Raw genomic sequence first — 57393 nt, forward strand, 5'->3', positions numbered from 1 at the left:
GTTCACGCTGCGGACAGGATTTGTGCAGCGCTTACGGAGTCATCTGGCTGCCTGCGTCTGGCTGAAATGTTATGATGATAGGCATTCGTGGGTGAAACCTCCTGTTTCCCCCCAACTCTTTAAAGGCAAAGCATATGATTATCGTAACCGGTGGCGCTGGCATGATTGGCAGCAACATTGTTAAAGCGCTGAACGATCGCGGTCTGACCGACATTTTGGTGGTGGATAATCTGAAGGATGGCACCAAGTTCGTGAATCTGGCGGATCTCGACATCGCTGATTACATGGATAAAGAGGAATTCCTCAGCTACATCATGTCCGGCGAAGATCTCGGCCCCATCGAAGCCGTTTTCCACGAAGGTGCGTGTTCCGCGACCACCGAGTGGGATGGCAAGTACATGATGGATAACAACTATCAGTACTCGAAAGATCTGCTGCACTTCTGCCTCGAGCGTGAAATTCCGTTCCTGTACGCCTCTTCTGCGGCCACTTACGGCGGCCGCAACGAGAACTTCATCGAAGAGCGTCAATACGAGCAGCCGCTGAACGTATACGGCTACTCGAAAATGCTGTTCGATCACTATGTGCGCCAGATTCTGCCAGAAGCTGAATCGCCGGTGTGCGGCTTTCGTTACTTCAACGTGTATGGCCCGCGTGAAGGCCACAAAGGCGGCATGGCGAGCGTCGCGTTCCACCTCAACACGCAGATCAGCAACGGTGAAAATCCAAAACTGTTCGAAGGCAGCGACGATTTCCGCCGCGATTTCATCCATGTTGACGACGTGGTGGCGGTAAATCTGTGGTGCTGGGAAAACGGTGTTTCCGGTATCTACAACTGCGGTACCGGGCGCGCTGAATCTTTCCAGGAAGTGGCGGATGCGGTGCTGAACTTCCATCAGAAGGGCCAGATTGAATACATTCCGTTCCCGGACAAGCTGAAAGGCCGTTATCAGGCGTTTACCCAAGCCGACCTCACCAATCTGCGTGCAGCGGGTTACGACAAGCCGTTTAAAACCGTCGCGCAAGGCGTGGGCGAATATATGGCCTGGCTGAACCGTAACGCATAAGGAAATCGGCAGCAGCGATGAAAATTCTGGTTATTGGCCCATCATGGGTCGGCGATATGATGATGTCGCAAAGTCTCTATCGCACGCTCAAGGCTGAGCATCCTGAAGCGGTAATCGACGTGATGGCGCCGGCATGGTGCCGCCCATTGCTGTCGCGTATGCCGGAAGTGAATCAGGCGCTGGCGATGCCGCTCGGCCATGGCGCATTAGCGCTGGGCGAACGTCGTCGTTTGGGGAAAACCCTGCAGGCCAGCGGCTACGACCGCGCCTATGTACTGCCGAACTCCTTCAAATCTGCGCTGGTGCCGTTTTTCGCCGGGATCAAACGTCGCACTGGCTGGCGCGGCGAGATGCGCTATGGCGTGTTGAATGATGTGCGCGTGCTGGACAAAGCGGCCTTTCCGTTGATGGTTGAGCGCTATGTGGCGCTCGGCTATGACAAACCGGTTGCTTCCGCGCAGCAGCTGCCACAGCCATTGCTGTGGCCGCAATTGCGTGTTGATGACGATGAAAAGCAGATGACGGCGGCACAGTTTGCGCTGTCGGCCGATCGTCCGGTGATTGGCTTTTGCCCGGGCGCAGAGTTTGGCCCGGCGAAGCGCTGGCCGCACTACCATTATGCAGCGCTGGCAGAGCAACTGATTGGCGAAGGTTATCAGGTGGTGCTGTTCGGTTCGGCGAAAGATCGCGAAACCGGCGACACCATTGTGCAGACGCTGTCTGAAGTGGCGCGTGCGCACTGCAAAAATCTGGCAGGTGATACGCAGCTCGAGCAAGCGGTGATTCTGCTGGCGAACTGCGCGGCGGTAGTCAGTAACGATTCCGGCCTGATGCATATCGCTGCTGCATTGAATCGTCCGCTGGTGGCGCTGTATGGCCCAAGCAGCCCGGACTTCACGCCGCCGTTGTCCCAACATGCGCGCATTATTCGATTGATCACCGGCTATCACAAAGTCCGCAAAGGTGATGCCGAGCAAGGTTATCACCAGAGCCTGATCGATATTCAGCCAGCGCGCGTTCATCAGGAACTGAGCGCGCTGTTGCATCCGGTGCAGGAGTAAAGATGCACGTTTTAATTGTTAAAACTTCCTCAATGGGAGACGTGCTGCACACCTTACCGGCGCTGACAGATGCGATGCAGGCGATTCCTGGCATCAGGTTTGATTGGGTGGTTGAAGAGAACTTCGCTCAAATCCCAGCCTGGCATCCGGCGGTCGATAAAGTGCTGCCGGTGGCGATTCGCCGCTGGCGCAAGCACTGGTTCGGCAGCCAGCAGCGTGAAGAGCGTGTGCAATTTAAGCGTGAGCTGCAATCGCGTCAGTATGATGTGGTGCTGGATGCGCAAGGCCTGATCAAAAGCGCCGCGCTGGTTACGCGCCTGGCAAAAGGCGAGAAGCACGGTCAGGACAGCCGCAGTGCGCGTGAACCTTTCGCCAGTTGGTGGTATGACAAACGTCATGAAATCAACAAGCAACAGCATGCGGTGGAACGTACGCGCGAGCTGTTTGCCAAAAGCCTTGGCTATGAAAAGCCCACGACGCAGGGCGATTATGCGATTGCTGGCCATTTCCGTTCTACGCTGCCAGACAACGCTCAGCCTTATCTGGTGTTTCTGCATGCCACCACGCGTGATAACAAACACTGGCCGGAATCACACTGGCGTGAGCTGATTGAGTTAGTGCAGCCAACAGGTTTGCGTGTGAAGTTGCCGTGGGGCGCTGAGCATGAACACCAACGCGCACAACGTTTGGCCGAAGGCTTCGAGCATGTTGAGGTGTTGCCAAAGCTAACGCTGGAGCAGGTAGCGCAGCAGTTAGCCGGCGCGCGTGCGGTGGTGTCGGTGGATACCGGTTTGAGTCACCTTACGGCGGCGCTGGATCGTCCGAATATCACACTTTACGGTCCAACCGATCCGGGGTTGATTGGTGGTTATGGTAAGAATCAGTACGTGCTGCGCCCTGCGCAAGGACACAGCATGGCGGATATTCAAGCCACAGATGTTGCAACGATGATGAAAGAAATTGCGGTATAAATTTATACCGCTCCACTAGATAGCGCTGTTTCTCTTCTGCAGCGCATATTCCGTCAGCGTCATACCCTGAGTGCGTGATTGTAGCCAACTGAAAAGCTGCTCTAAATCATCATAAAGGCGCTCAATGTCAGCTTCATTTTTAAATGTGGGGCTGCCATCAGGCATGAATTCTGATGAATGCAGCATGAATTCGACGTAATCGTTTCCCTGGCTAAGTGTTTGCTCAACCACCTGCTTCATCTGCGCCACATTGCCCCCAACCGGACGCAGCCAGTTGACAGAGGGACCACGTTTCTTGCCGCGTACGTCATTCCACACTTTTTTCAGCTGATTAGTGAATGTGCCATAGCGGTATTGAATGCTCATCGGCAACTCTAACAACGGACTGTTACCTGCGCGGGAAATGTCATGAACATCAAGGTAATAAGCATGATCGGGGAAACGGCTGTAATCGGTGCCGCCTTTGCCTTGCGGCGCACCAGATGAATTACGCCAATCCACGCGCGGTGTGACGGAGCAATCAACCAGATAACCATTGTCAATCAATGCTCGGGCGTAAACTTCATCAAAAGCCCAGCGTCCGGCTCGATGGCTAGTCATCTTCTGCTGAAAAGCGCTTTCCAGCAAATCGGTCATGTATGCGACCTTGTCGCGCAAAATATTTTCAGGAAATTCAATCAAATAAGGCTGATAGCGCCAGTCATCATCGGTCAACGCGTATTCCGGCGGGCTATACCATGCATGAAGATGCATGCCGATTTCACCTTGCCCGCGCGCCAGTAGATCGCGACCAAATTCAACATAAGCCGCATCGCTCGCCATTTCGTAATTGGTTAGCCAGGTAGGTTTAAACCCGTATTTCTCACATAAAGCCTGAAAGCGCGGCAGGAACTGAACATTTCGCGTGGTAACCTTGCCGCTGCGATTGCGCCAAAGATTATCCCCTTCAGTATCGAGAGTAATTAAAAACGCAGGCTTATCCATAACTTATCCGGTAAAATGAGCACTTTCTCATCGCTATGGTACGCAAGCCCTTGAGTGAGGGCAAACATTTCATCTGGCGTGTTCCCACAGATGTTGTTAGCAGTATAAGTGTGGTTAAACTAGAGTAAATTAGACTGCACATCGACGCGCATACGCAGAATGTTCATCTTAAGAGCAATAAGCAATATCTGAAGCCAAACATACCTAATAAATTGATTTATCTTATATTCAGTCCTGTTTTATCAGGGGATGATAGCTGCATTGTCATACAAAACAGGCTGGCGATTAGGAGCAAAAGAATTTGTCGAAGCGCATTCTGATGGTGATTGATGGCCTGCCGGGCGGCGGTGCCGAAAAAGTCGTGCTGACACTGGCTGAGGGTTTTATCAGTCAGGGACATCGTGTGTCGCTTTTCTCCTTGCGCAAAGTCTGCGAATACCCCATTCCTGCGGGCGTGGATTATCAGACCGTGATTGATAAAAGTTCACGTCCGTGGCGCAAACTGACTGAAACCCATCGTCGTGCGCATTTGTTAGATGAAGCCGTGCTTCAAAGCGAAGCGCTGCACGGAAAATTCGATTTGGTTTTATCTAATCTGCACAAAACCGATCGCATTGTTCGCTATGCACGTGCGCTGGATGCGAGTAAAACCTGGTATTGCCTGCACGGCGTTTTTTCAGCCTCCTATCTTGCTCGAAAATCAGGTTTCTCTTTATGGCTTAAGCGGCTGAAAATTCGTGATACTTACCACGGCAAGCAGCTTATCGGCGTCTCGCAATACGTCATTGATGATGTGATTCATAATATCGGCGTGAAGCCCAGCAAAGCGCAGGTCATCTTTAACCCATTTGATTTCGAACTTATTTCCCGACTGGCTGCAGAACCTTGCCCACTTGCAGGACGCAATTTCGTGCTGCACGTCGGACGCTTCCATGAAACTAAGCGTCACGATCGTTTGCTGGCCGCCTATGCTCAGAGTGGCATCACTGCTCCGCTGGTTTTATTGGGTCAGGGGAGCGAAAAAATCACGGAAAGATTACGCCAGCAAGCCACTGATTTAGGCATCGCAGAACGTGTGCGCTTTGAAGGTTTTCATAAAAATCCTTACCCGTGGATTCGCCACGCTCGGCTGTTAGTGGTGAGTTCAGACAGCGAAGGATTCGGCAATGTACTGGTTGAAGCCTTGAGCTGCGGCACATCCGTGGTAAGTACTCGCTGCCCCGGCGCGCCGTCGGCCATTATGACCGGCGACCTGGCGCGCGGTCTAGCGGATTTGAATGCTGATTCACTCGCGCAGAGAATGCGCGAGATTTATGCCGATCCGCCTGAGTTGCAAGATCTGGACTTAAGCATTTATAGTCTCAAGATTATTTGTCAGCAGTATTTGCAACTGGCAGAAATGGAAGTACCTCTATTTTCAGGCACTCAGCACGTTTCAGGTTAATAGGTCCCCATGTCGGTGTGGCCGTATCATGGGGATAGATCGTTGACGTATGTAATTCTCTTTTTACTTTTTTTACCGGTCAAATGGGTGATGAAAATCTTCCACAGCCGAACCGGTAAAAATCTGGTTATTCAAACAGCCAAGATCGGTGATTTCGTTAATATCACCCCGCTATTAACCCATCTGGGAAAAAGCGATGCGCTATTGAGCAATAGCGTTGCCGCTCTTGCCACGCGCGATAACACGCTGGAAAACATCTGGTATATCGAAGAGCATCGTTCAGGCTTAGTCAAAAAAATGAAGTTGGTGTGGCAGATACTCAACCGCTACGACAACATCTATCTATTGCATCCCACCAATCTCAATCTGTTTATTGCCGCTTGCTGTAATGCCAGCAACAAACAGTTTCTTTCAAGTTATCGCCGCAAAAGTTATCAGGGTTTGTTTTACCTCACTGCAAGCGGCGTGGTCGAACATGAAAAAAATACCCTGACGCTGGAAAATTACCTGAAACTCGCCGATCGCTCGTTCACTAAAGAGAGTTATCCTAAGCATGCCACACAACCACTTTGGCAACCCAACTCGCTGCCGGATGAAATATTCCAGCATGATGGCATTCGCATTGGCATCAGTATTACCGCAGGTAATCAGGCAAAAACGATCCCACCGATAATTTGGCAGCGACTTTTTAACCACTTGAGCGATCTGCCTTGCCAGTTTTATGCCTTTGGCGCACCGAATGAACAATCACGCTTGCAGGAGCTGTATAAAGTTGTCGGCGCGCGCGAGAACCTCATCAGCCTGGTTGGCAAGGTGCCATTAGAAGACGTGCCAGCGGCTATCGGTGAAATGGATTTCTATATCGCGTCAGATTCCGGCAATGTCTATATCGCCGATGCGCAGCAGGTGCCGATCATTTTGATTTATGGCCCATGTTGCGTTGAAGAGCAGCGCCCGCTGGGCGATGTGTTGTTGATTGGGCCAAATCATATTGCGCCCTCATCTTTTGTTTTCGACGCACAGTACAAATTTATGCATCCCGCTGAACAGCTGTTTGAACTTGATCAGCGGAAGCTAAACGATATTCATGATTTTATCAGCGCCAGGCAGCAGCAACGCCTAGCGCGACGGAAGAACAGTAAAACAGCATGACCATGCAGCCTGAAAGATCATCCCCGTTACTCAGCCTCATTATTCCCATGTTCAATGCGGGCAATGATTTTGCCGCCTGCATGCAGTCGTTGCTGGCGCAAACTCTTACCTCGCTGGAAATCATCATTGTCGATGATGGTTCCACCGACGGTTCGGGCGAACGTGCCGACGCCTACGCGCAGCAGCACCCACATGTGCGAGTGATCCACCAGGCCAACGGTGGCGTATCGCGCGCGCGCAATGCCGGCTTAGCGGTAGCGCGCGGTAAGTACGTTTCCTTTCCAGATGCCGACGACACCATGGATCCGGCAATGTATCAAACGCTGGTTGAGATAGCAGAACACGACAATCTCGATGCTGCGCAGTGCAACGCAGAATGGTATTTCAAAGCCAGCCAGCAAGTGAAGCCACTGATTCCTCTCGATCGCCTTACCAGCACCGAAGTGCTCGGCGGCCCTGAGTGGCTCAATAAAGCACTTAAAACGCATCGCTATATGCATGTGGTTTGGCTGGGCATTTACCGCCGTGACTTGATTGAACGGCTCAAACTTTACTTTGAACCTGGCCTGCATCATCAGGACATTCCATGGACGACTGAGTTCATGCTTAATGCCCAACGCGTTCGCTACACCGATCGGGTGCTTTACCGTTATTACATGCATGATGCCTCAATCAGTAATCGCAAACGCACCGGCCAGCGCAACGTCGAATATCAGCGTCATTACCTGAAAATTGCGCAATTATTGGAAGAGATCAACGCACGCTATCGCCACAAAGTGAACATCTATCCGGCGTTTCACTACCAGATCACGCACGAGGCGCTTAGCGTCTGCCACTGTATTCGACGCGAGCCGGAAGAGAGCGCGCGTCAGGCGATGATTGCCGATCTGTTTGCCACGCAAACCCATAAGCGCATGCTGCGTAATGCGCGCGGTATTCAGCAATGGTATCAACTGCTGCTGTGGCTGAGCCGGATATATCGCTGGCGCAAGAAATAAGCGCCGCGTCTGGCTTTCACGCCTTTGGGGTTTGCCCTACAATCAGCTGACTGAATTCTGAGATCATTTGAGTATGGCAAGCCCGATTCCAGACCACTATGCACCGAAAAATATTCTGCTGATCAAGCTGCGCCATCACGGCGATATGCTGCTGACCACGCCCGCGATTAACGCGCTTCGCCAGCGCTATCCGCAGGCCAACATTGACGTCCTGCTGTATAAAGAAACCCGTCCAATGCTGGAAGCGCATCCGGCCATTCGCCAGTTACACATCATCGATCGCAACTGGAAGAAGGAAGGCGGCTGGCGGAAATTCCGACATGAAATGGCGCTGCTTTCAGCGGTGCGTGCTTGCCATTATGACCTTGTGATTAACCTTGCCGATCAGTGGCGCAGTGCCATCATAACCGGTTTCTCTGGCGCGCCGGTGCGCATTGGGTTTGCCTTCCGCAAACGTGATAATGCCTTATGGCGCTGGATGCACAATCAGCTGGTCAGCACGGCTGATCATCATCAGCTGCATACGGTCGAACAGAATATGGCGGCGCTGAAGCCGCTGGGCATCAGTGCCGCTGGCGCAAAAGCCTCAATGCATTTCAGCGTAGCCGATCAACGGAAAGTGCAGGATGTGCTGGCGCAGCACGCGGTGAAAATGCCATTTGTGGTGGTGCAACCCACCTCACGCTGGCTGTTCAAATGCTGGGAAGATGAAAAAGTCGCACAGCTGATCGATGCGCTGGTCGCCGAAGGCCGCACCGTGGTGCTGACTGCGGCGCCGGACCAGAAAGAAATGGCGATGATCGCCAATATACAGTCGCTGTGCCATAGCCATAACGTGGTGTCGCTGGCCGGTGAATTATCCTTGCCGCAGCTGGCGGCGCTGATCGATGCGGCGCAGCTGTTTATCGGTGTGGACTCTGCGCCGATGCATATGGCCGCCGCGCTGGAAACGCCTTGTTTGGCGCTGTTTGGCCCCACCAAGCTGCAACACTGGCGTCCATGGGGCGATCACAACCGCATGATTTGGGCCGGCGATTATGGTCCGCTGCCCTCGCCAGACGCCATCGATACCAACACGCAACAGCGCTATCTTTCTGCCATTCCCGTTGAGGATGTGGTGGCTGCCGCCCGGAGTTTTTTGCATGAGTAAGTTACGCCTGGCGATCGTCCGGCAGAAATACCGCCCAGACGGCGGCGCAGAACGTTTTATCTCGCGTGCGCTGGAAGCGCTGGATAGCGAGCAGCTCGATCTCAATATCATCACCCGCAGCTGGCAGGGCACGCCGAATCCAGCCTGGCATCTGCACATTTGTAATCCGGCGAAATTTGGTCGCATCTCGCGCGAGCGCGGTTTTGCGCGTGCCGCACGTGAATGTTGGGAACGCGAGAAGTTCGATATTGTGCAGAGCCACGAACGCATCGCCGGTTGCGATATCTTTCGTGCCGGTGATGGCGTGCATCGCGTTTGGCTGGAGCAGCGCGCGCGCATCGTGTCGCCGTGGCAGCGCTTAAGTGCCCGCCTCAGCCCTTATCATCGTTATGTGTTGCAGGCGGAAGCCGACATGTTCAACGCGCCGTCATTGCAAGCAGTGATCTGTAATTCAGAGATGGTGAAGCAGGATATTTTGCGGCACTTCACGCTTGATGCCAGCAAGATCCATGTGATTCATAACGCTATTGATAGCCAACGCTTCCAGCCAGCCAGCGAAGCACTGCGCCATGCGGCACGCCAGCAGCTCAAACTGCCGCAAGATGCCACGGTAATGATTTACGTAGGCTCGGGCTTTGAGCGCAAAGGATTGAAGGCGGCGATTGAAGCGGTGGCGAAAAGCGATCGTTATCTGGTGGTGGTCGGCCAGGATAAGCAGTTGTCGCGCTATCAGCAGCTGGCAAACCAGCTCAATTGCCTCGACCGCTTACGCTTTGTTGGCGTACAGCAGGACGTGCAACCGTTCTACCATGCAGCCGATGCGCTGCTGCTGCCCACGCTTTATGATCCCTTCCCGAATGTGGTGCTGGAAGCGATGGCCTGCGGTCTGGCAGTGATCACCAGCACCGGCTGCGGCGGCGCGGAGTTTATCACTGCGGGCCAGGAAGGTTTTGTCTGCGATGCATTAGATATCAACGCGTTAAACGAAGCCGTAAAAGCAACACCGGCGCTTTCACACAATTCTGCCATGGGCGAAGCCGCACGTCGCAGAATTGAACCTTATGGCCCGCAGCGGCTGGCGCAAGCGCTGACCTCGCTGTATCAGCAAGTGCTGCAGACCCGCTGACGAAGGGGTATGAGCAGGCGGTTAATTTCTGATAACATGCCGCCTTTCCTCTGTTTTTTGACGCGATTCTGTCGTAACGGTAACTATGACGACTCTATACACAGCCTTGCTCTATCTGATTCAGCCACTCATCTGGCTGCGCCTGTGGCTGCGCGGTCGAAAAGCACCGGCCTATCGTAAACGTTGGGCAGAACGCTACGGCTATTGCACTGGAAAAGTGCTGCCGCATGGCATTGTGTTGCACTCGGTTTCCGTCGGCGAGACGCTGGCGGCGGTGCCGCTGGTGCGCGCGCTGCGTCACCGCTATCCGACGCTACCGATCACCGTCACCACCATGACGCCGACCGGCTCCGAACGTGCGCAGTCAGCGTTTGGCAAAGATGTGCACCACGTTTACCTGCCGTACGATCTGCCAGGTTCCATCAACCGTTTCCTTGATACCGTCGATCCACGCCTGGTAATCATCATGGAAACCGAGCTGTGGCCAAACATCATTCGTATTCTTCATCAGCGGAAGATTCCGCTGGTGATTGCCAACGCGCGCCTGTCTGAGCGCTCGGCCAAAGGCTACAAAAAGCTCGGCGGCTTTATGCGCGACTTGCTGCAACGTATCACGCTGATTGCCGCGCAAAACGCCGAAGATGGCGACCGTTTCCTCAGCCTTGGCCTGAAGCGTTCGCATCTCACCGTTACCGGCAGCCTCAAATTTGATATTTCCGTGACGCCAGAGCTGGCGGCAAAAGCGGTCACGCTGCGTCGTCAGTGGGCATCGCGTCGTCCGGTGTGGATCGCCACCAGCACCCACGAAGGCGAAGAAGCGATTGTGCTCGATGCGCATCGCCGCCTGCTGCAACAGTTCCCCAATCTGCTGCTGATTTTGGTGCCGCGCCATCCGGAACGTTTCAAAGATGCCTGCGACCTGACGCAAAAACGTGGCTTCAGCTTTACCTTACGCAGCAGCGGCGAAATTCCTTCAAGCTCCACGCAAGTGGTGATTGGCGACACCATGGGCGAGTTGATGATGCTGTACGGCATCGCCGATCTCGCCTTTGTGGGCGGTAGCCTGGTTGAGCGCGGCGGTCACAACCCGCTGGAACCGGCAGCACATGCCATTCCGGTGTTGATGGGCCCGCATATCTGGAACTTCAAAGATATCTGCGCCAAGCTGCAGCAAGCCGAAGGGCTGATTACCGTCACTGACGTGGTATCGCTGCAGAAAGAGGTCGCTAACCTGCTGCAGGATGACGATTATCGCCGCTATTACGGCCGCCATGCTGTGGACGTGCTGCATCAAAATCAGGGCGCATTACAGCGTCTGCTACAGTTACTCGAACCTCACTTACCACCGCGAGCTCACTAATTCATGTCGCAACGTCAACGTCTCTCCGTGGTGATGATCGCCAAAAACGAAGCTGAACTGCTGCCGGAGGCGCTGGCTTCTGTCAATTGGGCGGATGAGATTGTGGTGCTGGATTCCGGCAGCAGCGATAACACGGTGCAGATTGCTCGCGAACAGGGCGCGCAGGTGTTCCAGGCTGAAGGCTGGCAGGGATTCGGCAAGCAGCGCCAGCGCGCGCAGGCCCATGCGCGAGGCGAGATGATTTTGATGATCGATGCCGACGAGCGTGTGACGCCAGAACTGCGTCGCGCTATCGAGCAGGTTCTCGCGCAGCCCGCATCGGACAACGTTTACAGCCTTGGTCGCAGCAATCTTTTTCTCGGCCGCTTTATGCGCCACAGCGGCTGGTATCCCGACCGCGTCATGCGTCTTTATCCGCGCAAGCTCAATTACAACGACAATCTGGTACACGAATCACTGGAGACGCAAGGTGCGCCGGTAGTGAAGCTGGCGGGCGATCTGCAACATCTCACCTGCCGCGACCTGATTGCGTTTCAGCGTAAGCAGATGAACTATGCCGAAGCCTGGGCAAATGAGCGTTTCCAGCGCGGCAAACGCTGCGGCTTGTTCTCGATCTTTAGCCACACGCTCGGCGCGTTCGTTAAAACGCTACTGCTGCGCGCCGGTTTTCTTGATGGCAAACAGGGCTGGATCCTGGCGGTGGTTAACGCGCAATACACTTTCAACAAATACTCGGCGCTCTGGGCGCTGCATCACACCTCAACACAAGGTCGCGTATGAGTACCAAAGCGATTTATCCCGGCACCTTTGATCCCTTTACTTTGGGTCATCTGGATATTGTGACGCGAGCAGCGAAGATGTTTGACCGCATCGTCGTGGCGATTGCCGCCAGCCCGAGTAAAAAGCCGCTGTTCACTCTGGATGAGCGCGTAGATATGGCGCGTCAGGTGACGACACATCTGCCGAATGTCGAAGTGATTGGGTTTAGCGACCTGATGGCGAACTTTGCCCAAGCGCAGAATGCCAATGTGCTGGTGCGTGGATTGCGTGCGGTATCGGATTTCGAATATGAGCTGCAGCTGGCGCAGATGAATCGCCATCTGTTGCCCACGCTGGAAAGCGTGTTTCTGATGCCGTCAGAAGGTTTCTCGTTCGTCTCTTCTTCGCTGGTCAAAGAAGTGGCGCGCCACGCCGGTGACGTGCAGGCATTTCTGCCTGCCGTGGTGCACAAGGCGTTACTGGCGCGGCTGGCACAGCCTTAACTCAGTGCTGGCAGCGTGGACACCAGAAGGTGCTGCGCTGGCCATGCTTGCCGCTGACAATCGGCGTACCGCAGGCGCGACAAGGTTCACCGGTGCGACCGTAAACCTGCAGCTCTTGCGCAAAGTAGCCCGGCTTACCGTCAGTTTGCAGGAAATCACGCAGCGTGGTGCCGCCCTGCTCAATCGAGCGTAGCAACACCGCTTTGATGGTGTTAACCAGCAGTTCCGCCTCTTCCTGACTCAAACTCATCGCCGAACGATCGGGCAAGATCCCGGCGGTAAACAGCGATTCGCTGGCGTAGATGTTGCCGACGCCCACCACCACTTTGTTATCCATCAGCCACTGTTTAATCACGGTGCGTTTGCCGCGCGACTTTTCAAACAGATAAGCGCCATCAAATTCGTTGCTGAGCGGTTCCGGACCGAGATGCGCCAGCACGCTGCTGCCTGCAAGGTCACTGCTCCACAGCCAGGCGCCAAAGCGACGTGGATCGGTGTAGCGCAGCACTTTGCCGTTGCTCATCACCAAATCGACGTGGTCATGTTTAGCGGCCGGTTGTTCGCCGGGAAGCACACGCAGGCTGCCGGACATGCCGAGGTGAATGATAATCCAGCCATGCGGCAGTTCGAGCAGCAGATACTTAGCGCGACGCTGCACGCTCAATACGGGTTGATCGCTCAGCGCGTGGATTTCATGCGAGACCGGCCAGCGCAAACGTGGATTGCGCACCACTGCATGCAGAATCGTGGCACCCACCATATGGGGTTCGATACCGCGACGACTGGTTTCTACCTCAGGTAATTCAGGCATCTCATCTCCTAAACGAATCGCAGAAACAAAAAACCCGGCCGAAGCCGGGTTTTTCACAGAACACTAAAATTACTTAATTTTAGCTTCTTTGTAGATCACGTGCTGACGTACAACCGGATCGAACTTTTTCAGTTCTAATTTCTCTGGTTTAGTACGCTTGTTCTTCGTGGTGGTATAGAAGTGACCTGTACCAGCAGAGGAAACCAGCTTGATCTTCTCACGAATACCTTTAGCCATGATTCAGTTCCTTAGTACTTCTCACCACGGGCGCGGATTTCGGTCAGAACCGTATCGATGCCCTTTTTATCAATAACACGCATACCTTTAGCAGATACACGCAGAGTAACGAAGCGCTTTTCGCTCTCAACCCAGAAACGGTGAGAGTGCAGGTTCGGCAGGAAACGGCGTTTCGTCGCGTTCATTGCGTGGGAACGGTTGTTACCCGTTACCGGACGCTTTCCAGTTACCTGGCAGACTCGTGACATTTCTATTCTCCAAAAATCAAATCAGCTCGAGCTTTAAAAACTAGGTTTTGGCCGCCTCGTCAGGCCTGAGCCCGCCCAGGCGAGTTCCATGTGAACCCGCTAAGCTGGCCCAAACGCCAAACCCGAGATTCTCAAAGGTGGCGTAGTATACGCCGCTCAGCCCAAGTGCTCAAGTCCCGAACAGATAAAGATCCCTCTGGATCGCGCAAAAATGCCCTATTTCTGTTCAGTTGAATCGATGAATTACAACCAACCGCGCTCGGCGAAAGAGGTAAACTCGCCGTGACCGATCACCAAATGATCAAGTAAGCGGATATTGAGCAGCGCGCAGGCTTGTCCTACTTTTCCGGTAATTTCGCGATCGGCGCGGCTGGGTTCAGCGATGCCCGACGGGTGATTGTGCGCCAGAATCACCGCTGCCGCGTTGAGTTTCAGCGCTTCGCGCACGATTTCGCGCGGATGAACTTCCACGCTGGCAATCGTGCCGGAGAACATCTTTTGCGCCTGCAACACGCGGTGCTGGTTATCAAGGAACAGCGCCATAAACACTTCGCGCTCCTGATGCGCCAGCACGCTTTGCAGGTAATGGCGCGTCACCTGTGGATTCTCCATCACATTCTCACGCGCCAGCTGGCTGGCAAAAAACCGCCTTCCCAGTTCAGCTATGGCATACAGCTGCGTCATTTTGGCGCTGCCCACCCCTTTAATCTGCCCGAGCTCCTCTTTGCTGGCCGTCATAATGCGATAGAGCGAACCGAACTCGTTCAACATCTGATGTGCCAGCAGCAGCACGCTGGTGCCGCTAATACCGGTGCGCAAAAAAATCGCCAGCAGCTCAGCATCACTTAGCACTTCGGCGCCCATTAACATCAGTTTTTCCCGTGGTGCCAGTTCCGTCATGACCATCTTCTCCCTGCGTTGCGGCGATTCTGCGCGTCAGCCACATTCAGCGCCAGCACGCATTGAACGATTTCAGAGCCGGCTCGCAAAGGCCGCAGGCAGCGAAAAGGCGCGTTGCGGATTTTGTGATAAAGTTGCCTGCATCTGCCGCCCCTGACGCGGCAATCTGCTTTGAGGCGAACAACATGACGGGATTAGCCGGAAAGAAAATTCTGCTGGGTGTGAGCGGCGGCATCGCTGCGTATAAAGCGCCGGAGCTGGTGCGTCGGCTGCGCGATCGCGGTGCGGATGTGCGCGTAATGATGACCGAAGCGGCCAAAGCTTTTATTACCCCGCTGAGCCTGCAGGCGGTTTCCGGTTATCCGGTATTTGATGATTTGCTCGACCCGGCGGCGGAAGCGGCGATGGGCCATATTGAATTGGCAAAATGGGCCGATTTGATTGTGCTGGCGCCGGCAACCGCCGATCTGATTGCCCGCATGACGGCCGGTATGGCGAATGATTTGGTCACCACCGCGTGTCTGGCAAGCGCCGCGCCCGTTGCCATCGTCCCGGCCATGAATCAGCAGATGTACCGCGCGGCGATCACACAAGAGAACATGCAACGTCTGCATCAGCGCGGCGTGTTGATTTGGGGACCCGACAGCGGTAGCCAGGCGTGCGGCGATATGGGTCCGGGCCGCATGCTCGACCCGCTGGCAATTGTGGCGCACGCGCTGGAATGGGCTGCGCCCGTCAACGATCTGCAACATCTCAACATTATGATCACCGCCGGTCCAACACGTGAAGCGCTGGACCCGGTGCGTTATATCAGCAATCACAGCTCGGGTAAGATGGGCTTTGCGATTGCGGCTGCGGCAGCAAAACGCGGTGCAAAGGTGACGCTCGTTGCCGGTCCGGTGGCGCTGCCAACACCAGCTGGCGTGCAACGCTTGGACGTCGACAGCGCGCTGGAGATGGAAGCAGCGGTGATGGCGCAAATCCAGCAACAACATATTTTCATTGCCAGCGCAGCCGTGGCAGACTACCGGGCGGCTAACATTGCCGCAGAGAAAATCAAAAAACAGGGTGGCGACGATAGCGTCACGCTGCAGTTGGTGAAGAACCCCGATATTGTCGCAGGCGTGGCGGCGCTGCAGAAAAATCGCCCTTACGTTGTGGGATTTGCTGCCGAAACCCAGAATGTGGAAGAATACGCGCGGCAAAAACGGGTGCGAAAAAACCTGGATCTGATTTGTGCCAACGATGTGGCGCAGGCGGGTCAGGGCTTCAATAGCGACACCAATGCTCTTCACCTTTTTTGGCAGGAAGGAGAAAAAGTCTTACCGCTCAGTGATAAGACGCTCCTTGGCCAACAATTAATAGATGAGATTGTCAGCCGTTATGATGAAAAAAATCGACGTTAAAATTCTTGATGCACGTGTGGGCAACGAATTCCCGCTGCCGACTTATGCAACCTCTGGCTCCGCAGGTCTCGATTTACGCGCCTGCCTGGATGATGCACTGGAAATCGCACCAGGCATGACCACGCTGGTTCCCACCGGCCTGGCGATCCACATTGGCGATCCAGGTCTGGCAGCCGTGATTCTGCCGCGCTCCGGTCTTGGCCATAAACATGGCATCGTGCTGGGCAACCTGGTCGGCTTAATCGATTCCGATTATCAGGGCCAACTGATGGTTTCCGTCTGGAACCGTGGTCAGGATAGCTTCACGCTGCAGCCAGGCGACCGTTTGGCACAGCTGGTCTTCGTGCCGGTCGTGCAGGCCGAATTTAACCTGGTGGAAGATTTTGACACCAGCGATCGCGGCGCAGGCGGCTTCGGTCACTCAGGCCGTCAGTAACACGCGACACTTTTCGCTTAGCCATCTTTTTATTTCTTGTCGCCACAGGCCGCTATGTCTGTGGCAGATGAGGCAGTATTGCCTGTTTTTGGTGAATTTCAGGGGTGTTGAAGGTCATGGCAGAAAAAAAAGTCGCGAAACGGAATCGTCGCGAAGAGATTTTGCAGGCGCTGGCACAAATGCTGGAGTCGGGCGATGGCAGTCAGCGCATCACCACTGCGAAGCTGGCCGCCAATGTCGGCGTATCGGAAGCGGCGCTCTATCGCCACTTTCCCAGCAAAACGCGTATGTTTGACAGCCTTATCGAGTTTATTGAAGACAGTCTGATTACCCGCATCAATCTGATCCTTAAAGATGAAAAAGAGACGCTGACGCGACTGCGTTTAATCGTGCAGCTGATTCTGGGATTTGGTGAGCGTAATCCGGGGCTGACGCGTATTTTGACCGGCCACGCGCTGATGTTTGAACAGGATCGCCTGCAAGGGCGTATCAACCAGCTGTTCGAACGGATTGAAGTACAGCTGCGTCAGGTGATGCGCGAGAAGAAAATGCGTGATGGTGAAGGTTTCCAGAACGACGAAACGCTGCTGGCGAGCCAGTTGCTGGCGTTTTGTGAAGGGCTGTTGTCGCGCTATGTGCGCTCGGAGTTTCGTTTTCGTCCGACCGCAGATTTCGATAGCCGCTGGCCGCTGATGGCTGCGCAGTTGGTTTAAAAGACCAGGTCGGCATTTATGCCGACCTCATTACCGAATAATTAAATCCCATACTCTTTGCGATACGCGCGCACTTTCGCCAGATGATCAGCCATCTCCGGTTTCTCTTCCAGATAATCAATCAGCTCAGCCAGCGTAATGATTGCGGTGACTTTGCATTTATAGTCGCGTTCCACTTCCTGAATCGCCGAAATATCGCTGCGGCCGCGTTCCTGACGATCCAGCGAAATCAACACGCCCGCTAACGTCGCGTTATGCGCACTGATGATATCCATTGATTCACGAATCGCGGTGCCGGCGGTGATCACATCATCCACCAGCATCACTTTGCCTTGCAGCGGGCTGCCGACCAGCAAACCGCCTTCGCCGTGATCTTTGGCTTCTTTGCGGTTAAAGCAGTAAGGCACATCACGCTCATGATGATCGGCCAGCGCTACCGCAGTAGTGGTAGCAATCGGGATGCCTTTATACGCCGGGCCAAACAACAGGTCGAAATCAACACCGCCGTCGACCAACGCCTGTGCGTAAAAGCGGCCTAACAGCGCTAAATCGCGACCAGTATTAAACAGACCGGCATTGAAGAAATAGGGGCTTTTACGTCCCGATTTCAGGGTGAACTCACCAAACTTCAGCACCCCTTTGTTCAGGGCGAATTCAATAAACTGACGCTGCCAGGCTTTCATTTCTCACTCCTCAAATAAAGAAAAGGCGACTCTATGGTCGCCTGTTACATCAATTAGTTAGCGCCGCTTTCTGCGCCTGAATCAACTGCTCAATGCCGCCTCGCGCCAGCGCCAGCAGCTGCAGTAACTCGTCGTGGCTGAAGGGTTCACCTTCTGCGGTGCCTTGCACTTCAATCATGCGACCGTCTTCGGTCATCACCACGTTCATGTCAGTTTCTGCGGCGGAATCTTCCACATATTCCAGATCGCATAACGCTTCACCGCCGACGATGCCCACAGAAATCGCCGCCACCATGCCTTTCAGCGGGCTGGCTTTCAGCTTGCCAGCAGCCACCAGCGCATTCAACGCATCGGCCAGCGCCACGCAGGCACCGGTAATGGATGCGGTACGCGTGCCGCCATCGGCCTGAATCACGTCGCAATCCAGCGTGATGGTGAATTCACCCAGCGCTTCCAAATCCACTGCCGCGCGCAGTGAACGGGCGATCAGACGCTGAATCTCCAGCGTACGGCCGCCCTGTTTGCCTTTGGCCGCTTCACGCGCCATGCGGCTGTGGGTAGAACGCGGCAACATGCCATATTCTGCGGTAATCCAGCCTTGACCTTTGCCTTTGAGGAAACGCGGCACGCTCTCTTCGACGGTTGCGGTGCACAGCACTTTGGTTTCGCCGAACTCAACGAGCACAGAACCTTCTGCATGTTTGGTGTAGTGACGAGTGAGTGTGACGGGACGTGTTTCAGATGCACTACGGCCTGCTGGACGCATGGTTTCTCTCCGGCTTGCTTAGGTTTGGCTGCGCATTATACGGACTTCGGCTGCGGCTGTCCTGCCCGCGATCGCCACAATCCTGGATGAAATTCTGTGGTGGCTGTGGCTAAATGCGCGTTTCCTCCCTAAAAAAGATAAATGATGATCGCGATACTCCATTTCCTGCTGGCGCTGGTGGTGATCTTTGCCCTTGCGCTGTTGGTCAGCCACGACCGCAAACGCATTCGTCTCCGCTTTATTATTCAGCTGCTGATTGTTGAAGCCGCGCTGGGCTGGTTCTTCCTGCACTCGGCGGGCGGCCAATCGGTGGTCTCTGCGGTGGGCGGCTTCTTTGAGACCTTATTAACCTACGCCGCGCAAGGGACCAACTTTGTCTTCGGTAATATGGCGGATCAGGGATTAGCCTTTATTTTCCTCGGCGTGCTCTGCCCGATTGTGTTTATTTCCGCACTGATCGGCATTTTGCAGCACTGGCGCATTCTGCCGCTGCTGATTCGCGCGGTTGGCACTCTGTTGTCGAAAGTGAATGGCATGGGCAAGCTGGAGTCGTTTAACGCTGTCAGCACCTTGATTCTCGGCCAATCGGAGAACTTCATCGCTTATAAAGGCATTCTCGCCGATATCTCTGCGCCGCGTATGTACACCATGGCGGCGACGGCGATGTCGACGGTTTCGCTGTCGATTGTTGGCGCATATATGTCGATGATTGATGCCAAATATGTGGTTGCGGCGCTGCTGCTCAATATGTTCAGCACCTTTATTATCCTCTCGATCATCAATCCAACCCGCCCGGAAAACGAAGAGCAGATTGCGCTGGATAAGCTGCACGAAGATCAGAGCTTTTTTGAGATGCTGGGCGAATATATTCTCGCCGGTTTTAAAGTGGCGATGATCATCATGGCGATGCTAATTGGTTTTATCGCGCTGATCGCGGCGATCAATGCGCTGTTCGCGGCGCTATTTGGCTACAGCTTCCAGCAGCTGCTCGGCTACGTTTTCTATCCATTTGCGTGGCTGGTAGGCATTCCGTCCACTGATGCCTTGCAGGCAGCGAGTATTATGGCCACCAAACTGGTGGCAAATGAATTTGTCGCGATGATCGAGCTGAAGAAAGTGGCGGCTGAGATGACGCCGCGCGGACTGGGGATTCTGTCGGTGTTCCTGGTTTCGTTCGCTAACTTCGCCTCGATCGGCATCGTTGCCGGTGCGATTAAAGGCCTGAACGAGAAACAGGGCAATGTGGTTTCACGCTTTGGCTGGAAGCTGGTGTATGGCTCCACGCTGGTGAGTTTGCTCTCGGCCGCGTTCGCCGGACTGTTTATCTGATAACACATGGCGGCTGCATGGCCGCCATTTTTTAAAACGCCACGCACACCAGTGAATCAACCCGCATCACCGATTCCTGCTCAAAGCGCTTTTTATACACGTCACGCAGCTTATTGATGCTCTCAGAACTCGCCACATCCGGATTGTGAATCAGCATCAGCGCTTTGCTGTTTTCCCGCGCCAGCTTGCCGTTCTCGCCCAGCCACTGCCCTTTTGCGTCATATACCGATAAACCGTCTTTGAAACGCGGCGTCACATCGTTATCAACAAACTGCTGCCATTCGCTGCTGCTGACAATGCCACCTTTCGGTTTGTTCATGCCAAACCACAGCGTGGTTTGCATCATCACGTCACCCGAACCGCATACCGCGACCGGCGTAGTGTTGGGCGGAATCTGTTGCGTTGTGGTCGACGGTGCCTGACAGCCCGCGAGCAGTAAGGTTAATAAAGCAGGAAGAGCCAGAGAGCGGAACATCACTTCATCCTTTTAAGCGAACCAGCGCTAAGCATAAGTGTCTGTCAGCAAAAGGGGTAATTTTTTGTTATTCAAGCTTAAGTGCGCTTATGCCTGTTAGCGTCGAGGCTGCCTCGCTATACTTCACCCAACATTTCTGAAAAAGAGAAGACGACTATGATCCGCAGTATGACCGCTTACGCCCGCCGCGAAGCCAAAGGCCACTGGGGCAGCGCCGCCTGGGAAATCCGTTCGGTTAACCAGCGCTATCTGGAAACCTATATCCGTCTGCCGGAGCAATTTCGTGGTCTGGAGCCAGTAATCCGCGAGCGCATCCGCAATCGTCTGACGCGCGGTAAAATCGAGTGCAACCTGCGTTATGACGCCGATGCCAGCGCGCAAGGCGAACTGCAGCTGAATGAATCGCTGGCCAAGCAGCTGGTGCAGGCCGCCAACTGGGTGAAGATGCAGAGTGATGAAGGCGCGATTAATCCGCTGGATATTCTGCGCTGGCCGGGCGTAATGTCCGCGCAAGAACAGGATCTCGACGCTATTAATGCTGAGCTGCTGGTGGCGCTGGATGGCGCATTGGATGACTTTATCGAAGCGCGTGAAAGCGAAGGTACCGCGCTGAAAGCGATGATTGAACAGCGTCTGGAAGGCGTATCGCACCAGGTCAGCAAAGTGCGCGCGCAGATGCCAGAAGTGATCAAATGGCAGCGCGAGCGTCTGGTGACCAAGCTGGAAGAAGCCGAAGTGCAGCTGGAAAATAATCGCCTCGAGCAGGAACTGGTAATGATGGCGCAGCGCACCGATGTTTCGGAAGAGCTGGATCGTCTGGATGCGCACGTCAAAGAGACCTACAACATCCTGAAAAAGAAAGAAGCCGTTGGCCGCCGCCTCGACTTTATGATGCAGGAGTTCAACCGCGAGTCGAACACGCTGGCTTCGAAATCGATTAACGCTGAGATCACCACATCAGCGATTGAGCTGAAAGTGCTGATTGAGCAGATGCGTGAGCAGATTCAGAACATCGAATAGTTAGCTTCCACAAAGCCCGCATTGCCGCGGGCTTTGCTACTTCATCGATTGATAGCAGAATCGCTCTGGTAGAGAATCATCCACACCCGGATAGCGTATGTTTTCCGCCGCTAGCGTTAGTGAATTGTCAGCAATGATAAAAAAACATTTCTAAAGTGATGTTAAGCGAGCGAAAATAGGCAGCAAACCAAAATACCCCCTGTAATTAACCCTCTGTAAGTAAACAATAAAATCATTTTGATCGCCATTAACCTGCTAATAGTCGCCTCATCAATGATTTCCTTTAATCTTAAAGATTGTGGAGATCGCGTTTCTTTGACGGCACTATTTGTTAATCTACTGGTCGTAATTAGAACAGTTGTACCGCCAGGAACTCATGGACCCTCTTCTTAGTGCGATACATTTTCTCCCGACATGAAGGCGTTATGACGAAATCCAGGCAGTTCCGTTCCAAACTTCTGCATCCCCGCTATTGGTTTACCTGGTTTGGGCTAGGTGTGCTGTGGCTGCTGGTGCAACTTCCTTACCCTATTCTGATCCGGCTTGGCGCTGGCGCTGGCAAATTGTCACGTCACTTCCTCAAGCGTCGCGAACGCATCACCCGCCGTAATATCGAGCTGTGCTTCCCCAATATTGATGAAGAGAAGAAAGAAGCGATGATCGCCGGCAACTTCGAATCTCTGGGAATGGCGCTGGCAGAAACCGGCATTGCCTGGTTCTGGTCCGATGCACGCGTACGTCGCTACTTCAAAGTCAGCGGTCTCGAAAATTTGCAGCACGCCCAGAGCCATCAGCGCGGTGTGATGGTAATCGGTGTGCACTTTATGTCGCTGGAGTTGGGCGGCCGCATTACCGGTTTATGCCAGCCAATGATGGCGATGTACCGTCCGCACAATAATCAGGCGATGGAGTGGGCACAAACCAAAGGTCGCATGCGTTCAAATAAGGCGATGATTGACCGCCGCGATTTGCGCGGCATGGTGCAGGCGCTGAAAAAAGGCGAAGCGGTGTGGTTCGCACCGGATCAGGATTACGGCCCGAAAGGCAGCGTGTTTGCCCCGCTGTTTGCGGTTAAACAAGCGGCGACTACCAACGGCACCTTTGTGCTTTCTCGTCTGGCGAAACCGGCGATGCTAACCATCGTGCTGATTCGCAATCAGGATAAAAGTGGTTATCAGCTGATCATTCAGCCAGAACTGGAAAATTATCCGTATGAAGATGAGGCCGCTGCCGCTGCTTATATGAATCGCGTCATCGAGAAAGAAATTCTGCGCGCACCCGATCAATACCTGTGGCTGCACCGCCGCTTTAAAACCCGCCCGCCGGGTGAAGCGTCTCTTTATATCTAATCTCTTGATGCAGCGGGTTTTCGCCTGCTGCTCATTTTCTCTACTCACATTTAACAACCATTCTTAACGAAAAACAGGTTTGTCAAAATCTGCCCTGCCTCTTGTAATGGTCGCCTCCTCCTCTCTTTGACCAGAGCCATGACATAGCACTTTCATTGCAAATTTTTCGCGCTGACCGTTGCCACTGCGCTGCTGGCCAGTTGTGCCAATTCACACGGCTTACACACCAAAAACACCTTGCTTGATGCCAATGCGCTGCAAGCCAATCAATCCCTGAAAGATGCACATTTCAGCGCCGCGAATTGGCCGAAAAGTGAATGGTGGCAAAGCTTTGACGATGCTCAACTCAATCAGCTGATTTATGAGGCAATGGCTTCCAGCCCGGATTTACCGGTGGTCAACACGCTGGCAGATAAAGCCAATGCGCAGGTGATTGCCGCCGATGCTGAGCGCTATCCTGATGTCGATCTCAATGCCGGTATTACGCGCTCGCGCGTGGCAAAAGTGGATGATCCTCTGCTGGAGGGCAAAAGCTACAGCACGCTGCGCACCGCTAGCGTTGGATTGAGCTACACCTTTGATTTGTGGGGCGGCAAAAAAGATGCCGCTGAAGCCGCGTTGGGGCAAGCACGCGCCAGCGAGTTGGATCGTCAGGCTAGCCAGTTAACGTTGGCTGCGAACGTGACGCGAGCATGGAACAACCTTAATCCCGCCTGGAATAATGCCGAACTGGCACAGCAGAATCTCGAGCGGGCTGCGGGTATCGCCAACATTCAGCAGCAACATGTTAGCGCCGGACTCACTTCCGGGCTCAACAGATCAATCTTGCGGTGGTGTTGATTGAGGATTTGGGCGGCGGATTCCAGAGCGGCAGCTCTCAAGTTTGAAAAGGTCGCCATGAATGTGCAAATTTTGCCGGCTGGCATTCTGACGAGCATTGATGAATCATAGTCCGCACTGTGTAATCACCTGCGGACTATTATGATGGAACAGAATATTGAGGCTGGCTGGTTGCGGCCTCTGATTGCCGACCGACTAACGCCTTACCTCGAAATTGACGCCGCTCGCCTGCAGCGTAACCTGCAACAGATGCAGCAAAAAGCCGATGCCGCTGGCGTCGCGCTGCGCCCTCACATCAAAACCCATAAAAGTGTCTGGATTGCTGAGCAGCAGCGCATGCTCGGCGCGCGTGGTATTACCGTATCTAAACCGAGTGAAGGCATCGCTTTTATTCTGGGTGGCGAACGCGATCTGCTGCTGGCTTACCCGATTGTGCATGCCGGGACGCTGAAAGAGCTGTTAGCGGTGGCCGCACAACATCAGGCGCGCATTACCTGCATTGCTGATAGCGCTAATGGTGTAGCGGCCATAGCAGCTGCACATCAGCGCCAGCCCGATTGTCTGCTGGCGTTAGCCATTAAGGTGGATGTGGGATTGCACCGCATCGGCGTTGATCCGCACAGCGATACTGCCATTACGCTGGCGCAGCAGATTCAGGATGCGGGCCTTACTTTTGCTGGGCTGGTTTCACATGCTGGTCACGCTTATGGCGCGGGCAACGCCGCAGCGATTACAGAAGTTGCCCTGCAGGAAATCGCACTCATGCAGGATCTTCAACAGCGCCTGATTGCAGCCGGTTTTGCGCACTGCCCGATTTCGGTCGGTTCAACGCCAACGGCATTGGCAGCGCCCGTCGCGCAGGGCAGCGATGAAATCCGTCCAGGCAACTATGCGTTGCTCGATCTCACCGCATGGCGTTTGGGTCTCTGCACGCCAGATGCATTGGCGCTGAGCGTGGTGACGCGCGTGGTGGCCGTCAATCCGCACTTCGCCATTATCGATGCCGGTTCCAAAATGCTTAGCTCAGACAAAGGCCCGCACGGCACCAATGCCAGCGGATTTGGTATCGCCGTGGATGAGCATGGCAATCACTTTGAAGTGTTGAAGCTGTCGGAAGAGCATGGTTTCCTGCAATACGCCGAGCAGGCGCCAGCCGTTGGTACGCTACTGCGCATTTTCCCTAACCATAGCTGCGCAGTGGTTGCGCAGTCCGATCGCTTCGTGCTGCGCCATGCTGATGGTGCGGGTGAAGAGCAGGACATTCAGGGGCGCGGCAAGTTTATCTGATTACAGCGTTTTCACGGAAACCGCTGCTGTCCCACACTTCCATGACCGGGCCGTTTGCAGCCCGGTATCAGCGTGCTTTAATGACTTCTTGTTAGCTCATCAGGAGGTTCCATGCTGCCATCTCAGACAGTCACACTCACGGTCCCACGCAACTGGTTAGATTTGTATGAAACCATCTGGAAACCTGAATGCTTTGCCAAATGGGCTAGCGGACTCAGCGCCAGTACGCTGACGCAGGAAGGGAACAGCTGGAAAGCCAAAGGTCCCGAAGGAACGGTGAAGATTCGCTTTACCCCACACAATCCGTTTGGCGTGATGGATCACTGGATTGATAACGGAAACGGTAAAGAGATTTATATGCCGATGCGAGTAATTGCTAACGAGCAAGGCGCAGAAGTGGTGATGGTGGTTTACCGTCAACCATTCATGTCTGACGAGAAGTTTGCCGGGGATGTAGCGTGGGTAAAACGCGACCTCGAACAGCTTCTTCATCTGTTAACTCATTAGAATCAATGGATTATGCAGTGCTCGCCTCTTTAACGCATGCTGGAATCAATCAATAAAAATCGGTTACTTTTTTGCTCAGTAGCGTTTAACTGTTTTGTTCAAACCTTCATGTGTTTATCTGTTATTCACCAGCCCGGCTTAAGCATCCTCAGCAGGAAAATTCCTGGTGAGGATGTGCATGAAAATGCTGAGTCACTCTGATTTATCAAAGTTTTTTCTAATTACCTCTAACATTTCTTCATTCACCAGTCCTGAATGAAGAAATGTACTAATAAATAGTAAATCACTCGCCTTATACATTCTGATGCAAATTCTGAAACCATTTATTCCTGCGGTCTATTTATAGGAGTTTTCTGATGGTGTTAATTTAATTAAAACACGGTATAACTCTTTCCACACACAGCAGTAACCATAATAACAACAGCAGGGAAATAACATGGATCGCTCAACCTATCCTTTGTTATCAGAAAAAGAATTTGTTGAGATTGCCAGGCGGATGCTGGCCGGGGAATATATAAACGCAAAGGGATTTTATAATGATCTTACGGATTTCCTCCGCACAGGAGGAGATACCATTAAGACAACAACACCATTAAGCGCCAGGGGCATCTTTATTAATTCAGAACATCATTTAATTGCGAGCATCTTTACGTGGCAAAACCTGAAAGGTATATCAGGGTTGCGTCAGGAATCGCTGCATTAATGTGACCTGTGCTTTGGCCTGTGGCCAGAGTAAACCCTTAATTGCACTGGTACATGTACCATAATGAGCAGGATATGGCGATAAGAGAAAAAAATCTGACCAACGCTAAATGGTCAATTTTGTCATCGATTAAAATCGTCGGCATTGGTGTTTTACAACTTTCACTTCTGGCACAAATACTCCAGGCAAACGAGTTAGATCTACTCGCCATTGCTATTGTGATGTTATTAATTATTGATACGCTGGCCGATCGCGGATTTGGTAATAAAATTATTAGAAGTAAAAACCTGAATAACAGCGATCTCTCAATATTGTATTGGGGGAATGTATTAAGCGGACTGGCAATATTTGCTGCACTGTTTATCGGCAGCGATATTTCCAGTCGTATAATGAATCAGCCCGAAATGGCAATCATGCTGGAGATGATGTCGGTCATATTCATCATTATTCCGCAGGGACAACATTATCGCGCCATATTACAGCGAGAAAACCAATTTTCGCGTATCGCTTTTGCGGAAATATCTTCTGTGCTGGTGGGATTGGGCGTCACGCTGTTTACCGTGTGGCTAACACCTTCAGTGCTATGCGCCATCTGGGGCTACCTCGCGATGGTATCCATCAGAATGCTGATCTACTGCTACTACGGGCGCTCCTGGTTCCAGCCAGAATACCGTTTTAGCCTGAAAAGTTTCGCTAACGTGCGAGCAAGAAACGGATAATAAAAACAAGTCTGTATGGTGGGCTCTGGGCATCTGAAAAGATGCGTTCGCGTGCTGGTCGCCAGCACGCTTTTTTCTTTTTAGGCTTCCAGTAACTCTTCCAGTGATTGGAAACTGAGTTCACTTAACTTGCCGTTACGCTGTAAGCGCAGCCAACTCACTATCATGCGTAACTCATCAATCACCATATACAGATCGGCCATATCATTTTTGCTTCTAACCTGCAGTCGCGACAATGCATTGAGCTTGTGTGCATTCACGGTTTTATGACTGATGCCTAAGCGGATGCCGATGTGCTCGATGCTGTAACCCCACGCCAACATCAGTAGCACCCTTAATTGCCTGTCTGGCAGAAGAATATCCGCGCCTTCTACTAACTGAATCTGGGCATTGGTATTGATGCTGGTGAGCAGGCGGCTGGAAAGCATTTGGCGCGAGGATTTTAAATCCAAAACAGTGAGAGAAGGCAGATAACGACTGAGCGCATGCATCAGCGGTAACAAACGTCGCGTGAGGACCACGATTTGCATCGCGGGAAACTGCTGCTGCAAAGCGTAAAGCACTTTTAAGGTGCCGGTTAGCGGCATATTTTCATGAAAGATACAGACCAGCAAACGCGGTTTCATCTTCTCACACTTCGCCATCACCGTGCTGAGTGACCACAGTTCATGCACCTGACACGCCACAGGTAACCTGGACAAAAGACTCTCAAGCCCCAGCGCTGCCAGTTTGTCAGAGGAGAAAAAGAGAATGTCTTCGTTGCGAGTTTTCATGCCTGTCCAATAGTTGCTATGCGTGATACCTGAGAGCGGAAAGCCGGGTTTATTTGCCAGTAATCACGTACGACACAAACTGGATGGAACTTAAGAAGAAAGGCTCTTAGCCTCTTCGCATCATTTATACTTATGCGAAAAGGTCATTAACTCTCGATTTATCCCGCCCGTTAAGCCTGTTAGCATGCTCGCCATCAAAATGCCTAATCCGATAGCACTGTATTTAGAAAATCTCAGTGGTCTACACTCTGGGAAATCTTTAGCCTTGCCGCCAATTTATTGGAGTGCTCTATGTTATTAACCGTTCTCTATATTATTGGTATTACAGCCGAAGCCATGACCGGCGCGCTGGCGGCAGGACGTCGTAAAATGGACCTGTTTGGCGTAATCATCATCGCTTCGGTCACCGCCATTGGTGGCGGTTCGGTGCGTGACATTCTGCTGGGCCACTATCCGCTCAGCTGGGTTAAGAACCCGGAATACATCATGATCGTTGCTGCGGCTGCGGTTGTGACCACTTTTGTTGCGCCGCTAATGACGCACCTGCGCAAAGTGTTTCTCGTGCTGGATGCGCTGGGTTTGGTGGTGTTCTCCATTATTGGCGCCCAGGTTGCGCTGGACAGCGGCCACGCTTCCATCATCGCCGCCATCGCCGCCGTGATCACTGGCGTGTTTGGCGGGGTGCTGCGGGATATGTTCTGCAACCGCATTCCGCTGGTGTTCCAGAAAGAGCTGTATGCCGGGATCGCATTCGCCTCGGGCTGGATGTACATCCTGTTGCTGAAAACGCCGCTGGCGCATGAAGCGGTGGTGATCATCACGCTACTGTTCGGCTTATTCGCCCGCTTGCTGGCGCTGCGTTTCCGCCTCGGCTTGCCGATCTTTAATTATCCCCATCCTGAGCACTGAGTCAGTGGCAGGAATCTCCTGCTGCTGCAGAAAGTGAATCAACTGCTGCAGGTGCGCATCCTGCAGCATCATCACAATCCGCTGCGCCAGCACGTTTCCGATGCCGGGCAACTGCTGCCAGCTGTCCGCCGTTCGCGTCAGCAACTGCGACCACTGCACATCCGGTAAAGCCTGTAACGCTGCGCGCGGCAACGGCAAGCCAAGCGCACTCACCCAGCGCCGCAGCGGCTGCTGGCGCGTCAGGTTAAAGCGGTGCCAGATAAGTTGCGCGCGAGCTGGCGTGATGCCATTGGCTTGCGCAATCTGCTCGGGCGTCAGCGTCAGCCACGAAAAGAGATGGGTGATAGCGCCGCTATCCAGCAGGCGCTGCCAGCTGCTGCGCTGTACGCCCACAATATCGAGTACTGATTTCTGGCTGAGCCAGCTGAGGCGAGACAAAAACTGCGCCCGGCAGTCTGCACTAAAGTGCAGACAGGTTAAGCCGTTGAATTCGCCATTCTGTGGAGACGCTGGATAATCGCGCTGCGCCACGCGCCAAATCACCCGCTCCAGTCGCGGAATGCCTAAACCTGCCAGCGTGAGTGTCACCTCATCACCTGCTATTACATCTAATTCACGCCAGCGTCGTAGTGAACCAATGTTTACCCGGCGTACGGTTTTGTCCTCCAGTTGCACCGGTATCAGATTCAGCACCACGGCGACCTTGCCCGTGCGCCCCACATTGAAATCCACTGACAGCACTTCGCTGCTGACTTCCGCCGGTTGATATTTCCATGCCGCTGACCAACTGCCCTGACCAGGCTGCCAGTCGCGCCCTGCGCTGAGCGGTGGCTGATGGATTACCACGCCGTCGGTGACAAACGGCAGCGATTCGCGGAACCAGCGATCGCGCCACACCGCAACTTCCTCTTCATTACTCACCTGACGGCTCCAGCTCTGCGCCAGCCCAAATCCCCATTGTGTGAGCTGCGCCAGACGATCGGGCATCGAATTTGGCCCATCCGGCCACGCCCAGATAAATATGCCAAGTCGCGCAAGCAGCGGGCTATTGTCGTGACGCATCATCGCCCCCGCCACCTGAGCACGCGCGTTCTTGCCACCGTCGCGCCACTGTTGATGATCGGTCATTTGCAGAAACAGCTCACCTTGCAGCACCACTTCCTCACGCAAAGTATCCAGCCGCTGCGGAATGGAGGGAATATGTGCGGATTTGGCCAGCCACTCTTCGCCACGCAAACCATCGCCGCGGCTGATCAATGACGCCAACTTGCCTCGCCGATACACCAGGGTGACGGCCACGCCATCGACTTTCGGCTGCAGCCATAGCGCAGATTTATCCTGCATCCAGTACGCCACCGCCAGCTTGTCGCGCAGTTTGCGCACGCCGGTATGCGCCACCGGATGATGCGTGCTGCCATCGGTGGAGAGTTGTGCATCGTAGGTGGCTTGCGCCGGCGTGAAACAGCGCTGCCACTGCTGTAATCGCTGTTGCAAGCTGTCGTAATCGGCATCGGTCACCAGATTGGTGCCCTGCCGGTAGTACGCGTCATCCCATTGTCGTAGCTGGGTTTGCAGTTGTGCGATTTCCTGCCCCGCACGCACCGGCGACCAGTTCGGGCAGAGCGCTTCGGCCCAACAACCGATGCTGAATAAGCAACACAATAAACTCAGACATCCTTTCATCTTCGCTCTCCTTTTTCGCTATTGGAGAGCGCAGCGCAGCCATTTACCAGCCATGAAAATTGCGCGCTGGAGGCAGATTCCAGAGATTAATTCGCTGTTGCAGCCTGCTACATCAGCCTCTGGCGCGGCTTCACAGAAAAAAGAATTGCCTCAGCCAAGCGGCAAACGCTGCGTGACCACCCCAAGCCGTGTATACTGTGCAGGAAATCGACTCCGCTCTTTACTCAATTCAAGATAACCATGGCTCAAGGCACGCTTTATATAGTTTCCGCCCCCAGCGGCGCGGGTAAATCCAGCCTGATTCAGGCGCTGTTAAAGACACAACCGCTGTACGATACGCAGGTGTCTATTTCTCATACCACCCGTGGCGTGCGTCCCGGTGAAGCTCATGGTGAGCACTACTATTTCGTCTCTAAGTCCGAATTCGAGACCATGATTGCCACAGACGACTTCCTCGAACATGCGGAAGTGTTTGGCAATTATTACGGTACGTCACGCGCGGCGATTGAGCAGGTGCTGGCGACCGGCGTGGACGTCTTCCTGGATATCGACTGGCAAGGTGCACAGCAAATTCGCCAGAAAATGCCTGCCGCACGCAGCATCTTTGTGCTGCCGCCCTCTACCGAAGAGCTGGATCGTCGCCTGCGTGGCCGCGGTCAGGACAGCGAAGAGGTGATTGCCCGTCGTATGCAACAGGCGGTGGCAGAAATGAGCCACTACGCCGAGTATGACTATTTAATTGTTAATGATGATTTCGATCTGGCGCTGTCAGATCTGAAAACCATTATTCGCGCAGAACGTCTGCGTATGGGTCGCCAAAAATCGCGACATGATGCTTTAATCAGCAAACTATTGGCAGTCTGAATTCACTTTCAGTATTATGCCCAGTCATTTCTTCATCATCTGTGGAGTAGCACACCTATGGCACGCGTAACCGTTCAGGACGCAGTAGAGAAAGTTGGTAACCGTTTTGACCTGGTGTTGGTCGCTGCACGTCGTGCACGTCAGATGCAGGTAGGCGGTAAAGATGCGCTGGTTCCGGAAGAGAACGATAAGCCAACCGTTATCGCCCTGCGCGAAATCGAAGAAGGTCTGATCACTACCCAGATTCTGGATGTCCGTGATCGTCAGGAACAGCATGAGCAGGAAGCCGCTGAGTTACAAGCCGTTACCGCTATCGCTGAAGGTCGTCGTTAACAGCACTTCGCAGGTCGCCCTTGTATCTGTTTGAAAGCCTCAATCAACTGATTGAAAAATACTTGCCTGAGGAGCAAATCAAGCGCCTCAAGCAAGCTTATCTAGTCGCGCGTGATGCTCACGAGGGTCAAACACGCTCCAGCGGCGAGCCTTATATCACCCATCCTGTTGCTGTTGCCTGCATTCTGGCCGAGATGAAACTCGACCATGAAACGCTAATGGCGGCGCTGCTGCATGACGTGATTGAAGATACGCCCGCCACTTACCAGGATATGGAACAGCTGTTTGGTAAAAGCGTTGCCGAACTGGTGGAAGGTGTATCCAAGCTCGATAAGCTGAAGTTCCGCGACAAGAAAGAAGCGCAGGCTGAAAACTTCCGCAAAATGATCATGGCGATGGTGCAGGATATCCGCGTCATCTTGATCAAACTGGCTGACCGCACGCACAACATGCGCACGCTCGGCGCGTTACGTCCGGATAAAAAACGCCGTATCGCGCTGGAAACGCTGGAGATTTACAGTCCTCTGGCGCACCGCCTTGGTATTCATCACCTGAAAACAGAACTGGAAGAGCTCGGCTTTGAAGCGCTCTACCCGAACCGTTTCCGCGTGATTAAAGAGGTGGTGAAAGCGGCGCGCGGTAACCGTAAAGAGATGATTCAGAAGATCCTTGCTGAAATCGACGGTCGCTTACAGGAAGCAGGCATTCCCTGCCGCGTAAGTGGACGCGAAAAACATCTCTACTCGATCTACCGCAAAATGCACCTGAAAGAGCAGCGTTTTCACTCGATCATGGATATCTATGCTTTTCGCGTCATCGTGAAAGATCTGGATACCTGCTATCGCGTGCTCGGACAGATGCACAGCTTGTACAAACCGCGTCCCGGACGCGTGAAAGATTACATCGCCATTCCCAAGGCCAACGGCTATCAATCGCTGCATACCTCAATGATTGGCCCGCACGGCGTGCCGGTTGAAGTGCAGATCCGTACTGAAGATATGGATCAGATGGCAGAAATGGGTGTGGCAGCACACTGGGCGTATAAAGAGAGCGGCGAAGTCAGCGGCACCACCGCGCAGATTCGTGCTCAACGCTGGCTACAAAGCCTGCTGGAGCTGCAACAAAGCGCCGGTAGCTCATTTGAATTTATCGAAAGCGTGAAATCCGATCTCTTCCCGGATGAGATCTACGTGTTCACGCCGGAAGGCCGCATCGTCGAATTACCTGCTGGCGCCACGCCGGTCGATTTCGCCTATGCAGTGCATACCGATATCGGTCATGCCTGCGTCGGCGCACGCGTCGATCGCCAGCCTTACCCGCTGTCACAATCGCTGACCAGCGGTCAAACCATTGAAATCATTACCGCGCCGGGCGCTCGCCCGAACGCTGCCTGGCTCAATTTTGTCGTCAGCTCGAAAGCACGCGCCAAAATCCGTCAGCTGCTGAAAAACCTCAAACGTGAAGACTCCGTCAACCTTGGTCGTCGTCTGTTGAGCCACGCGCTCGGCGGCAGCAAGAAGCTGGCAGAGATTCCAGTTGAGAACATTCAGCACGAACTTGAGCGCATGAAGCTGATCGCTATCGATGATTTGCTGGCAGAAATCGGCTTAGGCAACGCCATGAGCGTGGTGGTGGCGAAGAACTTGCTGCAATCCGGCAATGAAGAGCCGCAGAGCAATAGCAAACGTAAAAAGCTGCCGATCAAAGGCGCGGATGGCGTGCTGATTACCTTCGCCAAATGCTGCCGTCCGATTCCTGGTGACCCGATTGTGGCGCACGTCAGTCCCGGCAAAGGTTTGGTGGTGCATCACGAATCCTGCCGTAACATTCGCGGCTACCAAAAAGAGCCTGAAAAGTTCATGCCGGTAGAGTGGGATAAAGTGACCGATCAGGAATTTGTCGCTGAGATTAAAGTCGACATGTTCAATCATCAGGGCGCACTGGCGAATCTGACTGCGGCAATCAACACCGCCGGTTCCAATATTCAGAGCCTGAATACCGAAGAGCGTGATGGTCGCGTGTATAGCGCCTTTATCCGTCTCACCGCGAACGATCGCGTCCATCTGGCAAATATTATGCGCAAAATCCGCGTAATGCCGGACGTGATCAAAGTTCACCGCAACCGTAATTAGTCCATGAACGCTCAACGTTTTGCCCGAATTCAGGAGATGCTGGCCCTGCGCCAGCACGATCTCACCGTCTGCATGGAACAGGTGCATAAACCGCATAACGTCTCGGCAGTGATCCGTACCGCCGATGCGGTGGGCATTCATGAAGTGCACGCCGTCTGGCCAAGCGTGCGTATGCGCACCATGGTTTCCGCTTCGGCTGGCAGCAATAGTTGGGTGAAGGTCAAAACGCATCTGCATATTGCAGATGCGGTGCGTCATCTGAAGGATGAAGGCATGCAGGTGCTGGCGACCAATCTGTCGGCCAAAGCGGTAGATTTTCGCGACATCGATTACACCAAACCGACCTGCATTCTGATGGGGCAGGAAAAAACCGGTATTACCGCTGAAGCGCTGGCGCTGGCCGATCAGGACATCATTGTGCCGATGGTCGGCATGGTGCAGTCGCTCAATGTCTCGGTGGCTTCCGCGCTGATTTTGTATGAAGCACAACGTCAGCGACAGAATGCCGGCATGTATCAACGCACCTACAGCCTGCTGGATGAAGATGAGCAACAGCGTTTGCTGTTTGAAGGCGGTTATCCGGTGCTGGCGCGCGTCGCCAAACAAAAAAATCTGCCTTATCCGTACATCAATGGCCAGGGCGAAGTGGAAGCCGATGCCGATTGGTGGGCCACCATGCAATCGACGGGTAGAAAATGAAAGGCCGTCTGCTGGATGCCATCCCGCTCAGTACCCTGACCGGCGTCGGCGCCAGTCAGGCGGGCAAGCTGGCCAAACTTGGCCTGTTTACCATTCAGGATTTACTGCTGCATCTGCCACTGCGCTACGAAGACCGCACCCAACTGTATAAAATCAATGACCTGCTGCCGGGCGTTTATGCCACGGTGGAAGGTGAAGTGCTGAACAGCGAAATCACATTTGGTCGCCGCCGCATGTTGGTGTGCCAGATCAGCGATGGCAGCGGCATGCTGACCATGCGCTTCTTCAATTTCAATGCCGGGATGAAAAACAGCCTGTCGCCGGGCCATCGCGTTACCGCCTATGGCGAGATTAAACGCGGTCAGCGCGGTGCTGAAATCATTCATCCCGAGTATCGCGTGCAGGGCGAACAAGGCGGCGTTGAGCTGCAGGAAACCCTGACGCCGGTTTATCCCACCACCGAAGGCATTCGTCAGGCAACACTGCGCAATCTCACCGATCAGGCGTTGACGCTGCTGGAAAGCTGCCCGATTGCCGAGCTGCTGCCGTCAGAACTGAGCGGCGGGCTGATTAGCCTGCCGGATGCCCTGCGAACGCTGCATCGTCCGCCGCCGGATTTGCGTCTGAGCGAGCTGGAAACCGGCCGCCATCCGGCACAAAAACGTTTAATTCTGGAAGAGCTGCTGGCACATAACCTCAGCATGCTGGCGGTACGCGCCGGTGCGCAGCGCCATCATGCGCTGCCGATGACGGCGCGCCACGAGCTGGTTGATCAGCTGCTGGCGGCGCTGCCCTTCTCGCCAACCGGTGCGCAAAAACGCGTGGTGGCAGAAATCGAAAAAGATCTGGCCAACGATTTTCCGATGATGCGCTTGGTGCAGGGCGATGTTGGCTCCGGCAAAACGCTGGTGGCCGCTCTGGCGGCACTGAACGTCATCGCGCACGGCAAACAGGTGGCGCTGATGGCGCCGACTGAACTGCTGGCCGAGCAGCATGCCAACAATTTCCGCCAGTGGTTTGCACCGCTGGAAATCGAAGTGGGCTGGCTGGCGGGTAAGCAGAAAGGCAAAGCGCGTGAAGCACAGCAGGAAGCGATCGCCAGCGGCCAGGTCGCGATGGTGGTCGGCACCCACGCGCTGTTCCAGGAGCAGGTAAAATTCAACGGCATGGCGCTGGTAATCATCGATGAACAGCACCGCTTTGGCGTACATCAGCGCTTAGCCTTGTGGGAAAAAGGTGAGGAACAAGGTTTCCATCCGCATCAGCTGATCATGACCGCCACGCCGATTCCGCGCACGCTGGCAATGACCGCTTACGCCGATCTCGATACATCCACCATCGACGAATTACCGCCAGGCCGTACGCCGGTCACCACGGTGGCGATTCCCGATAGCCGCCGCAGTGAGATCATCACGCGCGTGCAAAGTGCCTGTCACGAAGGACGTCAGGCTTATTGGGTATGTACGCTGATTGAAGAGTCGGAAGTGCTGGAAGCGCAGGCGGCGGAAGCAACCTGGGAAGAGCTGAAAGTGGCGCTGCCCGATTTGCAGGTTGGCCTGGTGCACGGCCGCATGAAGCCCGCCGAAAAACAGGCGGTAATGGCGGCGTTTAAGGCCAATGAAATCCAGCTGCTGATCGCCACCACGGTGATCGAAGTGGGCGTGGATGTGCCGAATGCCAGCCTGATGATTATCGAAAACCCGGAACGTCTCGGTTTGGCCCAGCTGCATCAGCTGCGCGGCCGCGTGGGCCGTGGTGCTGTCGCCTCACACTGCGTGTTGTTGTATAAAGCGCCGCTCAGCAAAACCGCACAGAAGCGTTTGCAGGTGCTGCGCGATAGCAACGACGGCTTCGTGATTGCTCAGCACGATCTGGAGATTCGTGGTCCAGGTGAGATGCTCGGCACACGTCAAACCGGCAACGCCGAGTTTAAAGTGGCGGATTTACTGCGCGATCAGGGCATGATTCCCGAAGTTCAACGCGTGGCGCGTCATATCCACCAGCACTATCCCGAGCAGGCGCAGGCACTGATTGAGCGCTGGCTGCCGGAAACCGAGCGCTACAGCAACGCTTAATCTGACGTTATCGCTTTATCGATAGCCATAAAATCCCCGACAAATTTCTGCAGCAGACGCGCCAGCTCGGCGCGCTCTTCATCCGGCCAGCTGGCAAACAGGTTCTGATAGATCTGCGCGCGCGCCGCATCGATCTTGTCGGTCATCGCTTTACCTGCCGCCGTGATCACCGCTTCATTCACCCGTTTGTCTTTGGCGTTTTTCTGCCGCTGCGCCAACCCTAACTCCTCCAGCTTCGCCACCTGACGACTCACCGTGGTGTAATCACGCCCGGCACGCTCCGCCAGTTCGACCACGCCAATTGGGCCGAAGCGACCGATCTGAATCAGCAGAGGAAACAGCGCGCGATCGAGCTGAATATTCGACTCTTTTATCAGTAATTCATCACGTTGCGGACGGTTGAAGGTTCCAACAATCATCAGCAGCGCATTATGTAGATCATCGAATGCTGCACTATTATGTGTATTTTGCACACTTTTCATTGACGTTATCCCGAGGCAAGCCTAATGTGTGCATATTACACATAGTTTCCACTTAACTGAAGGTGAAAGCATGAAAGCAGCGATTGTTTCCGCGGCAGGTGAACTGCCGGTTTACGGTGATTTCCCTGAACCGCAGGCTGATGAAAGCCATGTGGTGGTGACAGTAACAGCCGCCGCCGTCAGCCAGCTAGCGAAAGCACGCGCCGCCGGTACCCATTACAGCGCGGCCGCGCACTATCCCTTTATTACCGGCATTGATGGTACCGGCACGCTGAGCAATGGCGATCCGGTTTACTTTCTCGCTTTTGATGCGCAGTGGGGCAGCATGGCGGAAAGAACCTTAGTGCCCGCCGACAGCATCGTTTCGTTGCCGGCCACACTGGATCCGGTGCTGGCCGCCGCGCTGGCGAATCCGGGCATGTCATCCTGGGCAGCATTAACCCGACGTGCTCAGCTGCGCGCCGGTGAAACCGTATTAATCAATGGCGCAACTGGCACGTCGGGCGGTTTAGCGGTGCGCATCGCGCAGCATCTGGGCGCAGGAAAAATCATCGCTACCGGCCGCAATCGCGCCGCGCTGGATCAACTGCGCGCGCAGGGTGCTGACCTCACTTTCACGCTGGATGAATTGCCGGGCGCGTTACCGGCATTGATGAAAGAAGGCATTGATGTGGTGCTGGATTATCTTTGGGGCCAGAGTGCGCTCGATATCATGCAGGCCGCCGTGGCGGGCGGAGAGAAAACGGTGCGCTTTGTGCAAATCGGTTCGTTGAGCGGACAGGAAATTACCCTGCACAGCAAACTGCTGCGCTCCTCCGGGCTGACATTAATGGGCAGCGGCCTCGGCAGCGTGTCGGATAAAGCGTTGATCGCCTGTATCGGTGAAATGCTGACGGCCGCCGCTGAGAGCGATTTTTCCATCGCCTTCCAGATGCGCCCGCTGAGTGACGTCGCCCTGGCGTGGCAGGAAGATGACAGCCGCTGCCGCACGGTGTTTACGCTCTAGATCAACGGAAGTAAAAAGGGGCATTGCAAACGATTGCTTTCACAACGCAACCGTTTAAAATCGCCCCTTTGTTGTAATTGAGAACGTCCACTATGTCCGTCAACACCGCTGAAACTCGCCAGCCTGCCAGCGCTGCAAGCCCGAAAAGTGAACTGATTTACCGCCTCGAAGACCGTCCACCATTACCGCAAACCTTGTTTGCTGCCTGTCAGCATTTGCTTGCGATGTTTGTCGCGGTGATTACGCCCGCGCTATTAATTTGCCAGGCGCTGGGTTTACCGGCGCAGGATACGCAGCACATCATCAGCATGTCGCTGTTTGCCTCGGGCGTGGCATCCATTCTGCAAATCAAAACCTGGGGACCGGTGGGTTCCGGCCTGTTGTCGATTCAGGGCACCAGTTTTAACTTCGTCACGCCGCTGATCATGGGCGGTATGGCGCTGAAAAACGGCGGCGTTGATGTACCAACCATGATGGCGGCGCTGTTTGGCACGCTGATGGTGGCGTCGTGTACCGAAATGGTGCTGTCACGCGTGCTGCACCTGGCGCGCCGCATCATTACGCCGCTGGTTTCCGGCATTGTGGTGATGATTATTGGCCTGTCGCTGATTCAGGTCGGTTTGACCTCCATCGGCGGCGGCTTTACTGCGATGAGCGATCACACGTTCGGTGCCCCGAAAAACTTATTGCTGGCGGCTTCGGTATTGGTGGTGATTATCCTGCTTAATCGCCAGCGTAATGCTTATCTGCGCGTGGCCTCGCTGGTGATCGCGATGGCGGTAGGTTATGCGCTGGCCTGGGCGCTGGATATGCTGCCTGCCACCAGCACGCCAGCCGATCAGCCGCTGATAGCCGTGCCATCGCCGCTCTACTATGGGCTGGGCTTTGACTGGAATCTGCTGATTCCGCTGATGTTGGTGTTTATGGTGACCTCATTGGAAACCATTGGCGACATCACCGCGACCTCTGATGTTTCCGAGCAGCCGGTGAGTGGTCCGCTGTATATGAAGCGTCTGAAAGGCGGCGTGTTGGCAAACGGGCTTAACTCCTTTGTCTCGGCGCTGTTCAATACTTTCCCGAACTCCTGTTTTGGCCAGAATAACGGCGTGATTCAGCTTACCGGCGTTGCCAGCCGCTATGTGGGGTTTGTCGTGGCGCTGATGCTGATCGTGCTTGGCCTGTTCCCGGCCGTGAGCGGTTTTGTGCAGCACATTCCGGAACCGGTGCTGGGCGGTGCAACCATTGTGATGTTCGGTACCATCGCCGCGTCTGGCGTGCGCATTGTTTCACGCGAGCCGCTGAATCGTCGTGCCATCATGATTATCGCGCTGTCGCTGGCGGTCGGTTTGGGCGTTTCTCAGCAGCCGCTGATTCTGCAATTTGCCCCAGACTGGCTGAAAACCCTGCTTTCATCTGGCATTGCGGCCGGTGGTATTACCGCCATCGTGCTGAACCTGATCTTCCCGCAAGAAAAGTAATCCAGACGGCAGGCTTCGGCCTGCCTGATATTTATCCGCATTTACATCCAGGCTGTTGAGCTGTAACGGTAATTCAGGCATAACAACCACTCACCGGATAAATATCGGGATGGATGAGTGCGATGAAATTTTTAGGCAAGTTTTTCCTTACCTTACTGCTGCTAATTCTGCTGGCGCTGGTAGTGCTGTATGTGTTGCTGCAAACACAATGGGGCGCAGGTTGGTTTAGCCGCTGGGTAAGCGATAAAACCGCCTGGCATCTCTCTCTCAGCAAGATTGAGCACGGCTTCTCCTCTCCTTCGCACATCATTCTCGATGACTTCAGCTTTGGCCATGATGGCCAGCCCGCCGTGTTGGTGGCGAAACGCGTTGATCTCGGCCTTGCGCTGGTTCAGTTCAGCGATCCGCTGCACTTCAACAGCATCGAAATACGCGACGGTGAAATCAATCTGGCTAATCAAGCGCCCGATACCACGCTGCCGATTCAGGCCAATCGCCTGCAGCTGAATAACGTGCGCATTGAGAATCCGCATAGCGCGTTGCCGATGACCGCTCAGCGCGTGAACGGCGGTCTTCTGCCGTGGAAACCGCTGCCTAACGACGTGCTGGGCAGCGATGCGCAGTTCCAGATCAGCGCCGGCACTCTGACGCTGGATGGTGTGCCGGGCAATAACGTCTTGCTGCAGGGCAGCATTAAGCAACGTCGTCTGGTGCTGAGCAATATCGGTGCCGATCTGGCGCGTGGTTCGATGACCGGCAACGCCGAACGTGATGCGCAGGGTAACTGGAAGATCGACCAACTGCGCCTCAACGATATCCGTTTGCAAACCCATCAAAGCCTGGGCGACTTCCTCAATCCGCTGCGCGATGTGCCTTCAGTGAGCATCAACCGTCTGGATATGACCGATGCACGCCTGCAAGGACCGGATTGGGCGGTGACCGATCTCGATTTAACCCTGAAAAATGTCACGCTGCGCGGCGATGATTGGGAAAGCGATGGCGGCTCTCTCTCCATGAACGCCGGGAATTTCATTAACGGTGGCTTTGAGCTCAACGATCCTATCGTCAATGCCGACCTTTCGGCGCAGGGCATCGCGCTGACGCAGTTCAGTTCGCGTTGGGTGAATGGCGTGGTGCGCGCCAGCGGCAACTGGTCGCGCAGCGACAAGCGTTTAACGCTGGATGAACTGGCGATCGCCGGGCTGGAATATACCTTGCCGCAAAACTGGCGTGAACGCTGGCAGCAAACCTTACCGGATTGGCTGGATAGCGTGCTGATAACCCGCGCTACCGCCAACCGTAACCTGATTATTGATATCAATCCGGCGTTCCCGTTCCAGATGACGTCACTGGATGGCAGCGCGGATAACCTGCTGCTGGCACGTCAACATCAGTGGGGAATCTGGGCCGGTAAAGCCAGCTTCAACGCGGCTGAAGCCACCTTCAATCGCACCGATCTGCGCCATCCATCCATTGCGCTGAATGCCAATGACCAGCAGATTCAGGTAACGGAGTTGAGCGCCTTTAACGGCAGCGGTTTACTGGAAGGTTCTGCAACGGTTGGGCAGGATGCGCAACGTCCGCTGACGCTGAATCTGAAAGGTCAGGCTGTGCCGGCAAACGTGCTGGGAAATTGGGGTTGGCCAACGCTGCAGTTGAGCGGCAACAGTAATTTGCAGCTGCAGGTGAAAGGCTCGTTGAACGCCAGCGCGCCGCTGCGCCCCAGCGTGGAGGGTACGTTGTCAGTGACTACCGATGCACAGTCGGTGCAGCAGACGATGCGGGGCGGGCAGGTTCAGTAAGGTAAAATAGAAAGGTCGCCATGAATGGCGACCCTGCGTGTTAGTTGATACGAGCGCCGGAACCACCCTCTTCCAGCGCCCCGTCCGAATCGGCGGGCAGCACGATGTAGACGCCTTCGAATACCGCGCCCAACTCATCATCACCAAACAACTCCACTTCCATCTGCACGCGCGCTTTGCGGCCTCGCGCCAAACGGTCAAGATCGCCGCTGAGCGAGCCGAGATCGGCAATTGCGCCCGGACGGCCGCTTATTGGTTTGCTATAGCGAATATGCGCATCCGCCAGAATAATGGTGCCACCGAGATGCCGCTCGCGCAGCAGCAGCCAAATCAAACCCCAACCGGTTAGCGTGGCGAGCGAGAACAGGCTGCCCGCAAACAAGGTGTGATGGGGATTCTGGTTGCCCGCTTCAGGCATGGTGGTAACGAATTTCTGCCCGGTGTATTGCAGAATGCGCACGCCCATTTTTTCACTCAGCGGGATGTGCTCATACCAGGCTTGCTGCAGCTGTCCGCACCAGTCGGCGCGATGCAGAATATCGTCGAGCGTCACGACCGGTTTGATCATCAGGAAGTGACGCACCGGCGTGGTTTGTGGCGCGGTGATTTCCCCCTGATTGACGTAGCCAAGCTTGGCAAAGAATTCGACGGCGTCTTCACGCGCACTACAGGTAACGCGTTTCGCTCCTTCCTGACGCGCAACCGATTCCAGCGTCATCGCCACCAGCGTGCCAAGACCTTTGCCCTGCACAGAAGGATGCACGGCGAGAAAACGAATCGCCGCTTCGTTCTCGGCGTTGATGTACAGACGCCCGATCGCCACCGGCTTGCCTTGCTCATCCACCACCATTTGATGATGCGCCAGCGCATCCCAGGCATCACGCTCAGAACCCTGCGGCTGACGCAGCGGCTTTCGTAACATTTCCCAGCGGAACTGGTAATACATATCCAGCTCTTCCGCCGTTTGCGGTACGCGAAGATGATACATAAAGTGTTTCTCTCGTTCGGAGCTTGCGTGGCTAAGTCCTTGCCGCTCGGCTGAAAACCTCACATCTGTAACCAGAAGGTCACCGGACCATCGTTTATCAACGAAACCTGCATATTGGCGGCGAAGCGCCCGTTTGCGGTGGTCACGCCCTGTGCTCGGCAGCAATCGCTAAAGTATTCATAGAGGCGCTCGGCTTCCGCTGGTTCTGCGCCGCCTGAGAAAGAGGGACGCATCCCTTTATTGGTATCAGCGGCGAGAGTGAATTGCGACACCACCAGCACGCTGCCACCCGCCTGCTGCACATTGAGATTCATTTTGTCATTCTCATCCGCAAAGATGCGGTAGCCCAGCACGCGCTCGGTTAGACGCTGCGCTTTTTGTTCGTCGTCGCCCTTTTCCACACCCAATAACACCAATAACCCATTGCCAATTTCGCCCACTGTTGCGTCGTCAACGCTAACACTGGCGCGGCTGACGCGCTGAATCAAAGCAATCATGTTTCCTCACGTTCTTTTTCGCGTTCCTGCTGTTTTAGCTGGCGATAGTCATCCAGCGTGACGGTGATTTCCGCGCCTAACAACACAATACACCACGACCAATAGACCCAAAGGAACAGAATGGGGATGACCGCCAGAACGCCGTAAATTAACTGATACGAAGGGAACATCGTAACATAGAGCGCAAAGCCTTTTTTGCCCAGCTCGAACAACAATCCGGCAACGATGGCGCCGATCAGTGCATCACGCGTGGGCACGCGCCGCGTCGGCACAATGCTATACAGCAGCCAGAAAGCGAGGATGGAGAGGCACAGCGGGAAAATACGGAGCAGCTGATCAACCAGACTGGTTACGCCTGTCACACTCAACCAGCGCAGCGATAACAGATAGGAGCTGAGCGCTAAGCTTGCGCCCGCCAGCAGCGGCCCGAGCGTTAAGATCATCCAGTAAACGGCAAATGAATAGACCATCGGACGCGGCTTATCGCTGCGCCAGATGGCGTTCAATGCGCTATCCACCGAATGCATCAGCAGCAGCGCGGTGACGATCAACCCCACAATACCAATCGCCGTCATCTTATTGACGTTAGCGACGAACTGGTCGAGATAACGCTGAATGACGTCACCCGTCGCCGGGATGAAGTTGGTAAAAATGAAGTTCTTCAACTGCACGCTGATGTCCGAGAACATCGGAAAAGCAGCAAACAGCGCGAACACCACGGCAATCAGCGGCACCAATGCCAGCAATGAAACGTAGGCGAGATTACCCGCCTGCGTCGTCATGTTGTCATCGTCAATGCGTCGCCACAGCAGTTTTACCCACAAATAAAAGGCATGCGCCGAGTGGCGCAGATGTCGTTGGTTCAGCACTCAGAGACGACCCGCAAACCAGTCCGGCACGGTTTTATCATCAACCACCAGCACGCTTTCAATGCCAAGCGCGCGCGCAGCGTCGATATTGGCCTGGTTATCATCGAAAAACACCGCCTGATTGGCCTGATAACCTTCGTGCTGCAGCACATGGTGATAGATGCGCGCTTCCGGCTTACGCATGCCAATATCCTGCGACATATAAAGATGATCGGCCGCCTGTTGAACATCGGGATATTGGGTTGGCCAGAACTCGAAGTGCAGCTGATTGGTATTGGACAGGATCACCACGCGCTCGCCCTTGGCACGCAGCTTGTTCATGATCGCCAGCGTTTCCGGACGCACGCCGACAAAGACCGCCTGCCAGCCAGCGGTGAATTGCGGATAGCTCAGCGCGATATCCAGCTGGTCGCAGATACGTGCAGCAAATTCCGGATCGCTGATTTCACCGCGTTCGTGTTGCTCAAAAGCCTCATCCATGCGGAAACGACTTTGCAGCGTGGATAACGGCACGCGCCCCAAATCGCTCCAGACGCCGAGCACACGATTGAAATCGATATCAACAATCACATTGCCTAAATCAAAGATGTACAGCATGACGCCTCCTCTTTTCGTTCCCTGGATCATTCACTTTAGCGGCAAAAGTGGGAGCTGAACAGGGACGAAAGGCGGGAAATCAGTAATCTGGAGGCGGAGCCAAACTTCATTAAGCGAGCGTTGCAGCGGGTTGCAGGCATAAAAAAGCCCCGCAAGTGCGGGGCTCAATATCAGACTGTTTCGCTTACTCTTTGCTGCCGCGAGAAGAACGCTTACGGTCGTTCTCGGTCAGGTGACGTTTACGAATACGGACTGACAACGGAGTCACTTCTACCAGTTCGTCATCATCGATGAACTCGATAGCCTGTTCCAGCGTCATTTTCTGCGGTGGAACCAGAGTGGTGGCTTCGTCAGTACCTGACGCACGCATGTTGGTCAGTTTCTTACCGGTCAGGCAGTTTACTGTCAGGTCGTTAGAACGGCTGTGAATACCAATGATCTGGCCTTCATATACTTCCGCACCGTGACCCAGGAACAGCTTACCGCGATCCTGCAGACCGAACAGGGCGAACGCGACCGCTTTACCCTGACCGTTTGAGATCAGCACGCCGTTCTGACGCTGGCCCACTTCGCCTGGACGAACGTCGTCGTAGTGGCTGAAGGTGGAGTACAGCAGACCGGTACCTGAAGTCATGGTCATGAATTCGTTACGGAAGCCGATCAGACCACGGCTTGGGATCATGTAGTCAAGACGTACACGGCCTTTGCCATCTGGATCCATGTTTTTCAGGTCGCCTTTACGCTCACCCATCGCTTGCATCACAGAACCCTGGTGGGTTTCTTCGATGTCGAGGGTCACGTTTTCGAATGGCTCCTGCTTACGGCCTTCGTGCTCACGGAAGATTACTTTCGGACGGGATACCGCCAGCTCGAAACCTTCACGACGCATGTTCTCGATCAGAACCGACAAGTGCAGCTCACCACGACCAGAAACGCGGAACGCATCCGAATCTTCGGTTTCTTCAACGCGCAGTGCCACGTTGTGGACCAGCTCTTTGTTCAGACGCTCCAGAATCTGGCGCGAAGTCACGAACTTACCTTCTTTACCGCAGAACGGTGAGGTGTTCACGTTGAAGAACATGGTCACGGTTGGTTCGTCGACGCTCAGGGCTGGCAACGCTTCCACATTCTGCGTGTCGCAGATGGTGTCAGAGATGTTCAGCTCGCCCAGACCGGTGATCGCGATGATGTCGCCCGCTTCCGCCAGGGTGCTTTCGATACGCTCCAGACCAAGGTGGCCCAGCACTTTACCGACTTTACCGTTACGGGTTTTGCCTTCGCTATCAATGATAGTGACTTGCTGATTCGGCTTCACGGTACCGCGCTTGATGCGGCCGATGCCGATCACGCCCAGATAGTTGTTGTAGTCCAGCTGCGAGATTTGCATCTGCAGTGGCGCTTCAACTTCAACCTGAGGTGGAGAAACGTGGTCAACGATCGCCTGATACAGCGGGGTCATGTCGTCAGCCATGTCGGTGTGTTCCAGACCCGCGATACCATTCAACGCCGAAGCGAAGATGATCGGGAAGTCCAGCTGCTCGTCAGTCGCATCCAGGTTAACGAACAGGTCAAATACCTGATCAACAACCCAATCAGGACGCGCGCCCGGACGGTCAACTTTGTTGATAACCACAATCGGCTTCAAACCATGAGCAAATGCTTTCTTGGTTACGAAGCGGGTTTGCGGCATAGGGCCATCCATCGCATCTACAACCAGCAGCACCGAATCCACCATGGACATGACGCGCTCCACTTCACCACCGAAGTCGGCGTGTCCTGGGGTATCAACGATGTTGATACGGTAGTCATTCCATTTGATGGCGGTGTTTTTTGCGAGGATGGTAATCCCACGCTCTTTCTCCAAATCGTTGGAGTCCATTACGCGCTCAGTCGCTTCGGTACGAGCATCAAAAGTACCGGACTGTTGGAGCAGCTTGTCAACCAGGGTGGTCTTACCATGGTCAACGTGCGCGATGATGGCGATGTTACGCAAATTTTCGATCACAGCTTTGCCTCAGGCATTATAGAAATAACGCGGTATTGTACACGGATTAAGCGGAAGACTGAACATGATCACAGATTTCGCCGAAAGTTTCTCGTAGCGCTGGTTTTTAGCACCGTTTACGGTGCATTAATCTGCACTGCGATGGCAATTTGCACCAAATTAGTGCTTAACTTGACCTGCGGCGCACCATTACGATGCATACAATCCATCCTGGTGCAGCCTTCGACTCACGAAAGGGCGCATTGTAGCGCCATTTTCGCCATTGTCATAAAGTTGGCACAGAATTCGCTTTATATATTTTAAGCGAAAACGACAGTTATAAAACGGTTGATAGAGCTTGCCGAGATCTTTGGTTAGGAATGGTCAGCAGTCATGACACATTCCCGGCAACGAAGTTCTCTCACCATGACGATAATGACCATTTCCAGGAGAGTTGAGTATGTCCGCTGAACACGTTCTCTCGATGATGAACGAGCATGAAGTTAAGTTTGTTGACCTGCGTTTTACCGATACCAAAGGTAAAGAACAGCACGTTACTATCCCTGCTCACCAGGTTAACGCTGACTTCTTCGAAGAAGGCAAAATGTTCGATGGCTCCTCCATCGGTGGCTGGAAAGGCATTAACGAATCAGACATGGTGCTGATGCCGGACGCAACCACTGCAGTAATGGATCCGTTCTTCGAAGACTCGACCCTGATCATCCGTTGCGACATCCTTGAGCCAGGCACACTGCAGGGCTATGACCGTGACCCACGCTCCATTGCTAAGCGTGCAGAAGAGTTCCTGCGTTCTTCAGGCATCGCGGATACCGTGCTGTTTGGACCAGAGCCAGAGTTCTTCCTGTTCGATGACATCCGTTTCGGTTCTTCTACTTCAGGTTCACACGTTGCTATCGACGATATCGAAGCAGCATGGAACACCGGTAAAGAGTACGAAGGCGGTAACAAAGGTCACCGTCCAGGTCTGAAAGGCGGTTACTTCCCAGTGCCACCGGTTGACTCAGCACAGGACATCCGTTCTGCCATGTGTCTGACCATGGAGCAGATGGGTCTGGTGGTTGAAGCACATCACCACGAAGTAGCGACTGCTGGTCAGAACGAAGTGGCAACCCGCTTCAACACCATGACCAAAAAAGCTGACGAAATTCAGATCTACAAATACGTGGTGCACAACGTCGCTCACGCGTACGGCAAAACTGCAACCTTCATGCCTAAGCCAATGTTCGGTGATAACGGTTCTGGTATGCACTGCCACATGTCCCTGTCAAAAGGCGGCGTGAACCTGTTCTCTGGCGACAAGTACGGCGGCCTGTCTGAAACTGCTCTGTTCTACATCGGCGGTATCATTAAGCACGCTAAAGCGATTAACGCCCTGGCGAACCCAACCACCAACTCATACAAGCGTCTGGTCCCAGGCTACGAAGCGCCAGTTATGTTGGCTTACTCTGCCCGTAACCGTTCTGCTTCTATCCGTATTCCAGTGGTTGCTAGCCCGAAAGCACGTCGTATCGAAGCTCGCTTCCCGGATCCAGCGGCTAACCCATACCTGGCATTCACCGCGCTGCTGATGGCCGGTCTTGATGGTGTTATCAACAAGATCCACCCTGGCGATGCGATGGACAAAAACCTGTATGACCTGCCTCCGGAAGAAGAAGCTGAGATTCCAAAAGTTGCAGGTTCTCTGGAAGAAGCACTGAACGCACTGAACGAAGATCGCGAGTTCCTGACCCGTGGCGGCGTGTTCACTGATGACGCTATCGATGCATACATCGAACTGCGTAAGTCAGACGTTGACCGCGTGCGTATGACTCCGCACCCAGTTGAGTTCGAACTGTACTACAGCGTTTAATCAGCATTAAAGATTCGCGGATTTTGCATCGCCGCAAGGCGGCAATCGAGAGAATCCCGGGGAGCTGAGATAACTCAGTGACTCGGGTGAACGAGTGCAGCCAACGCAGCGGCGGTGTAAAAGACGCCGAAGATTTTATATTGCCGTGGAAACTTTAGCCCATCTCCGGATGGGCTTTTTTCTCCGCGCATTCATGGTTCGAAGCACAGATTTCCGTCCTGAAAGGCTATAATGCACTAAATTAGTGCAGAGGAACGCTGTATGGCAACTGGCACGCTGCCCGACGCGGGGCAGATTCTCAACTCCCTGATCAACAGTATTTTGCTGGTCGATAACGATTTAGTTATCCATTACGCCAATCCGGCGGCTCAGCAATTACTGGCGCAAAGCTCACGTAAATTGTTCGGCACGCCATTACCGGAATTAACCGGCTATTTTTCGCTGAATATTGAGGTGATGAGCGAGAGTCTCGGAGCTGGCCAGGGCTTTACCGATAGCGAAGTCACGTTGGTGGTCGATGGCCGCGCGCACATTATGTCGCTCACGGCACAGCGCTTACCGGATGGCTTTATTCTGCTGGAAATGGCGCCGATGGATAATCAACGTCGTCTTAGCCAGGAACAAATTCAGCATGCTCAGCAGGTCGCGGCCCGCGATTTAGTGCGCGGCCTGGCGCATGAAATCAAAAACCCGCTGGGAGGATTACGTGGTGCCGCGCAGTTGCTGACTCGCGCGTTACCCGATCCTTCCCTGCATGAATATACGCGCATCATCATTGAGCAAGCCGATCGACTGCGTAATCTGGTCGATCGCCTGCTCGGCCCGCAACAGCCGGGCTTGCACGTAACGCAAAGCATTCATCAGGTCGCCGAGCGCGTGGTGAATCTGGTGTCGATGGAGTTGCCGGATAACGTCTCGCTGGTGCGTGATTACGATCCAAGCCTGCCGGAACTGCCGCACGATCCCGACCAGATTGAACAAGTGCTGTTGAATGTGGTGCGCAATGCCCTGCAAGCCTTGGGCGATGAAGGCGGCACCATTGTGATTCGCACGCGTACGGCCTTCCAGCTCACGCTGCACGGCACGCGTTATCGTTTAGTTGCTCGTATTGATATTGAAGATGATGGCCCAGGGATTCCGGCCCAGCTACAAGACACCCTGTTCTATCCGATGGTAAGCGGACGTGAAGGCGGCACCGGTTTAGGTCTGTCCATCGCCCGTAGCCTGATCGATCAGCATTCAGGGAAAATAGAATTTAACAGTTGGCCAGGACACACCGAATTCTCGGTTTACCTGCCTATTCGCCAGTGAGGTTTCTATGCAACGAGGGATAGTCTGGATCGTCGATGACGATAGCTCCATCCGCTGGGTGCTTGAAAGGGCACTCACTGGAGCCGGTTTGAGCTGTGCAACCTTTGACAGCGCTAACGAGGTATTGGACGCGCTCGCAAGCAAAACCCCAGACGTATTATTGTCAGACATTCGTATGCCTGGCATGGATGGACTTACGCTGCTGAAACAGATTAAGCAGCGTCATCCGATGCTGCCGGTGATCATTATGACCGCGCACTCCGATCTGGATGCCGCCGTCAGCGCTTATCAGCAAGGTGCGTTTGATTACCTGCCAAAGCCGTTTGATATTGATGAAGCGGTGGCGCTGGTTGAGCGAGCGATTAGCCATTATCAGGAACAGCAGCAGCCGCGTAATCAGCCCGTCAGCGGCCCAACCACCGACATTATCGGCGAAGCGCCGGCCATGCAGGATGTATTCCGCATCATTGGTCGTCTTTCACGCTCCTCAATTAGCGTGCTGATCAACGGTGAATCCGGTACCGGTAAAGAGTTGGTGGCACATGCGCTGCATCGTCATAGTCCGCGTGCGAAGTCCCCTTTTATCGCGCTGAACATGGCGGCGATACCCAAAGATTTGATTGAATCAGAGCTGTTTGGTCACGAGAAAGGCGCATTTACCGGTGCGAATCAGATTCGTCAGGGACGTTTTGAGCAGGCCGATGGCGGCACGCTGTTCCTCGATGAAATTGGTGACATGCCGCTTGATGTGCAAACCCGCTTATTACGCGTTTTGGCCGATGGCCAGTTTTATCGCGTTGGCGGCTATGCGCCGGTGAAAGTGGATGTGCGTATTATCGCGGCAACGCACCAGAATCTTGAGCTGCGCGTGCAGGAAGGCAAATTCCGTGAAGACTTGTTCCATCGTCTTAACGTGATTCGCGTTCATCTGCCGCCGCTGCGTGAACGCCGCGAGGATATTCCGCGCCTGGCGCGTTACTTCCTGCAGGTCGCTGCACGTGAGTTAGGCGTGGAAGCGAAGATTCTGCATCCGGAAACCGAAACCGCGCTGACGCGTCTGCATTGGTCCGGTAACGTGCGCCAGTTGGAAAATACCTGTCGCTGGTTGACGGTGATGGCAGCTGGCCAGGAAGTATTGATTCAGGATCTGCCGCCTGAACTGTTTGAATCGAGCACGCCAGACAATCCGGTGCAGTCGTTACCGGACAGCTGGGCCACGCTGCTGGCGCAGTGGGCAGATCGCGCCTTGCGTTCCGGTCATCAAAACCTGTTGTCGGAAGCACAGCCGGAGATGGAGCGCACCCTGCTCACCACTGCGCTGCGTCACACGCAAGGGCACAAACAGGAAGCGGCACGCTTGCTCGGCTGGGGACGTAATACCCTGACGCGTAAGTTGAAAGAGCTGGGAATGGAATAAAATAACAAAGGGAGCGTAATGCTCCCTTTATCTTTTATATCACGCGAGAAAATCGCTGCATGCGCACCTTTTGGCGCAGATACACATCGAAGCACATACAGATGTTTCGAATCAGCAAACGCCCGACGCCAGTAACGTGCAGACTGCGACCGCGCTGTTGCACTAATCCATCCGCCACCAGCGGCGCTAACAGCGCTAAATCCTCGGCAAAATAACGTTCAAACTCAATCGGGTATTGCGCTTCTATCGCGGCAAAATCCAGTGCGAAATTGCAGATTAAAGCTTTAATCACATCGCGGCGCAAACCATCATCATCACTCAACGTGAGCCCGCGCCACAGCGCATTGCCGCGCTGCTCGACATCTGCGTAATAGGCTTTCAACTCTTTGTGATTTTGCGCATAGCTGTCGCCCAGCATACTGATGGCCGACACGCCCAAACCGAGCAGATCGGTATCGCCCTGCGTGGTGTAGCCCTGAAAATTACGATGCAGTTCGCCGGCGCGTTGTGCCACCGCCAGTTCATCATCCGGACGCGCGAAGTGATCCATGCCGATAAACTGGTAACCTTCTCCAGTTAAGGTGGCGATGGTTTCCTGCAGGATTTGCAGTTTCTGTGCGGCGCCTGGCAGCTCGTCATCTTTAATCTTGCGCTGCGCTGCGAACAGCGTAGGCATGTGCGCATAGTTGAAGACGCTGAGGCGATCGGGATTGAGCGCAATAACGCGCTGTAAGGTGAAGGCGAAGCTTTCCGGCGTTTGCAGCGGCAAACCATAAATTAGATCGAGGCTAACCGAACGGAAGCCCTGCGCACGCGCACGCTGCACCAGAGCGAAGATAGTATCTTCATCCTGCACGCGATTCACGCGCTCCTGCACCGCTTTATTAAAGTCCTGCACGCCCATGCTCAGGCGATTAAAACCTTCCGCGCGCAGATGATCGATCATCTCCAGTTCGATTTCACGCGGATCAACCTCGATCGACATTTCAACATCATCGGCAATAGTAAAATTATCGCGTAGCAGCGCCACCAGCCGGCTCACCTGCTGCTGGTTGAGGAATGTCGGCGTACCGCCGCCCCAATGCAGCTGAGTGACGCAGCGCCCCGCAAACAAGGCCGCACGCTGGCGGATTTCCTGCTCCAGCACATCAAGATAGCGATCGGCTTTATGTAGCTGGCGCGTCACGATTTTATTGCAGCCACAGAAGTAGCAAAGACGATGGCAAAACGGGATATGCACATACAGCGATAACGGACGATCGGGATAGCGCTGAGCGGCGTGCTGAAAATCTGCCTCGCCAAAGTTCTCACTGAACTCGAGCGCGGTGGGATAAGAGGTATAACGCGGGCCAGCGTAATTGTATTTTTCGATGAGGTGCTGATCCCAATCAATCTGCTGCGATGACATGCTCACTCCTTACGGTGACGTCGTCTAAGAGAGGGCCGCGTAGCAGAAGAGTGGACGAAGCGATGGGCTGAACGCCGACGTAAACGCGACTTCAGACGCGACAGGCGGCGTAGTTTAAACAATAACCAGATCAGATAACATGTCAGCAGCAGCGCGAAAATTGATCCAGGCCAAAACATAGGTGAATACCTGTTCAGCGCGGCATGCGCGAAAACGCATGCCGATCAAGATTGGCCTTAATTGCCTTTGAGCAGGCGCATCATATCTTCTTCGGCCTGCTCATCTTCCGCTTCGTCATCCAGCGCGATGCCCAGTGTTTCCATTAGCTCGTCAATGCGGTCTAAGGTTTGATCCAGCCAGGCCTGATCTTCGCCACTCAGGGTTTCACCGTTTTCCAGACGATCCAGCAGCGTATCCAGACGTTCGTCATTTTCCAACTTCGCCAGCTCTTCTTGCGGCGTCAGGCGAACTTTTTCCGCTTTTGGTTTTGGCTTCGCTTCAGGCTTTTTCGCCGGCTGGGTTTTACCATCAGCGACTAATGCGATCGGCGTTTTGCTGCCCAGGCGTGGATCCTGAGCTTTTTTACCCTGACCTTTGCCAGCGGTTTGCGTTTCCGGATTAGCGCGGCTGCCAGGTTTGTGGCCGCTATGCTTTTTATCACGTTTGCGATCGCGCGCTTCCTGATTAAGGTCTTCACGCGATTTGCGTTTGGCTTTCGCAGCAGGTTTGCCACGCGGGGCTGATGCAGGTTGCTTCATGGTGTCCGGTCTCGGCGGTGCTTTGTGAGTTCAGTATAGAATTGCGGCGAAATCTAGCAGAAAGTAAGCAAAGAAAAAAGGCGATAGCCTATGCTATCGCCTTTTATCGCACCTTCATACGAAGGAAACACTGAATAAATCCTTTACGGCTCACAACGTCCCGGTTGCTCCATCGCCACATCGCTCCTGCGATTAATCCCTGTCCTTGTCCGATTCCTGCCTGAATCGCTTCCCGCCATGCTCCTGGTCATCCCCGACACTCCTGAGCTCATCATCCTGATGGGTGCTGCCGTGCACTGACAACAAATGTAGACTAATAGGTAAAATCAACAAGTGAGACTTGTCTCTATTTTAGAGTGGTATTTCCTACAAACACTTCAACCCATTGAAATTAAATGCCTAAAATCATTGTTAATATTCCATGAAGCGGTAATCGCTGGCAGTAAAAATCATAGATCTCTTACAAAATGACGCGTTTAGACGCTATCGGGCACTTTTGCGCCATTACAGGTATAATCAGCCCAATTGCCCGATTCATTTTGCTGGAGTTTCACTTTGTCTGCTTTGAACTATCACATGACCCATTTCATGCTCAGCGCCCCGGATATTCGCCATTTACCGGCGGATGTGGGCATAGAAGTTGCTTTTGCCGGGCGCTCGAATGCAGGCAAATCCAGCGCGCTGAACACCATCACCAACCAAAAGGGTCTGGCACGTACCAGTAAAACGCCAGGTCGTACCCAGCTGATTAACCTGTTTGAAGTGGTTGAAGGTAAATGTCTGGTCGATTTACCCGGTTATGGCTATGCCCAGGTTCCGGAAGAGATGAAGCGCAAATGGCAAAAGTCTCTGGCGGAATATTTACAGAAACGCCAGGCATTGAAAGGCCTGGTGGTATTGATGGATATACGCCATCCGCTGAAAGATCTCGATCAGAACATGATTGAATGGGCCGTGCAGAGCCAGATTCCCGTGCTGGTCTTGCTGACCAAAGCCGACAAGCTGGCATCCGGCGCGCGTAAAGCACAGCTGACGATGGTACGCGAAGCGTCGTTGGCCTTTAACGGTGATGTGCAGGTAGAAATGTTCTCGTCACTGAAGAAGATGGGCGTTGATATTGTGCGTAAGAAGTTGGACAGCTGGTTTAGCGAACTGGAGCCTGCGCAAGAAGGCGACGGCGAAGAAACAGCAGAGTAATTTTGTTGCGGCTTTTGCGAAAAAGCCCAATAAAAAACGCCCCAGTCATAAATGACTGGGGCGGCTAAATATTCAGCCAAATCCGATTACGTGAAGTAAAAGGTCTGAAAGATAGAACATCTTACCTCTGTACCCTACGCGACAAACTCTACCTGATTTTCCGCGCCCTACAAAGGGTTTTTTGTTGTTAAGTTTCAGGATTCGACATCTTTTTTACTAAGTTCATCACACTTTCACGTGTGCGATGTAGTTTAATTACTAGAAAAATGCTTAGCCGATAAGCAGTTACAAAACGCGCATTTAATAGACCGCTTTGTGAGGTTGCTGAACCGATTAAGTAAACATTTTTCTTATGATGATGTCAGCGGCACGCAAATGCCGCTGAATACGCATAATCAGTGCGCCTCATCCCAGTTATCGCCGGTTCCGACTTCAACCTGCAGCGGCACATCCAGCTTCATGCTGTTCTCCATCAGGTCACGGATGGTCTTAATCGAGCTATCTACCGCGTCGCTGCGAATCTCAAACACCAGTTCATCGTGTACCTGCATAATCATGCGCACGGCATCGTCTTTTTGCTCTAACAGCCAGCCATCCACCGCAATCATCGCGCGTTTGATGATGTCTGCCGCCGTACCTTGCATTGGGGCGTTGATCGCCGCACGCTCCGCTGCTTTACGACGAATGGCATTGCTGGAGGTAATATCAGGCAGCCACAAGCGACGACCATCAAGCGTTTCAACATAGCCTTTCTCTGCCGCCTTCGCGCGCGTCTCTTCCATATAACGCAACACGCCCGGATAGCGTTCAAAGTAGAGATCCATGTATTTCTTCGCCTCACCCGCGCCGATATTCAGCTGGCGAGAGAGACCAAACGCGCTCATTCCGTAGATCAGGCCAAAGTTGATCGCTTTAGCACTGCGACGCTGCTCGCCCGATACTTTGCCAAGCGCCACACCAAACACTTCTGATGCGGTGGCGCGGTGGATATCTTCGCCCTGAGCAAACGCATCCAGCAGACCTTTATCTTGCGACAAATGCGCCATGATGCGCAGTTCAATCTGTGAGTAGTCCGCAGCAACAATACGATTGCCCGAACCGGCGATAAACGCCTGGCGAATTCGGCGCCCTTCTTCGTTGCGCACCGGGATATTCTGCAGATTAGGATCGGTAGACGAGAGTCGTCCTGTCGCGGTTACCGCCTGATGATAGGAAGTATGCACGCGGCCGGTAACCGGATTGATCATCAGTGGCAGCTTATCGGTGTAAGTCGATTTCAACTTCGATAAACCACGATGTTCAAGAATCACTTTCGGCAATGGATAATCGAGCGCCAGCTCAGCCAATACTTCTTCGCTGGTCGACGGTGCGCCGCCCGGCGTTTTCTTGGTTGGCTTGATTCCCTGCTTTTCAAACAGAATGGTTTGCAGCTGTTTAGGTGAAGAGAGATTGAACGGTTCGCCCGCCAGCTCGTGCGCTTTCAGCTCCAGTTCGGCCACACGCGTGGTCAGCTCCTGCGAGTGTTTCGCCAGGATATTCTGATCAATCAGCACGCCGTTGCGCTCAATACGCGATATCACCTTCAACAACGGCATTTCAATCTCTTCAAATACCTGTTTCGGCCCCGCTTCCGGCTCCAGCTTCTCCCACATTTTCAGATGCAATTGCAGCGTGACATCGGCATCTTCCGCCGCATAGTGACCGGCTTGCTCGATAGCAATTTGGTTAAAAGTGAGCTGATTTTTGCCTTTGCCCGCGATCTCTTCAAACGTCACCGTTTTATGGTTCAGCCAGCGCGCGGCCAGGCTATCCATATCGTGTTTTCCACCCACGCTGTTCAGGCAATAGGATTCCAGCATGGTGTCGAATTTGATGCCGTTCAGTTCGATGTCGTAATTCTTCAGCACGCCACGATCGTATTTAAGATTCTGGCCAACCTTCGCCGCTTTGCCATCTTCCAGCAGCGGTTTTAGCTGCTTCAGTACTTCGCTACGATCCAGCTGATCTGGCGCATCCAGATAATCGTGGGCGACCGGCAGATAAGCCGCTTCACCCGGCGCGACGGCAAACCCAATACCGACAATGTTGGCGCTTAAGGTATCCAGCGAGTCGGTCTCAAGATCGAAAGCGAAGAGCTCGGCGCTTTTCAGCTTTTTCAGCCATTCAGTAAATGTCGCTTCATCGAGGATAGTGACGTAGCCATCCGCAGAGAGCACGCTGGTCGCTTCGGCAGCGGGCGCAGCAGGTTCGCTGAGGTGCGCTTTCTTAGTCTGCGCGTTGCTCTTTTTACCTTGTTGCAGCCATGAGCCATCCTGCAAATCGGTGATCCAGCGCTTAAATTCATAGCGGCTAAACAAGGTTTGCAGTGCTTCTACATTGGGTTCATTGACAACGAGCTGATCGCACGTCAGATCCAATTCAACATCGGTTTTGATGGTTGCCAGCTGATAAGACAGGAAAGCGACATCGCGATTTTGCTCCAGCTTCGCCGCCATGGTTTTCGCGCCGCGGAACGAGAGATCGGCCACTTTATCGAGATTGTCATAGATTGACTGCATACCACCCAAGCCTTGCAGCAGCGCCTGTGCGGTTTTCTCACCGACGCCCGGCACGCCCGGAATGTTGTCCGAGCTGTCGCCCATCATGGCAAGGAAATCGATAATCAACGCGGGTGGCACGCCATATTTCTGCTCGACCTCTTCCGGACCAAGCACAGTATTGGTCATGGTGTTGATCAAGGTGATCGCAGGCGTCACCAACTGCGCCATATCTTTATCGCCGGTGCTGATCAACACCGGGCGGCCGAGTTTTTCCGCCTCTAGCGCCAGCGTACCGATGACATCATCCGCCTCAACGCCAGAAACCGCCAATAGCGGCAGACCCATCGCTTTCACCATTTCATGTAGCGGCTCAATCTGCGCTCGCAGATCGTCTGGCATCGGCGGACGGTGCGATTTGTAGTGCTCAAACAGCTCGTCACGGAAAGTTTTGCCTTTCGCATCGAAGACCACAGCCACATGGCTTGGCTGATACTGCATCAACAGGCTCTTCAGCATATTGAGCACACCATACATGGCGCCAGTTGGCTCGCCTGCACTGTTCGTTAGCGGCGGAAAGGCATGATATGCACGGTACAGATAAGATGAGCCGTCGACCAGAATCAGGGGATTTTCTGCAATTTGCGCCATAGGTTCGTATTTTCTTCGTTGCGATAATGAGGGCTATAAGGATGCCACAACCGGAGGAGAATGTTGAAT

General features: G+C 54.0%; 55 protein-coding genes. 35 read left to right on the plus strand and 20 right to left on the minus strand.

What is annotated here, in order from left to right; genetic code table 11:
• The first annotated feature begins 134 nt into the window (after window positions 1-134).
• The 3 genes from rfaD to rfaC are packed head-to-tail and all read left to right on the plus strand — an operon-like array spanning window position 135 to window position 3099.
• On the plus strand, window positions 135-1067 hold the full coding sequence (gene rfaD / locus NQH49_RS19000) for an ADP-glyceromanno-heptose 6-epimerase (RefSeq protein ID WP_008109718.1): 933 nt from the start codon (window positions 135-137) through the stop codon (window positions 1065-1067).
• Window positions 1068-1084: 17 nt separating this feature from the next.
• Window positions 1085-2128 carry an ADP-heptose--LPS heptosyltransferase RfaF gene (rfaF, locus tag NQH49_RS19005; RefSeq protein WP_256697830.1) on the plus strand — a complete coding sequence of 348 codons (1044 nt, stop codon included), beginning with the start codon at window positions 1085-1087 and terminating at the stop codon, window positions 2126-2128.
• Between the two features lie 2 nt (window positions 2129-2130).
• A complete protein-coding gene (gene rfaC, locus NQH49_RS19010) occupies window positions 2131-3099 on the plus strand; it encodes a lipopolysaccharide heptosyltransferase RfaC (RefSeq protein ID WP_256697831.1) in 969 nt (322 codons plus the stop codon).
• A gap of 15 nt (window positions 3100-3114) precedes the next feature.
• Here rfaC and NQH49_RS19015 read toward each other — a convergent pair whose 3' ends face one another.
• Window positions 3115-4083, minus strand: coding sequence for a polysaccharide deacetylase family protein (locus NQH49_RS19015; protein WP_256697832.1), 969 nt, complete (start codon window positions 4081-4083; stop codon window positions 3115-3117).
• Between the two features lie 319 nt (window positions 4084-4402).
• Here NQH49_RS19015 and NQH49_RS19020 point away from each other — a divergent pair, with 319 nt between their 5' ends.
• From NQH49_RS19020 to coaD, 8 genes are all read left to right on the plus strand, one after another.
• Entirely contained in the window at window positions 4403-5527 is a 1125-nt protein-coding gene (locus NQH49_RS19020) for a glycosyltransferase (protein WP_256698462.1), read from the plus strand.
• Window positions 5528-5569: 42 nt separating this feature from the next.
• On the plus strand, window positions 5570-6679 hold the full coding sequence (locus NQH49_RS19025) for a glycosyltransferase family 9 protein (RefSeq protein WP_256697833.1): 1110 nt from the start codon (window positions 5570-5572) through the stop codon (window positions 6677-6679).
• Window positions 6676-7677: a glycosyltransferase gene (locus NQH49_RS19030; RefSeq protein ID WP_256697834.1), complete on the plus strand. Its 1002-nt coding sequence runs from the start codon at window positions 6676-6678 to the stop codon at window positions 7675-7677. Before NQH49_RS19025 ends, NQH49_RS19030 begins: the two co-directional genes overlap by 4 nt.
• 73 nt (window positions 7678-7750) lie before the next feature.
• The gene (rfaQ, locus tag NQH49_RS19035) at window positions 7751-8827 is read left to right on the plus strand and encodes a putative lipopolysaccharide heptosyltransferase III (protein ID WP_256697835.1); all 1077 of its coding nucleotides are present in this window, start codon (window positions 7751-7753) and stop codon (window positions 8825-8827) included.
• Window positions 8820-9953: a glycosyltransferase family 4 protein gene (locus NQH49_RS19040; RefSeq protein ID WP_256697836.1), complete on the plus strand. Its 1134-nt coding sequence runs from the start codon at window positions 8820-8822 to the stop codon at window positions 9951-9953. The genes rfaQ and NQH49_RS19040 overlap by 8 nt, the downstream gene beginning before the upstream one ends.
• Before the next feature lie 85 nt (window positions 9954-10038).
• Complete coding sequence (waaA, locus tag NQH49_RS19045) at window positions 10039-11313, plus strand: lipid IV(A) 3-deoxy-D-manno-octulosonic acid transferase (protein ID WP_256697838.1); 1275 nt, start codon at window positions 10039-10041, stop codon at window positions 11311-11313.
• A gap of 3 nt (window positions 11314-11316) precedes the next feature.
• Window positions 11317-12093 carry a glycosyltransferase family 2 protein gene (locus NQH49_RS19050; RefSeq protein WP_256697840.1) on the plus strand — a complete coding sequence of 259 codons (777 nt, stop codon included), beginning with the start codon at window positions 11317-11319 and terminating at the stop codon, window positions 12091-12093.
• On the plus strand, window positions 12090-12575 hold the full coding sequence (coaD, locus tag NQH49_RS19055; protein WP_256697841.1) for a pantetheine-phosphate adenylyltransferase: 486 nt from the start codon (window positions 12090-12092) through the stop codon (window positions 12573-12575). The genes NQH49_RS19050 and coaD overlap by 4 nt, the downstream gene beginning before the upstream one ends.
• A gap of 1 nt (window position 12576) precedes the next feature.
• Here the strand turns inward: coaD and mutM are convergent, their stop codons facing one another.
• The 4 genes from mutM to radC form a co-directional block, all read right to left on the minus strand.
• Window positions 12577-13386, minus strand: a complete 810-nt coding sequence (mutM, locus tag NQH49_RS19060) for a bifunctional DNA-formamidopyrimidine glycosylase/DNA-(apurinic or apyrimidinic site) lyase (protein WP_256697843.1) — start codon at window positions 13384-13386, stop codon at window positions 12577-12579.
• A 69-nt stretch (window positions 13387-13455) separates the two neighbouring features.
• Complete coding sequence (gene rpmG / locus NQH49_RS19065) at window positions 13456-13623, minus strand: 50S ribosomal protein L33 (RefSeq protein WP_001051798.1); 168 nt, start codon at window positions 13621-13623, stop codon at window positions 13456-13458.
• 11 nt (window positions 13624-13634) lie between these two features.
• Complete coding sequence (gene rpmB, locus NQH49_RS19070) at window positions 13635-13871, minus strand: 50S ribosomal protein L28 (protein WP_007885297.1); 237 nt, start codon at window positions 13869-13871, stop codon at window positions 13635-13637.
• A 243-nt stretch (window positions 13872-14114) separates the two neighbouring features.
• The gene (radC, locus tag NQH49_RS19075) at window positions 14115-14771 is read right to left on the minus strand and encodes a RadC family protein (RefSeq protein WP_256697844.1); all 657 of its coding nucleotides are present in this window, start codon (window positions 14769-14771) and stop codon (window positions 14115-14117) included.
• Between the two features lie 185 nt (window positions 14772-14956).
• Between radC and coaBC the strand changes: the two genes are divergently transcribed.
• From coaBC to slmA, 3 genes are all read left to right on the plus strand, one after another.
• Window positions 14957-16177 carry a bifunctional phosphopantothenoylcysteine decarboxylase/phosphopantothenate--cysteine ligase CoaBC gene (gene coaBC, locus NQH49_RS19080; RefSeq protein ID WP_256697845.1) on the plus strand — a complete coding sequence of 407 codons (1221 nt, stop codon included), beginning with the start codon at window positions 14957-14959 and terminating at the stop codon, window positions 16175-16177.
• A complete protein-coding gene (dut, locus tag NQH49_RS19085) occupies window positions 16155-16613 on the plus strand; it encodes a dUTP diphosphatase (RefSeq protein ID WP_008109745.1) in 459 nt (152 codons plus the stop codon). The genes coaBC and dut overlap by 23 nt, the downstream gene beginning before the upstream one ends.
• 116 nt (window positions 16614-16729) lie before the next feature.
• Window positions 16730-17326: a nucleoid occlusion factor SlmA gene (gene slmA / locus NQH49_RS19090; protein ID WP_007885293.1), complete on the plus strand. Its 597-nt coding sequence runs from the start codon at window positions 16730-16732 to the stop codon at window positions 17324-17326.
• Window positions 17327-17367: 41 nt separating this feature from the next.
• On the opposite strand, the gene pyrE is transcribed toward slmA, so the two are convergent.
• The gene (pyrE, locus tag NQH49_RS19095; RefSeq protein ID WP_008109749.1) at window positions 17368-18009 is read right to left on the minus strand and encodes an orotate phosphoribosyltransferase; all 642 of its coding nucleotides are present in this window, start codon (window positions 18007-18009) and stop codon (window positions 17368-17370) included.
• A 49-nt stretch (window positions 18010-18058) separates the two neighbouring features.
• The gene (gene rph, locus NQH49_RS19100) at window positions 18059-18775 is read right to left on the minus strand and encodes a ribonuclease PH (protein ID WP_061720334.1); all 717 of its coding nucleotides are present in this window, start codon (window positions 18773-18775) and stop codon (window positions 18059-18061) included.
• Between the two features lie 144 nt (window positions 18776-18919).
• Here rph and NQH49_RS19105 point away from each other — a divergent pair, with 144 nt between their 5' ends.
• A complete protein-coding gene (locus NQH49_RS19105) occupies window positions 18920-20104 on the plus strand; it encodes a NupC/NupG family nucleoside CNT transporter (protein WP_256697846.1) in 1185 nt (394 codons plus the stop codon).
• 31 nt (window positions 20105-20135) lie between these two features.
• Here NQH49_RS19105 and NQH49_RS19110 read toward each other — a convergent pair whose 3' ends face one another.
• Window positions 20136-20579, minus strand: a complete 444-nt coding sequence (locus NQH49_RS19110; RefSeq protein ID WP_256697847.1) for a DUF3574 domain-containing protein — start codon at window positions 20577-20579, stop codon at window positions 20136-20138.
• A 156-nt stretch (window positions 20580-20735) separates the two neighbouring features.
• On the opposite strand from NQH49_RS19110, the gene NQH49_RS19115 reads away from it, so the two are divergent.
• From NQH49_RS19115 to NQH49_RS19145, 7 genes are all read left to right on the plus strand, one after another.
• Entirely contained in the window at window positions 20736-21599 is an 864-nt protein-coding gene (locus tag NQH49_RS19115) for a YicC/YloC family endoribonuclease (RefSeq protein WP_256697848.1), read from the plus strand.
• Window positions 21600-22024: 425 nt separating this feature from the next.
• Entirely contained in the window at window positions 22025-22948 is a 924-nt protein-coding gene (gene lpxP, locus NQH49_RS19120; RefSeq protein WP_008109757.1) for a kdo(2)-lipid IV(A) palmitoleoyltransferase, read from the plus strand.
• A gap of 237 nt (window positions 22949-23185) precedes the next feature.
• Entirely contained in the window at window positions 23186-23788 is a 603-nt protein-coding gene (locus NQH49_RS19125; RefSeq protein WP_256697849.1) for a TolC family protein, read from the plus strand.
• 144 nt (window positions 23789-23932) lie between these two features.
• Entirely contained in the window at window positions 23933-25075 is a 1143-nt protein-coding gene (locus NQH49_RS19130; RefSeq protein ID WP_256698463.1) for an alanine racemase, read from the plus strand.
• Window positions 25076-25186: 111 nt separating this feature from the next.
• Window positions 25187-25582, plus strand: coding sequence for a polyketide cyclase (locus NQH49_RS19135; protein ID WP_256697850.1), 396 nt, complete (start codon window positions 25187-25189; stop codon window positions 25580-25582).
• 436 nt (window positions 25583-26018) lie between these two features.
• Window positions 26019-26285, plus strand: coding sequence for a hypothetical protein (locus NQH49_RS19140; protein WP_256697851.1), 267 nt, complete (start codon window positions 26019-26021; stop codon window positions 26283-26285).
• A gap of 74 nt (window positions 26286-26359) precedes the next feature.
• Entirely contained in the window at window positions 26360-27004 is a 645-nt protein-coding gene (locus NQH49_RS19145; RefSeq protein WP_256697853.1) for an oligosaccharide flippase family protein, read from the plus strand.
• Between the two features lie 80 nt (window positions 27005-27084).
• On the opposite strand, the gene NQH49_RS19150 is transcribed toward NQH49_RS19145, so the two are convergent.
• The gene (locus tag NQH49_RS19150; protein ID WP_256697854.1) at window positions 27085-27777 is read right to left on the minus strand and encodes a response regulator transcription factor; all 693 of its coding nucleotides are present in this window, start codon (window positions 27775-27777) and stop codon (window positions 27085-27087) included.
• Window positions 27778-28068: 291 nt separating this feature from the next.
• Here NQH49_RS19150 and NQH49_RS19155 point away from each other — a divergent pair, with 291 nt between their 5' ends.
• Complete coding sequence (locus tag NQH49_RS19155; RefSeq protein ID WP_256697855.1) at window positions 28069-28686, plus strand: trimeric intracellular cation channel family protein; 618 nt, start codon at window positions 28069-28071, stop codon at window positions 28684-28686.
• Here NQH49_RS19155 and ligB read toward each other — a convergent pair.
• On the minus strand, window positions 28612-30369 hold the full coding sequence (gene ligB, locus NQH49_RS19160) for an NAD-dependent DNA ligase LigB (protein WP_256697856.1): 1758 nt from the start codon (window positions 30367-30369) through the stop codon (window positions 28612-28614). The two genes, NQH49_RS19155 and ligB, sit on opposite strands and share 75 nt — an antisense overlap.
• Before the next feature lie 240 nt (window positions 30370-30609).
• On the opposite strand from ligB, the gene gmk reads away from it, so the two are divergent.
• Genes gmk through recG form a run of 5 tightly spaced genes read left to right on the plus strand, consistent with a single transcriptional unit; the run spans window position 30610 to window position 36472 of the window.
• Window positions 30610-31233, plus strand: a complete 624-nt coding sequence (gene gmk, locus NQH49_RS19165; RefSeq protein ID WP_256697857.1) for a guanylate kinase — start codon at window positions 30610-30612, stop codon at window positions 31231-31233.
• A 57-nt stretch (window positions 31234-31290) separates the two neighbouring features.
• A complete protein-coding gene (gene rpoZ, locus NQH49_RS19170) occupies window positions 31291-31566 on the plus strand; it encodes a DNA-directed RNA polymerase subunit omega (RefSeq protein ID WP_007885265.1) in 276 nt (91 codons plus the stop codon).
• A 20-nt stretch (window positions 31567-31586) separates the two neighbouring features.
• Window positions 31587-33698 carry a bifunctional GTP diphosphokinase/guanosine-3',5'-bis pyrophosphate 3'-pyrophosphohydrolase gene (spoT, locus tag NQH49_RS19175; protein ID WP_256697858.1) on the plus strand — a complete coding sequence of 704 codons (2112 nt, stop codon included), beginning with the start codon at window positions 31587-31589 and terminating at the stop codon, window positions 33696-33698.
• A 3-nt stretch (window positions 33699-33701) separates the two neighbouring features.
• Window positions 33702-34397, plus strand: a complete 696-nt coding sequence (trmH, locus tag NQH49_RS19180) for a tRNA (guanosine(18)-2'-O)-methyltransferase TrmH (RefSeq protein WP_176971639.1) — start codon at window positions 33702-33704, stop codon at window positions 34395-34397.
• Window positions 34394-36472: an ATP-dependent DNA helicase RecG gene (recG, locus tag NQH49_RS19185; RefSeq protein ID WP_256697859.1), complete on the plus strand. Its 2079-nt coding sequence runs from the start codon at window positions 34394-34396 to the stop codon at window positions 36470-36472. The genes trmH and recG overlap by 4 nt, the downstream gene beginning before the upstream one ends.
• On the opposite strand, the gene NQH49_RS19190 is transcribed toward recG, so the two are convergent.
• Window positions 36469-36954, minus strand: coding sequence for a MarR family winged helix-turn-helix transcriptional regulator (locus NQH49_RS19190; protein ID WP_256697861.1), 486 nt, complete (start codon window positions 36952-36954; stop codon window positions 36469-36471). The two genes, recG and NQH49_RS19190, sit on opposite strands and share 4 nt — an antisense overlap.
• Before the next feature lie 70 nt (window positions 36955-37024).
• Between NQH49_RS19190 and NQH49_RS19195 the strand changes: the two genes are divergently transcribed.
• The 3 genes from NQH49_RS19195 (at window position 37025) to NQH49_RS19205 (ending at window position 41240) form a co-directional block, all read left to right on the plus strand.
• Window positions 37025-37960: a quinone oxidoreductase family protein gene (locus NQH49_RS19195; protein ID WP_256697862.1), complete on the plus strand. Its 936-nt coding sequence runs from the start codon at window positions 37025-37027 to the stop codon at window positions 37958-37960.
• A 92-nt stretch (window positions 37961-38052) separates the two neighbouring features.
• The gene (locus NQH49_RS19200; protein WP_256697863.1) at window positions 38053-39438 is read left to right on the plus strand and encodes a nucleobase:cation symporter-2 family protein; all 1386 of its coding nucleotides are present in this window, start codon (window positions 38053-38055) and stop codon (window positions 39436-39438) included.
• A 122-nt stretch (window positions 39439-39560) separates the two neighbouring features.
• Window positions 39561-41240: an AsmA family protein gene (locus tag NQH49_RS19205; RefSeq protein WP_256697864.1), complete on the plus strand. Its 1680-nt coding sequence runs from the start codon at window positions 39561-39563 to the stop codon at window positions 41238-41240.
• A 40-nt stretch (window positions 41241-41280) separates the two neighbouring features.
• Here the strand turns inward: NQH49_RS19205 and fabY are convergent, their stop codons facing one another.
• From fabY to typA, 5 genes are all read right to left on the minus strand, one after another.
• Entirely contained in the window at window positions 41281-42228 is a 948-nt protein-coding gene (gene fabY / locus NQH49_RS19210; protein ID WP_008109787.1) for a fatty acid biosynthesis protein FabY, read from the minus strand.
• Window positions 42229-42287: 59 nt separating this feature from the next.
• Complete coding sequence (dtd, locus tag NQH49_RS19215) at window positions 42288-42725, minus strand: D-aminoacyl-tRNA deacylase (protein WP_256697866.1); 438 nt, start codon at window positions 42723-42725, stop codon at window positions 42288-42290.
• Window positions 42722-43591: a virulence factor BrkB family protein gene (locus tag NQH49_RS19220; RefSeq protein ID WP_154183215.1), complete on the minus strand. Its 870-nt coding sequence runs from the start codon at window positions 43589-43591 to the stop codon at window positions 42722-42724. The genes dtd and NQH49_RS19220 overlap by 4 nt, the downstream gene beginning before the upstream one ends.
• Before the next feature lie 3 nt (window positions 43592-43594).
• Entirely contained in the window at window positions 43595-44191 is a 597-nt protein-coding gene (gene yihX, locus NQH49_RS19225) for a glucose-1-phosphatase (RefSeq protein ID WP_256697868.1), read from the minus strand.
• A gap of 184 nt (window positions 44192-44375) precedes the next feature.
• A complete protein-coding gene (gene typA, locus NQH49_RS19230; protein WP_008109794.1) occupies window positions 44376-46196 on the minus strand; it encodes a ribosome-dependent GTPase TypA in 1821 nt (606 codons plus the stop codon).
• A gap of 439 nt (window positions 46197-46635) precedes the next feature.
• Between typA and glnA the strand changes: the two genes are divergently transcribed.
• From glnA to glnG, 3 genes are all read left to right on the plus strand, one after another.
• Window positions 46636-48045: a glutamate--ammonia ligase gene (gene glnA, locus NQH49_RS19235; protein ID WP_256697869.1), complete on the plus strand. Its 1410-nt coding sequence runs from the start codon at window positions 46636-46638 to the stop codon at window positions 48043-48045.
• Window positions 48046-48306: 261 nt separating this feature from the next.
• The gene (gene glnL, locus NQH49_RS19240) at window positions 48307-49356 is read left to right on the plus strand and encodes a nitrogen regulation protein NR(II) (RefSeq protein ID WP_008109798.1); all 1050 of its coding nucleotides are present in this window, start codon (window positions 48307-48309) and stop codon (window positions 49354-49356) included.
• 7 nt (window positions 49357-49363) lie between these two features.
• The gene (gene glnG / locus NQH49_RS19245) at window positions 49364-50773 is read left to right on the plus strand and encodes a nitrogen regulation protein NR(I) (RefSeq protein ID WP_256697870.1); all 1410 of its coding nucleotides are present in this window, start codon (window positions 49364-49366) and stop codon (window positions 50771-50773) included.
• A 34-nt stretch (window positions 50774-50807) separates the two neighbouring features.
• On the opposite strand, the gene hemN is transcribed toward glnG, so the two are convergent.
• Both hemN and yihI read right to left on the minus strand, forming a co-directional pair.
• The gene (gene hemN, locus NQH49_RS19250) at window positions 50808-52181 is read right to left on the minus strand and encodes an oxygen-independent coproporphyrinogen III oxidase (RefSeq protein WP_256697871.1); all 1374 of its coding nucleotides are present in this window, start codon (window positions 52179-52181) and stop codon (window positions 50808-50810) included.
• Window positions 52182-52417: 236 nt separating this feature from the next.
• Window positions 52418-52939 (minus strand): Der GTPase-activating protein YihI, encoded by a 522-nt coding sequence (gene yihI, locus NQH49_RS19255; RefSeq protein ID WP_256697872.1) that lies wholly within the window; start codon window positions 52937-52939, stop codon window positions 52418-52420.
• Between the two features lie 555 nt (window positions 52940-53494).
• Between yihI and yihA the strand changes: the two genes are divergently transcribed.
• A complete protein-coding gene (yihA, locus tag NQH49_RS19260; protein WP_008109805.1) occupies window positions 53495-54136 on the plus strand; it encodes a ribosome biogenesis GTP-binding protein YihA/YsxC in 642 nt (213 codons plus the stop codon).
• Window positions 54137-54208: 72 nt separating this feature from the next.
• Here the strand turns inward: yihA and NQH49_RS23570 are convergent, their stop codons facing one another.
• Complete coding sequence (locus NQH49_RS23570; RefSeq protein ID WP_071892919.1) at window positions 54209-54256, minus strand: small protein SpfP; 48 nt, start codon at window positions 54254-54256, stop codon at window positions 54209-54211.
• Window positions 54257-54531: 275 nt separating this feature from the next.
• Window positions 54532-57324, minus strand: a complete 2793-nt coding sequence (polA, locus tag NQH49_RS19265; RefSeq protein WP_256697873.1) for a DNA polymerase I — start codon at window positions 57322-57324, stop codon at window positions 54532-54534.
• Window positions 57325-57393 lie beyond the last annotated feature (69 nt).

It is taken from the genome of Pantoea trifolii, from assembly GCF_024506435.1.
Taxonomy (GTDB): Bacteria; Pseudomonadota; Gammaproteobacteria; order Enterobacterales; family Enterobacteriaceae; genus Pantoea; species Pantoea trifolii.

What these genes read in the sequence shown, in the direction of transcription:
- hemN (WP_256697871.1), bottom strand. Translation starts at nt 52,181, where the DNA reads ATGTCATCGCAGCAGATTGATTGGGATCAGCACCTCATCGAAAAATAC.
- NQH49_RS19195 (WP_256697862.1), top strand. Translation starts at nt 37,025, where the DNA reads ATGAAAGCAGCGATTGTTTCCGCGGCAGGTGAACTGCCGGTTTACGGT.
- NQH49_RS19190 (WP_256697861.1), bottom strand. Translation starts at nt 36,954, where the DNA reads ATGAAAAGTGTGCAAAATACACATAATAGTGCAGCATTCGATGATCTA.
- NQH49_RS19140 (WP_256697851.1), top strand. Translation starts at nt 26,019, where the DNA reads ATGGATCGCTCAACCTATCCTTTGTTATCAGAAAAAGAATTTGTTGAG.
- rpoZ (WP_007885265.1), top strand. Translation starts at nt 31,291, where the DNA reads ATGGCACGCGTAACCGTTCAGGACGCAGTAGAGAAAGTTGGTAACCGT.
- dtd (WP_256697866.1), bottom strand. Translation starts at nt 42,725, where the DNA reads ATGATTGCTTTGATTCAGCGCGTCAGCCGCGCCAGTGTTAGCGTTGAC.
- radC (WP_256697844.1), bottom strand. Translation starts at nt 14,771, where the DNA reads ATGACGGAACTGGCACCACGGGAAAAACTGATGTTAATGGGCGCCGAA.
- NQH49_RS19015 (WP_256697832.1), bottom strand. Translation starts at nt 4,083, where the DNA reads ATGGATAAGCCTGCGTTTTTAATTACTCTCGATACTGAAGGGGATAAT.
- rph (WP_061720334.1), bottom strand. Translation starts at nt 18,775, where the DNA reads ATGCGTCCAGCAGGCCGTAGTGCATCTGAAACACGTCCCGTCACACTC.
- rfaQ (WP_256697835.1), top strand. Translation starts at nt 7,751, where the DNA reads ATGGCAAGCCCGATTCCAGACCACTATGCACCGAAAAATATTCTGCTG.
- yihI (WP_256697872.1), bottom strand. Translation starts at nt 52,939, where the DNA reads ATGAAGCAACCTGCATCAGCCCCGCGTGGCAAACCTGCTGCGAAAGCC.
- ligB (WP_256697856.1), bottom strand. Translation starts at nt 30,369, where the DNA reads ATGAAAGGATGTCTGAGTTTATTGTGTTGCTTATTCAGCATCGGTTGT.
- rpmB (WP_007885297.1), bottom strand. Translation starts at nt 13,871, where the DNA reads ATGTCACGAGTCTGCCAGGTAACTGGAAAGCGTCCGGTAACGGGTAAC.
- NQH49_RS19130 (WP_256698463.1), top strand. Translation starts at nt 23,933, where the DNA reads ATGGAACAGAATATTGAGGCTGGCTGGTTGCGGCCTCTGATTGCCGAC.
- NQH49_RS19135 (WP_256697850.1), top strand. Translation starts at nt 25,187, where the DNA reads ATGCTGCCATCTCAGACAGTCACACTCACGGTCCCACGCAACTGGTTA.
- coaBC (WP_256697845.1), top strand. Translation starts at nt 14,957, where the DNA reads ATGACGGGATTAGCCGGAAAGAAAATTCTGCTGGGTGTGAGCGGCGGC.
- NQH49_RS19105 (WP_256697846.1), top strand. Translation starts at nt 18,920, where the DNA reads ATGATCGCGATACTCCATTTCCTGCTGGCGCTGGTGGTGATCTTTGCC.
- NQH49_RS19110 (WP_256697847.1), bottom strand. Translation starts at nt 20,579, where the DNA reads ATGTTCCGCTCTCTGGCTCTTCCTGCTTTATTAACCTTACTGCTCGCG.
- NQH49_RS19205 (WP_256697864.1), top strand. Translation starts at nt 39,561, where the DNA reads ATGAAATTTTTAGGCAAGTTTTTCCTTACCTTACTGCTGCTAATTCTG.
- slmA (WP_007885293.1), top strand. Translation starts at nt 16,730, where the DNA reads ATGGCAGAAAAAAAAGTCGCGAAACGGAATCGTCGCGAAGAGATTTTG.
- rfaD (WP_008109718.1), top strand. Translation starts at nt 135, where the DNA reads ATGATTATCGTAACCGGTGGCGCTGGCATGATTGGCAGCAACATTGTT.
- glnG (WP_256697870.1), top strand. Translation starts at nt 49,364, where the DNA reads ATGCAACGAGGGATAGTCTGGATCGTCGATGACGATAGCTCCATCCGC.
- NQH49_RS19150 (WP_256697854.1), bottom strand. Translation starts at nt 27,777, where the DNA reads ATGAAAACTCGCAACGAAGACATTCTCTTTTTCTCCTCTGACAAACTG.
- recG (WP_256697859.1), top strand. Translation starts at nt 34,394, where the DNA reads ATGAAAGGCCGTCTGCTGGATGCCATCCCGCTCAGTACCCTGACCGGC.
- mutM (WP_256697843.1), bottom strand. Translation starts at nt 13,386, where the DNA reads ATGCCTGAATTACCTGAGGTAGAAACCAGTCGTCGCGGTATCGAACCC.
- NQH49_RS19115 (WP_256697848.1), top strand. Translation starts at nt 20,736, where the DNA reads ATGATCCGCAGTATGACCGCTTACGCCCGCCGCGAAGCCAAAGGCCAC.
- NQH49_RS19040 (WP_256697836.1), top strand. Translation starts at nt 8,820, where the DNA reads ATGAGTAAGTTACGCCTGGCGATCGTCCGGCAGAAATACCGCCCAGAC.
- NQH49_RS19155 (WP_256697855.1), top strand. Translation starts at nt 28,069, where the DNA reads ATGTTATTAACCGTTCTCTATATTATTGGTATTACAGCCGAAGCCATG.
- glnL (WP_008109798.1), top strand. Translation starts at nt 48,307, where the DNA reads ATGGCAACTGGCACGCTGCCCGACGCGGGGCAGATTCTCAACTCCCTG.
- pyrE (WP_008109749.1), bottom strand. Translation starts at nt 18,009, where the DNA reads ATGAAAGCCTGGCAGCGTCAGTTTATTGAATTCGCCCTGAACAAAGGG.
- polA (WP_256697873.1), bottom strand. Translation starts at nt 57,324, where the DNA reads ATGGCGCAAATTGCAGAAAATCCCCTGATTCTGGTCGACGGCTCATCT.
- waaA (WP_256697838.1), top strand. Translation starts at nt 10,039, where the DNA reads ATGACGACTCTATACACAGCCTTGCTCTATCTGATTCAGCCACTCATC.
- lpxP (WP_008109757.1), top strand. Translation starts at nt 22,025, where the DNA reads ATGACGAAATCCAGGCAGTTCCGTTCCAAACTTCTGCATCCCCGCTAT.
- NQH49_RS19020 (WP_256698462.1), top strand. Translation starts at nt 4,403, where the DNA reads ATGGTGATTGATGGCCTGCCGGGCGGCGGTGCCGAAAAAGTCGTGCTG.
- rfaC (WP_256697831.1), top strand. Translation starts at nt 2,131, where the DNA reads ATGCACGTTTTAATTGTTAAAACTTCCTCAATGGGAGACGTGCTGCAC.
- fabY (WP_008109787.1), bottom strand. Translation starts at nt 42,228, where the DNA reads ATGTATCATCTTCGCGTACCGCAAACGGCGGAAGAGCTGGATATGTAT.
- dut (WP_008109745.1), top strand. Translation starts at nt 16,155, where the DNA reads ATGATGAAAAAAATCGACGTTAAAATTCTTGATGCACGTGTGGGCAAC.
- coaD (WP_256697841.1), top strand. Translation starts at nt 12,090, where the DNA reads ATGAGTACCAAAGCGATTTATCCCGGCACCTTTGATCCCTTTACTTTG.
- trmH (WP_176971639.1), top strand. Translation starts at nt 33,702, where the DNA reads ATGAACGCTCAACGTTTTGCCCGAATTCAGGAGATGCTGGCCCTGCGC.
- gmk (WP_256697857.1), top strand. Translation starts at nt 30,610, where the DNA reads ATGGCTCAAGGCACGCTTTATATAGTTTCCGCCCCCAGCGGCGCGGGT.
- rpmG (WP_001051798.1), bottom strand. Translation starts at nt 13,623, where the DNA reads ATGGCTAAAGGTATTCGTGAGAAGATCAAGCTGGTTTCCTCTGCTGGT.
- NQH49_RS19145 (WP_256697853.1), top strand. Translation starts at nt 26,360, where the DNA reads ATGGCGATAAGAGAAAAAAATCTGACCAACGCTAAATGGTCAATTTTG.
- glnA (WP_256697869.1), top strand. Translation starts at nt 46,636, where the DNA reads ATGTCCGCTGAACACGTTCTCTCGATGATGAACGAGCATGAAGTTAAG.
- NQH49_RS19200 (WP_256697863.1), top strand. Translation starts at nt 38,053, where the DNA reads ATGTCCGTCAACACCGCTGAAACTCGCCAGCCTGCCAGCGCTGCAAGC.
- rfaF (WP_256697830.1), top strand. Translation starts at nt 1,085, where the DNA reads ATGAAAATTCTGGTTATTGGCCCATCATGGGTCGGCGATATGATGATG.
- NQH49_RS19030 (WP_256697834.1), top strand. Translation starts at nt 6,676, where the DNA reads ATGACCATGCAGCCTGAAAGATCATCCCCGTTACTCAGCCTCATTATT.
- NQH49_RS19050 (WP_256697840.1), top strand. Translation starts at nt 11,317, where the DNA reads ATGTCGCAACGTCAACGTCTCTCCGTGGTGATGATCGCCAAAAACGAA.
- yihX (WP_256697868.1), bottom strand. Translation starts at nt 44,191, where the DNA reads ATGCTGTACATCTTTGATTTAGGCAATGTGATTGTTGATATCGATTTC.